Raw genomic sequence first — 57671 nt, forward strand, 5'->3', positions numbered from 1 at the left:
GGGGTTCCGGGTTCCGGGGGGGCGGGGGGGGGCGGGGGGGGGGGGGGGGTGGGGGGGGGGGGGGGGGGGGGGGGGGCCCCGCACCGCCCTCGACAGGTGGTCCTGGAGGCGCCGGGTGGCGCGTGCGCGGGCCCGGCGCGTGCCCGGGCCTGATGCCGGCTCGGGCCCGGCGCCGACCCGGGCCCGGCGGCTACTGCGGCCAGGCGGCGTCGATGTCGGCGGCGGTCTTCTGGATCGACTGCCCTTCGGCGAACCAGGCGGTCAGCGACTTCCACTCCTGCCCGGCGCCGACGGCCGCCGGCATCAGGTCGGAGCCGTCGAAGCGGAAGGTCGCCGTCGGGTCGGTCAGCGCGTCCGCCGACAGCCGGTCGATCGGGTCGGTGTACAGGCTCTTGTCCACGCCCTGGTTGGACGAGACCCAGCCGGTCGCGGTCCGCACCCGGCTGCTCGCCCAGTCCGCGCTGGACAGGTAGTTCTGCACCGCCTGCACCTCGGGCCGGCCGGAGAAGGCGGCCAGGAACTCGCCGCCGCCCTCGACCGGGTTGGGGATCGCCGGATTCACCGCGGGCAGGTGGAAGGCGAACACGTCGCCGTCCGGGCCGACCTTGGTGCCCTTGGGCCACTGCGCCTCGTAGAAGGACGCCTGCTGGAGCATGGCGCACTTGCCGGTGAGGACCGGCGCGCCCGCGTCCTGGAAGGTGGTGGTGGCGATCGACTTGACGTCGCCGTAACCGCCGTTGACCCAGGCCGGGTTCTGCATCCAGCCGGCCACGGTCTTCATCGCCGTGGTGATCTTCTCGTCCGAGAACTTCACCTGGTGGCCGACCCACTGGTCGTACACGTCACCGCCGTACGTGCCCAGCACCACCTCCTCCAGCCAGTCGGTGGCCGGCCAGCCGGTGGCCGTGCCCGAGGCGATGCCGCCGCACCAGGGCTTGGCGCCGCCGGCCTTGGCGATCCGATCGCTGAGAGCCGTCAGATCCGCCCAGGTCTTCGGGACCTCGTAGCCGGCCGTCTTGAAGGCCTTCGGCGAGTACCAGACCAGCGACTTCATGTTGGCGCTCATCGGCGCCGCGTAGAAGGTGCCGTTGACGGAGCCGTAGGTCTTCCAGATCGGGCTCCACTTCTCCTGGTTGGCGACCGTCTGGGCGGGCGGCTTCACCACCTTGCCGCTCTTCACCATCTGGGCCAGCAGCCCGGGCTGCGGGATGATCGCGAAGTCCGGGGCGTTGCCGCCGGCCACCCGGACCGGCAGCTGGGACTCGAAGTCGTTCGACCCCTCGTAACTGATCTTGATGCCGGTGCACTTGGCGAACTCGGCCCAGGACTTCTCCAGGTTGTCCGACTCCGGGCTGAGGATCGAGGCGAACACCGTCACCGTGGTGCCCGAATGCCCGGCGTACGGCTGGTACTTGGCGCAGTCACCGGACAGCGACGGGGCCGCTGCGCCACCACCGCCCCCCGATCCGCCGGAGCTGTTGGAACAGGCCGCGGTCAGGGCCAGCGCCGCCAGCAGGGCCGGTACGGCGACCAGGCGGCGGCCGGAACTCCTGGACGGCACGGTCGGGTTGAGGGTCAATGCGGTCCTCCTGGCCAGGGCGTGCTGCCGGCTGTGGGCTGAACGACATTGCGCTGTACCGGAGATGGGCGTGCAGAGATCACGGGTGGGCGACGGACGAACCGATCCGACGACGTTAACGCAGCCGCCAGCCGCCGCCAAGGTCCACGTCGACCTTCGTCCGCCGGTGTCCCGACCGTGACCCCGGAACCCCCCGCGGCAACCCGACGGCCCCGCCCGGAAACCCGGACGGGTCCGTACCGCGGCGATCCGTCAGTACAGCCGGACCGGCAGCTCCAGCAGGCTGTTCACCACCAGCGACGGGCTCGGCCGCAGGTCCTCGTCCGGCACCGCCGGCGACAGCCCCGGGAACCGCGCGAACAGCGCCGGCAGCGCGACCCCCGCCTCCAACCGCGCCAGCGGCGAGCCCGGGCAGACGTGCGGGCCGTGACCGAAGGACAGGTGGCGGGTCGGGTCCCGGGTGACGTCGAACAGCTCCGCCGTCAGCCCGTGCTGCGCCGGGTCCCGGCCGATCGCGTTGTACGAGATCAGCACCGGCTCGCCCGCCGGGATCGCCGCGTCGCCGACCGCGATGTCCGCCGCCGCGAAGCGGAACAGGAAGTTGCTGGTCGGCGGCGTCCAGCGGAGCGACTCCTCGACCACCGCGTCCCAGGACACCTGCCCCGAGCGCACCAGCACCAACTGGTCCGGGTGCGCCAGCAGCGCCCGTACGGCGTTGCCGATCAGGTTCACCGTGGTCTCGTGGCCGGCCGCGATGATCACCCGCAGGGTGGCCGCCGCCTCCGCGTCGGTCAGCACCCCGCCCTCGGTGTCCGCCGCCAGCAGCGCGCTCGCCAGGTCGTCGCCCGGCGCCGAACGGCGCTGCGCCACCAGGTCGTTGACGAAGGCGTTCAGCCCGGCGACGGTCGCCTGGATGCCCGCCGGGTCGGGCTTGATGCCGAAGAACCGCTCGTACAGGTCCCGCAGCACGCCGTGGTCGGACTCCGGCACGCCCAGCAGCGAGCAGATCACCGTCATCGGCAGCGGGAAGGCGAAGGCCGACTTCAGGTCCACCACCGGCTCCCCCGCCGCCAGGGCGTCCAGCAGCGCGTGGGTGATCTGCTCGACCCGGGGGCGCATCAGCTCCACCCGGCGCGGGGTGAAGGCCTGCGCCACCAGCGCCCGCAGCCGCCGGTGCTCGGCGCCGTCCGTGGTCACCATGCTCGGGCCGGGCACCGCCAGACCGATCAGCGGCCAGGTCTTCGGGACCTCGCCGCGCTGGTAGGCCGCCCAGTGCGCGGCGTCCTTCACCAGCCGGACGTCGGTCAGCAGGTCGCGGGCCTCGGCGTGCCGGGTCACCGCCCAGGCGGCGACACCGCCGGGCAGTTCGACCGGCACCACCGGGCCGGCGGCCCGCAGCAGGGCGCCCTCGGCGGCACTGTCGCGGGCCAGCGGATCGAGGGCGATCGGGGCCGGGGCAGCGGTCATCGGCGGCGGTTCTCCTTGAACTCGATCTTTGAACTCGATCTTTGGACTCGGCCCTTGAACTCGGTCCTTGACCTCGGACCTTGACCTCGGACCTTGAACTCGGTCCTTCGCTCGGGCAGGACGCTCGGGCAGGACAGGGTGTCGATCAGGCCGGGTGGCCCGGAGTGAACGAGACGGGCAGCGCCACCAGCCCGCGCACCCAGGCCGACGGCCGCCACACCAGCGCGTGCTCGGCCACCGCCAGCCGCAGGTCCGGCAGCCGGTCCAGCAGCACCTCGATCGCCGTGGTGGCGATCACCTCGGCGGCCTCCTGGGCCGGGAACGGGCAGCCGTGCTCGCCGTAGGAGTAGCTCATGTGCGCCCGGTTGCCCTCGGCCGGGCGGCCGTCCGGCCGGCGCACCGACGGGTCCGCGTTCGCCCCGGCGATCCCCAACAGGACGAGGTCGCCCGCCGCGATCCGCTGACCGCCGAGCCGGGTGTCCCTGGTCGCCCAGCGACCGGCGAAGATCTGCGTCGGGGTGTCCTCCCAGAGCACCTCGTTGAGCGCCTGGCTGATGCTGCGGCGGCCGCCCGCCAGCGAGGCGGCGAAGCGCTCGTCGGTGAGCATCAGCCGCAGCGCGTTGGAGATCCAGTAGGAGGACGGCTGGTGACCGGCGATCAGCAGCACCCGCAGGTCGCGCATCACCTCGTCCTGCGTCAGCCCGGCCGGGTGCGCCAGCATCCGCGAGGCGACGTCGCCACCCGGGTGCTCGGACTTCTCCCGCACCAACGCGAGCATCAGCTCCAGCAACCGCTCGGCGCCGGCCGGCGCGTCCGGGCCGCCGTCCAGCATGGTGAGCAGCGCCGCGATCAGCTCCGGCGCCTGCTCCTCGTCCAGGCCGAACACCCGGCACAGCACCAGGAGCGGCATCCGGTGCGCGTACTCGGCGACCAGGTCGGCCTCGCCGCGGCCGGCGAACTCGTCGATCAGCAGGTCGGCGATCTCCTCCGCGTGCTTGCGCAGCTCGTACGGGTCGACGTCGGCCAGCGCGTCGGTGACCGCACGGGAGCGGCGGACGTGCTCCTCGCCCTCGGCGTACAGGATGGACGGCGCCGGCGCCATCATCGGCTTGAGCGGCCAGTCGGCGGGCAGCGTCGCCCAGGCGTGCCAGCGGCTGGAGTCGCGGCCGAACAGCTGCGGCTGGCCGGTCACCACCTGGAGCTCGCGGTAGCCGATGACCAGCCAGGCGGGGACGCCGCCGGCCAGTTCGACCGGGGCGACCGGGCCGTGCGCGGCGCGCAGCTCGCGGTAGAGCTGGGCCGGGTCGGTCTGGAAGCGCGGCCCGTACAGCGGGGTGGCCCCGGCGTGCGCCGGGCAGCCCGGGGGCGGGGTGGCGGCGGGCTCGGTCACGGGGTGCTCTCCTCGTACTCCGGGGTGACGGGGGCTTCGGCCTCGGCGGTGACGGCGGCTCCGGCCAGCGGGGCGGCGGCTCCGGCCAACGGGGTGGCGGCGGCCAACGGTGCGGCGGCTCCGGCCTCCGGGGTGGCGGCGGCCTCGGCCAGGGCGGTCAGGTGGCGGACCAGCTCGATCAGCACCCGCTTGCCGGACTCCCGGTCCCGGGCGTCGCAGTCCACCAGCGGCACCTCGGCGGCCAGGTCCAGGGCGTCGCGGATCTGCTCCAGCGTGTGGGTCGGCTCGCCGAAGTTGTTGCGGGCCACGATGAACGGGGTGCCGTGGTGCTCCAGCCGGTCGATCGCGTACCAGGAGTCCTCCAACCGACGGGTGTCCACCAGGACGACCGCGCCGAGCGCACCGCTGAACAGGCGGTCCCAGAGGAACCAGAACCGTTCCTGCCCGGGCGCACCGAACAGGTACAGCACCTGGCTCGCCGACAGGGTGATCCGGCCGAAGTCGAAGGCCACCGTGGTGGAGCGTTTGCCCCAGGCACCGGCCGGGTCGACGCCCTCCCCCGCCTTGGTCATGACCTCCTCGGTGTTCAGCGGACGGATCTCGCTGACCGAGCCGACCAGCGTCGTCTTGCCCACCCCGAAGCCGCCGACCACGACGATCTTCAGCGCGTTGTCGGCCGTCGCCCGCAGCGGGGTGCGCCCGGTGGCGGGCCCGGCGCCGGGACCGGAGGTAGGGCCTCCGGAGGCCGGGTCAGAGCTGTTGAAGGCCATGCAGCACCTGCTTCAGCGTGTCGAGATCGGGCAGCCGGGCCTTCGTCGGCGCGAACCGGGGGTGGCGGGCGGTGACCGCCCCGGACTCCAGCAGGTCGCCGAGCAGGATCTTCACCACCGAGATCGGCAGCGCCAGCTCCGCGGCCAGCTCCACGACGGCGGTCGGGGCCTCGCACATCCGCAGGATCCGTGCGTGCTCCGACTGCATCCCCGGCACCGGTCGCCGCTCGGCGACGATCAGGGTGACCAGGTCGAAGGCGTTCTCCGGGGAACGGCTGCGGCCCCGGGTGATGGTGTAGAGGCGGTCCGGGTCGTCGTCGCGGCCCGGCAGCACCGGCCGGCCGCTCATGCGCCCGCCCCGACTATCCGTTCGCTCATGCCAGGGTGCTCCCTTGCGGTGTGGTCGACTCCGCCTCCTGCGGCGCGGCGTCGCCGCGGGCCGGCGCGCTGAGGTGGACGCCGATCTGCTCGATCAGGCCGTGCATGTTGTGGCCGACCACGCCGACGTCCGCCTCCTCGTCCGTGACCACCGCCAGGTGCGCGCCCTCGCCGGCCGCCACGATGCACAGGATGCCGCCGTGGAACTCGGTCATCGACTGCCGGACGCCGCCGCTGCCGTCGCCGAACTCGATCGAGGCGCCGTGCGCCAGGCTCTGCAGACCGGAGGCGATCGCGGCCAGCTGGTCGGCCTGGTCGGCACTCAGCCCAGCGGTGTGGCAGAGCTTGAGGCCGTCGGCGGAGAGAACCAGGGCGTGCCGGGTGCCGGGGGTTGCGGCCAGCAGGTTTTCCAACAGCCAGTCGAGGTCGCGGTCGGTGGCGCTGCTCATCGGGAGTCCTTCTCGGTGACGGGGGAAGCGTCGGGCGTGGGGTCGGTGTCGGTGTCCGTGGTCGTCGGCGCCACCGCGGCGGGCCGGTCGCCCGGTGCCGACAGGGCCGCCTTGCGGAAGGCGCCGAACCGGGCGGCGGCGCTCGCCGCATCGGCGCGTACGGGCTTCGCGGGTGCTGCCGTCGGTGTGGTGGCGGCCAGCGTCTGGCCGCGGCGGCGCTGTGGCAGCCCGCTCCCGGTGATCCGGGCGGGCCCGGCGGCAGCGGGTACCGGGGTGGCCTGGGCGGGGACTGTGGGCGCCGGAACGGCGGGCCCGGCGACGGCGGGCGGGCGAACGCCCGCAGCGGTCGGTGCCGGCGGCAGGGGTGCGGGGGCCGGGCGCGCGGGGATGAGCGCCGGGCGCGCCGACTCCGCGACGGGCGCCTGAGCCGGGACGGGCGCCGGCTCGGACGCCGGAGCGGGATGCGTGACCAGCTGCTGCGGGATCAGCATCACCACCCCCGTACCGCCGCGCGCCGACGGCCGGAAGGAGATCTGCAGCCCGTGCTTGCGCGCCAGCACGCCGACCACCGCAAGCCCGAGCCGGGTGCCGGCGGACAGCGTGGTGAGGTCCAACGGCTCGGCGGAGACGGCCCGTTCGGCCCGGCGCAGCCAACTGTCGCTCAGTCCCAGCCCGCTGTCCTCGACGGTGATCACCAGCCCGGCCGACACCTCCTCGACGTAGACGTGCACCTCGGCCGGCGGGGCGGAGAAGTTGGTGGCGTTGTCCAGCAGTTCGGCCAGCGCGTGCATCACGCCCTCGGCGGCGAACCCGGCGACGGCGGCCGTGCTGGCGTTGTGCAGCCGCACCCGCTGGTAGGCACCGATCCGGCCGAGCGCACCGCGCAGCACCGACTCCACCGCGATCGGCTTGGCCCAGCGCCGGCCCGAGCGGGCCCCGGCGAGCACCGCGATGCCGTCGGCCATCCGGCCCGCCTGGGCGGTCGAGTGGTCCAGCCGCAGCAGGTCACCGAGGACCTCCTCGTCGTGCCGGTGCTGCATCTCGCGCAGCTCGGCGTGCATGCTCGTGGCCAGTGCCTGCACCCGCCCGGCGGCGGTGGCGCAGACCGCGAGCGCGGCGGCGCGCAGCCGTTCGCCCCGGCCGACCTCCTCGGCCACCGCGCGCAGCAGCGCCTGCTGGGGGTGCGTACGGTGGGCGGCCAGCGCGCTGTCCACGGCCGCGCCGCCACGCAGTTTCCCCACCACCTCGGGCAGCACGCCCTCGGTGAGCCGGTCCAGTTCGGCGCGTTCGGCCTCGGCCCGGGCCCGCTCGGCCTCGAACCCGGCGCGCTCGGTCTCGATCTCGGCCCGCAGCCGGGCCAGTTCGGCGTGCGCGGCCGTGATGTCCGCCTCGGCCCTGGCCTGCTCCGCCCGGGCGGCGTCCCGCTCGGCGCACGCGGCGCCGGCGCGGTCCCCGGCGGCCGTCTCGGCCTGCCGGGCGGCGCCGGCGACGACCAGCGCGGCCCTCGTCTCCTCGTGCTGCGCGTCCAGGTCCTCGGCCAGTCGGCGGGAGCGCTCGGCGCCGGCCGCCGCGAGGCCGACCGCGATGAGCCAGAGCACCGCGACCGCGCCCACCGCGAGGGCGGTGAGCGGCTGGTGCGCACCCAGCGCCCGGGCGATCCCCACCGGGGCGGCGACCGCCGCCAGCAGGACGGCCACCGCGGTCAGGGCGGCGGTGCGCGGCGCGGGCCGCCGGCGCGGCCGGCCGTCGGGGCTGGTGGCTTCTCTCATCGGTGCGATCCTCGGCAACGTCGGCGGGCGGCGGCCGGCGGCGGGAAGACGCCGACAGCTGGTCGGGCGCATACGAGACCGCCCGGCGACGTTGCGTAACGTCTCCGGGCGGCCGATCGGTTCACGCTTTCGACCGATCATATCGATTCAGACATTGGCCTCAAGTGGCGAGTTGACGGTCAGTCTCCTTCATTCACCTCACGCACACCGATTGGCGACATGGCCGACGCACCGTCGAGACCGACGGTTCACGCCGCTGGTGTCTCCCCTGGTTGACATCAGTGGCCGCCGAACCGCTTCGCCAACGCCTCCTCGAAGGTCCCCCGGCCCACCGCCCGCTCCGGCGTGAGGTTCCCGCCGGCCCGCAGCGCCCGGCCCACCGTCCCCGGCACCCGTACCGGCAGCAGCACCCGCCGGCGGCCCGCCGCCCGCAGGTACGCCTCGGCCAGCTCCCGGTACGGCCGCACCCGCGGCCCGCCCACCTCCGGCGCGTACCCGGCCGGCCCCTCCCCTGCCAGCTCCGCCACCCGCGCGGCCACCTCCCCCACGTCCACCGGCTGAATGCGCGCCCCGCCCGGCACCGGGAACACCGGCAGCCGCGCCGACGCGTCGAAGATCCTCAGCAGCAGGTCGTGGAACTGCGTCGCCCGCAGCACCGTCCACCCCAGCCCCGACTCCCGCACCACCCGCTCACAGGCGAGCTTCGCCCGGTAGTACGGGATCGGCACCCGGTCGACCCCGACGATCGAGACGTACAGCAGGTGCCGCACCCCCGCCTTACCCGCCTCCGCCACCAGCGTCCGGACCGCGGCCACGTCCTTGCGCCCCACCGTGGTCGCACAGTCCACCACCACCTCGACCCCCGCCACCGCCCCGGCGATCCCCGCCCCGGTCACCAGGTCCCCGACCACCCACTCGACCCCGTCACCCCCGCTCCGCGCCCGCCGGCTCAACGCCCGCACCGCCACCCCCCGCGCGACCAGCAGCCGCACCACCTCCCGCCCCAAGGTCCCCGTCGCCCCGGTCACCAGCACCGTCCCTGCCACCACACCACTCCTCTCACCGAACCCCGTCACCCCCTACCGACCGCCCACCGCCCCCATCCGTGACATCGGCGTCCGCGCAGGAGCCCCGGGCAACGAGAAGAGGCGGGGCGAGGACCTGAAGTCCTCGCCCCGCCTCAGCGGTGGCTCACCCTCGCGGGGTCAGTACCAGCGGTCAGCTGCAGCCGCTGGTGGAGCCGCAGCCCTCGCAGAGGTAGCAGCTGCCGGCGCGGCGCATCTTGGTGCCGCAGGAGAAGCAGAGCGGGGCGTCGGCGTTGAGGCCGAGCTGGATCTCGATCAGCTCCGTGGAGTTGTGCGCCTGCGCCGGGCTCGCCTTGGGAGCGGCCTTGGGCGCTGCAGCGGCGGGGGCCGGCGCGACGACCACCGGGGCGGACTGGGCGAGCGACTCGGTGTCGAGCTCCTCGGCCTCCAGCGGCTCGTAGGAGCCCGTCTCCAGGTGACGCTGGCGCTCCTCGACGGAGTGGATGCCGAGCGCCGAGCGGGTCTCGAACGGCAGGAAGTCCAGCGCCAGGCGGCGGAAGATGTAGTCGACGATCGACTGCGCCATCCGCACGTCCGGGTCGTCGGTCAGACCGGCCGGCTCGAAGCGCATGTTGGTGAACTTCGAGACGTAGGTCTCCAGCGGCACGCCGTACTGCAGGCCGACCGAGACGGCGATGGAGAAGGCGTCCATCATGCCCGCGAGGGTCGAGCCCTGCTTGGACATCTTGAGGAAGACCTCGCCGAGGCCGTCGTCCGGGTAGGAGTTGGCGGTCATGTAGCCCTCGGCGCCACCGACCGTGAAGGAGGTGGTGATGCCCGGGCGGCCCTTGGGCAGGCGCTTGCGGACCGGGCGGTACTCGACGACCTTCTCGACCGCGGCGGCCGGGGCCTCCTCGGCCTTGGTCTCGGAGTCCTTCTTCTTCGCCGAGAGCGGCTGGCCGACCTTCGAGTTTTCGCGGTAGATGGCGAGCGCCTTGACGCCCATCTTCCACGCCTCGAAGTAGATCTCCTCGACATCCTCGACGGTCGCGGAGGCCGGCATGTTGACGGTCTTGGAGATGGCGCCGGAGATCCACGGCTGGATCGCGGACATCATCCGCACGTGGCCCATCGGCGAGATGGAGCGCTCGCCCATCGCGCAGTCGAACACCTCGTAGTGCTCGGCCTTGAGGCCCGGGGCGTCGACGACGTTGCCGTGCTCGGCGATGTGGGCGACGATCGCCTCGATCTGCTCGTCCTGGTAGCCGAGGCGCTTGAGGGCGCGCGGGACGGTGCCGTTGACGATCTGCATCGAGCCGCCACCGACGAGCTTCTTGAACTTGACCAGGGCGAGGTCGGGCTCGACGCCGGTGGTGTCGCAGTCCATCATCAGGCCGATGGTGCCGGTGGGGGCGAGCACCGAGGCCTGGGCGTTGCGGAAACCGTTCTGCGCGCCGATGCGCAGGACGTCCTGCCAGGTGTCGTTGGCCGCGGCCCAGACCGGGGCGTCCAGCTCGTCGAGCGAGACGGCGGCGACCGAGGCGTCCGCGTGCTGCTTCATGACCCGCTGGTGCGGGGCGGCGTTGCGGGCGTAGCCGTCGTACGGGCCGACGACACCGGCGAGTTCGGCGCCGCGGCGGTAGGCGGTGCCGGTCATCAGCGAGGTGATGGCGCCGGCCAGGGCGCGGCCGCCCTCGCTGTCGTAGGCGTGGCCGGTGGCCATCAGCAGGGCGCCGAGGTTGGCGTAGCCGATGCCGAGCTGGCGGAACGCGCGGGTGGTCTCGCCGATCTTCTCGGTGGGGAAGTCCGCGAAGCAGATGGAGATGTCCATCGCGGTGATGACCAGCTCGACGACCTTGGCGAAGGTCCCGGCGTCGAACGAGTCGTCGTCGCGCAGGAACTTCATCAGGTTCAGCGAGGCGAGGTTGCAGCTGGAGTTGTCCAGGTGCATGTACTCGGAGCAGGGGTTGGACGCGTTGATGCGGCCGGACTCCGGGCAGGTGTGCCAGTGGTTGATGGTGGAGTCGTACTGGATCCCGGGGTCGGCGCAGGCCCAGGCGGCCTCGGCCATCTTGCGGAACAGCTTCTTGGCGTCGACGGTCTCGATGACCTCGCCGGTCATCCGGGCGCGCAGGCCGAATTCGGTGCCGTTCTCGACGGCGGTCATGAATTCGTCGGAGACGCGGACGGAGTTGTTGGCGTTCTGGTACTGGACGGAGGTGATGTCGTCGCCGCCGAGGTCCATGTCGAAGCCGGCGTCGCGCAGGGCGCGGATCTTCTCCTCCTCCTTCACCTTGGTCTCGATGAAGGCCTCGACGTCCGGGTGGTCGACGTCGAGCACGACCATCTTCGCCGCGCGGCGGGTGGCGCCGCCGGACTTGATGGTGCCGGCGGAGGCGTCGGCGCCGCGCATGAAGGAGACCGGGCCGGAGGCGTTGCCGCCGGAGGACAGCAGCTCCTTCGAGGAACGGATCCGGGAGAGGTTGAGGCCGGCGCCGGAGCCGCCCTTGAAGATCATGCCCTCTTCCTTGTACCAGTCGAGGATCGACTCCATGGAGTCGTCGACGGCCAGGATGAAGCAGGCGCTGACCTGCTGGGGCTGCTTGGTGCCGACGTTGAACCAGACCGGCGAGTTGAAGCTGAACACCTGGTGGAGGAGGGCGTGGGTCAGCTCGTGCTCGAAGACCTCGGCGTCGTCCTTGGTGGCGAAGTAGCCGTGCTTCTCCCCGGCGGCGCGGTAGGTGAGCACCACGCGGTCGATGATCTGCTTGAGGCTCCACTCGCGCTGCGGGGTGCCGACGGCGCCGCGGAAGTACTTGGACGTGACGATGTTGACGGCGTTGACCGACCAGAAGTCGGGGAACTCGACGCCGCGCTGCTCGAAGTTGATCGACCCGTCACGCCAGTTGGTCATGACGACATCGCGCCGCTCCCAGCGGACCTCGTCGTACGGGTGCACGCCAGGAGTGGTGTAGATGCGCCCGATCCGCAGACCACCCTTGGGTGCCTTGCCGGCGCCCTTGGCAGCGGCCTTGTCGGACTTCGACCCTCGTGCGGAACCGCTCGTGGTGTCTGTCACTTCTCCTCCTCCTGGGCAAACGCCCGAAGTGCCCTGAAAAGTCCGGGCACCGCTGGTTCGTTCTTCCGGTGTGCGGGCAAGCGGAGACATCGCCTGCTTACGCACGGTTTGTAGTGTTCTGCGCCCCGTTTCCGGGCACGCGGGGGCCCCACGGGGCCGATGCGGTGCAGCAGGCCCCTTCGGAACGGGGCCGGGTTGCCGACGCCTCCTAGGGCGCGGCGGCGGCGACGGGCACGCAGGTGCCGTCCGCCTCGGGGTCGGGCCGCTGGGCGCGGAGTTCCGCGATGGCGGCCTCGAAGTCCTCCAGTCCGTCGTACGCCTGGTACACGCTGGCGAAGCGCAGGTAGGCGACCACGTCGAGTTCCTTGAGCGGGCCGAGTATGGCCAGCCCGACGTCGTGGGTGGTCAGCTCGGCGTTGCCGGTGGCGCGCACGCACTCCTCGACCCGCTGGCCGAGCTGGGCGAGGGCGTCCTCGGTGACCGGGCGGCCCTGGCAGGCCTTCCGGACGCCGGAGATGACCTTCTGCCGGGAGAACGGTTCGGTGACCCCGCTGCGCTTGACGACCATCAGCGCGGCCGTCTCCACGGTGGTGAAGCGGCGGCCGCAGTCCGGGCACTGCCGGCGGCGGCGGATCGAACTGCCGTCCTCGTTGGTCCGGCTGTCGACAACGCGGCTGTCGGAGTGCCGGCAGAAGGGGCAGTGCACCTGGGGATCCCTCCCTGGCAGGACGTGCGGACCGGTTGAGTCTATGCGATGCGACCCCGGCCTCGGCAAGCTGATCATGCGCCGTAACCACTAGTACTGGGCACGGAGAGGACTGTAGCCACTAGATGTAGGTCTCCGGGGGAAGCGACACCCCTGGCGTGTCGACGCCGATTAGACTGCCGAAGTCGACATCCGGTCGAACATTTACTCGATGTACAACAAAGCCTTGATCGAGTCAGCCAACTCCCGAATAATTCACTCGAACGTGTGTTTGGCGCAACCTTTCGATAGGAGGGGCGTTGGGCTGGAAAAGGGGAGAGGACAGCCGTCGAGAGGGGCCGCCGTGAACACCATCGAAAGCAACACCATCCCGGTGCAGGAACACTCCCAGTTCAAGGTGGGGCAGCGCACCACGAATCAGCAGAGCGTGGACATCAGCATGGACCGTAGCGAAGACCACCGACTCTCCGGCCAGGCCCTTTCCAGCACGAGCCGCGTTCCGGACCAGCCGATCGAACACTCCCCCGCGCTCGACGACGCCCGCCCGGCGCCCGCCCGCGCGATGCCCGGCCGCCCCCCCGGAATCCGCACCGACGAGGCCGGGCTCACCGAGCGCCAGCGCCGGGTGATCGAGGTCATCCGGGACTCCGTCCAGCGCCGGGGCTACCCGCCGTCCATGCGCGAGATCGGCCAGGCCGTCGGCCTGTCCAGCACCTCCTCGGTCGCCCACCAGCTGATGGCCCTGGAGCGCAAGGGCTTCCTGCGCCGCGACCCGCACCGCCCGCGCGCCTACGAGGTCCGCGGCGTCGAGGTGGCCCGTCCGAACACCGCCGAGACGGCCGGCCGGCCGTCCACCTCGTACGTGCCGCTGGTCGGCCGGATCGCGGCCGGCGGGCCGATCCTCGCCGAGCAGACGGTCGAGGACGTCTTCCCGCTGCCCCGCCAGCTGGTCGGCGAGGGCGAGCTGTTCGCGCTCACCGTGCGCGGCGACTCGATGATCGAGGCGGCCATCTGCGACGGCGACTGGGTCACCGTGCGCCGCCAGCCGGTCGCCGAGAACGGCGACATCGTGGCCGCGATGATCGACGGCGAGGCGACGGTCAAGCGGCTCAAGCGCGAGGACGGCCGGATCTGGCTGATGCCGCACAACCCCGCGTACGAGCCGATCAACGGCGACAACGCGACCATCCTGGGCAAGGTCGTCGCGGTCCTGCGCCGCCTCTGACGCCTCCGCGCGCACGAATCGGGAGAAGGGGCTCCACCGCACTGCTGCGGGGAGCCCCTCCGGCGTCCAGGGCTTGTCTGAACAATGCCCGCCGCTCAGCCCCGCTTCACCACCGGCTTGACCGGCGGCGCCGAGGCGTCGATCGCCGCCAGCGAGCGGCGCACCTGGTTGCGGTCCGTGGTGTACCAGAACTCCGGCATCGAGGACCGGAAGAAGCTCCCGTACCGCTTGGTCTCCACCCGCGGGTCCAGCACCGCGACCACGCCCCGGTCCTCCGCCGCGCGCACCAGCCGGCCCGCGCCCTGCGCCATCAGCAGCGCCGCGTGCGTCGCCGCGACGGCCATGAAGCCGTTCCCGCCGCGCTGTTCGACGTCCTTCTGGCGGGCGCTCATCAGCGGGTCGTCCGGCCGGGGGAACGGGATGCGGTCCATCACGACCAGCTGGCAGGCCGAGCCGGGCACGTCCACGCCCTGCCAGAGCGAGAGCGTGCCGAACAGGCAGGTGGACGCGTCCGAGGCGAACTCGCGGATCAACTCGCCCAGGGTGTCCTCCCCCTGGAGCAGGATCCGGTTGTCCAGCCGCTCCCGCAGCGCCTCGGCGGCCGTCTGGGCGCCGCGCATCGAGGAGAACAGGCCCAGCGTGCGCCCGCCGGCCGCGCCGATCAGCTCGGCCAACTCGTCCAGCATGTCGGGCCGTTCCGGATCACGGCCGGGATCGGCGAGGTGCCGGGCGACGTACAGGATGCCCTGCTTGGGGTACTTGAACGGCGAGCCGACGTCGATGCCCCGCCAGTGCGGCACCGCGTCCTCGCCGAAGCCGGGCTCCGGGTTGTCCCCGGGGGTGCGCTCGTCCGGCAGCCGGGCCTCCGAGGGCAGGCCGACCGAGGCGGCGACGCCGTTGAAGTCCCCGCCGAGCTTGAGGGTGGCCGAGGTGAGCACCACCGAGCGCTCCTTGTACAGGCCCTCACGCAGCAGCCCGGAGACGCTGAGCGGGGCGACCCGCAGCGAGGCCGTGCCCATCCCGAAGCGGTCGCTGCGCTCGATCCAGACCACGTCGTACTCGGAGTCCTCCAGCAGCCGCCCGGCGGTCTCGTGCAGCGACTCGGCGGAGGCCATCGCCTGCTTGCGGACCGCGTCCTCGTCGCTGAGGCCCTTGTCGCGGGTCTCGCCGAGGGAGCTGATCACCTGGCGCGCGGCGTCCCGGATCGCGGTGACCGCGTACGCCAGGTACTCGGGCAGCTCCTCGACCCGGCCGGGCTGGGCGGTCTCCATCAGGCCGTGGTAGTTCTCGGCGGCGGCCTGCAGGGCGTCCACGGCCTTCTCGTTGGCGAGCCGGGCGGCGCGCTTGACCGCCCGGTTGACCGCGCCGACGGTCAGCTCGGCGGTGGCCGCGCCGGTGACCCGGTTGACCAGTTCGTGCGCCTCGTCGACGATCAGCAGCCCGTGCTCGGGCAGCACCGGCGCGCCCTCTATGGCGTCGATCGCGAGCATCGCGTGGTTGGTGACCACGACGTCCGCCAGCTTGGCCCGCTCCCGGGCCTTCTCCGCGAAGCACTCCTGTCCGTACGCGCAGCGGGTGGCGCCCAGGCACTCCTTGGAGGTGACCGCCAGCTGGGCCCAGGCCTTGTCGGAGACGCCGGGGCTGAGGTCGTCCCGGTCCCCGGTGTCGGTCTCCTCGGCCCACTCGCGCAGCCGCAGCACGTCCTGCCCGAGCTTGCTGGCGGGCCCGCCGAGCGCCTCGGCCGCGTCGAACAGGCCCTCGCCCTCGTCGCTCGGGGTGCCCTCGTTGGCCCGGTGCAGGCACAGGTAGTTGGAGCGGCCCTTGAGCATCGCGAACAGCGGGCGGCGGCGCAGCGCCGGGTGCAGCGCCTCGACGGTGCGCGGCAAGTCCCGTTCGACCAGCTGGCGTTGCAGCGCCAGGGTGGCGGTGGCGACCACCACGCGGTCCCCGTGGGCGACCGCCGGCACCAGGTAGGCGAGGGACTTTCCGGTGCCGGTGCCGGCCTGGACGAGCAGGTGCTCGGCGTTGTCGACGGCGTCGGCGACGGCCTCGGCCATCCGGACCTGGCCGGGCCGCTCGACGCCGCCGACGGCCGCCACCGCGGCGTGCAGCAGGTCGGGGATGCGCGAGCGCGGGACGGCGACGGCTTCCTCGACGTCGACGGCGGCGTCGCCGTCCTCGCCTGGGAGCTCGGTCGCGCCGGGGAGCTGGGATTCGGAGTCGTTCGTCATGACCCTCCCAGCCTACGGGGCAGGGGTGACAATCCGGCTCCGTCGCCCGGGAAGATCCGCCTCCAGGGTCACCAGGGCGTTCGGGACGGTCCCGTACCGGGCGGCGTGCGGGCGGTGCGGGCGGTCCTGGTAGCCGTCGAGCAGCAGCCGGTTGCGGTTGAGGCAGAGCCGGTCGATCCGGGGCCGGAACAGGTCGAACAGCTCGAAGCGCTCGCGCAGCCCGGGGAAGCGGTCCTGGTAACGGTGGATCTCGGCGCGCAGCAGGGCCCAGAACTCGGCCTCGGGCAGCCCGGTCTGCGCCTCCAGCAGCGGGGCGAGGAAGCGGAAGACGCCGATGAACAGCCCGGAGTGGATGAACTGGCAGAGCTCCTGCGGGCCGTCCCGCAGCAGCACGTCGTCGACCTCGGCGGGCAGGCCGCGCAGTTCGGGCAGGTCCTGGTCGCTGAGGTTGACGTCGTCGACGAAGTCCTTGACCGCGAGCCGGGCGGGGGCGTCGTGCTCGTCGAAGACGACGATGGCGTTCTCGCCGTGCGGGGAGAAGACCAGCCCGTACCGGTAGAGGAAGTGCAGCAGCGGCGGCAGCATGGCGCCGAACAGCCGGCCGGTCCACGCGGCGGGGGTGAGGCCGGAGCGGGCGATCAGTTCGGCGGCGAGGGCCCGGCCGTCGGAGCCGGTCTGCAGCAGGGCGGCCAGGGTGCGGGCGCGTTCGCCGCCGGTCAGGCAGGGGCCGAGCGGTTCGCGCCAGATCGCGCCGAGGAGTTCCTTGTACTGGTAGGGCGCCTCGGGCAGCTCGCGGTAGAGCGGGTGGTCGACGGTGACGGAGGCGATCTCGCCGAGCAGGATCACCCGGCACTCCTCGCGCAGGTACGGGTCGGCGTCGCGCAGGCCGTGGATCCAGGCGGTGACGGCGGGCGCGGCGAGGGTGCGTTCGGTGGGCAGGCCGCGCCAGACCAGGGTGTTGAGGATGGACAGCGGCAGTTTGACGGTGCAGCGCTCGGGGTGGGCGGTGTTGAAGAAGGAGCGGATGGACTGCTGGGGCAGCCGTGGGTCGCCGTCGGAGGGCAGCGGGACGATCTCGCCGGAGGCGATCCAGGGCGCGAACAGCGGGACGACCGTCTCGTCCCACTGCCAGGGGTGGACGGGCAGCAGCAGGTAGTCGGCGGCGGCCGGGCCGAGGGCGGCGCGCAGCGCGTCCGGGTCGTCGAGTTCGCGGGCGTAGAGCTGCTCGGGCCGCTCCAGGCCGGGTACGCCGCGGTACTCGGCGAGCCGGCGGTGGACGGCGATCCAGGGCAGCGGGCGCGGGGTGCGGGCCTCCGGGGTCCAGCGGGCGGCGTCGGCGGCGGAGAAGCCGATCCGGCCCTTGTTGGGGACGATCCAGGGGTGGCCGTTCTGGCGGCCCTCCAGGGCGGGGTGGTCGAGGTCGGCGAGTTCGGCGGCGGTGAGCGCGGTGGCGAGCTGGTGCGCGTCGGCGGTCAGGGTGGCGGTGAGTTCGCGGATCAGGTGGCCGGTGGTCTCGCCGCGCAGTCCGAGGGCGTGCCGGGCGTGCGGGAGGAAGCGCAGCGGGTCGAGGCCGTCCGGGTCGGAGCAGCGGACCGACGCCGGGTCGACCTGCCAGCTTCCGTACGCGCCGCGGCGGGCGGTGAAGCGGTACTCGGCCTCGGGCAGCCAGAGCAGGTACTCGCCGTCGGCGGCGCCGCGGACCGGGGTGAGCAGTTCCTCGTAGGCGAACTCGCCGAGCATCTTGGCCAGCAGGGCCCGGCCGGCCCGCCGCCAGTGCCCGGCGGTCAGGTGCGGGGGCAGGTACAACGGCGGTTCAGCGGCCGGCGGTTGCGGCACGGGTCAGCTCCTGGGGGCGGGGGACGACGGGGGTGCTCTCGGTGGGGGCGTGCTCGGTAGGGGGACGCTCGGCGGCGGGCGTGCGCCCGACGACGGGGGCGGCCCCGGGCGGCGCGAAGCCGGTCCAGGCGGTGCGGGTGGGCAGCCGGTGGACGGTCCGGCCGGTGACGGCGTTGAGGATCACGGCGGCCCGGTGGGCGCCGAGGCCCAGGTCGGGGGTGCCTACGCCGTGGGTGTGCAGTTCGGCGTTCTGGACGTAGAGGCCGCCGGTGAGTTCGGGCCGGGTGGCGACCCGGTGGTCGAGGTCGACCCGGTAGCGCCCGTCCCGGTCCCAGTCGATCAGCCGGGCCAGCGGTTCGAGCGCGGCCGGGCGGGCGGCCCGGTAGCCGGTGGCGAGCACCACGGCGTCGGTGCGCAGGAGGTGTTCGGCGCCGGAGTCGGCGTGCCGGCAGCGCAGTTCGAGGCCGCCGCAGGGGCCGGGACGGGCCTCGGTGACGGCGGTGCCGGGGGTGATCTCGACCGGGGCGGTGTCGATCGGGGCGCCGATGGTGCGCTCGTAGAGGTGGTCGTGGATCTCGGCGAGGGTCTCGGCGCTGGCGGCCTTGTGCAGCTGCCACTGGGCGCTGACCAGGGCGTCCCGGACGGGTTCGGGCAGGCTGTGGAAGTAGCGGGTGTAGTCGGGGGTGAAGTGCTCCAGGCCGAGCTTGGAGTACTCCATGGGTGCGAGCGCCCTGGTCCGGGTGAGCCAGCGCAGCCGGACGCCGTCGCCCGCGTGGCGCCGGAGCAGGTCGAGGAAGACCTCGGCGCCGGACTGCCCACTGCCGATCACGGTGATGTCGCGGGCGCCGGCGAGGTCGTCGCGGCGGTCCAGGTAGTCGGCGGAGTGGAAGGCGTGCGGGTGGCCGTCGAGGGCGGTGAAGGCCTCGGGCAGGACGGGCCGGGTGCCGACGCCGAGGGCGAGGTTGCGGGCCTGCACCTCGGTCCGGCGCCCGGTCGCGGTGTCGGTCAACTCGGCCCGGAACAGGCCGCCCCCTCCCGAGCCGGCGACCCAGTGCAGGGCGGTGACCTCGGTGCCGAAGCGGCAGCTGTCGAGCCGTTCGGCGGCCCAGCGGCAGTAGTGGTCGTACTCGCGGCGGGGCAGTTGGAAGCGCTCGGCGAAGTAGAACGGGAAGAGCCGGTCCTGCTCGCGCAGGTAGTTGAGGAAGGACCACGGGTTGGTCGGGTCGACGAGGGAGACCAGGTCGGCCAGGAACGGCACCTGCATCCGGGCCCCGTCCACCAGCATGCCGGGGTGCCAGCGGAACTCCGGGCGCTGGTCGCAGAAGAGCGTGCGCAGGCCGGGGACGGGGTCGGCGAGCGCGGCGAGCGAGAGGTTGAAGGGGCCGATGCCGACGCCGAGCAGGTCGTACGGCGGCTGGGGTGCGGGGGTGTCCACGAGGGTGTCCTAGGCGGGGAGGGGGAGCCGGGCGCGGATCATCAGGGCGGCGCGCTTGTCGGGCAGGTCGAGTTCGGCGTCCGACCGGAATCCGGCCCGTTCGAAGGCCCGGACGGAGCGCCGGTTGCGGACGTCCGGTTCGGCGACGACCCGCTCGCAGCACGGGCGTCGCCACAGGATCCGCTCGGCGAGGGCAGCCAGCAGGACGGCGCCGAGGCCCCGGCCGCGGCTCTCGGCGGGGCCGAGCAGCAGGTGGACGCCGGTGTCGTGCGGGCGGGCCGGGTAGTGCCGGGCGAGCGGGTCGAGGTCGGCGCGGTAGACCTCCCAGTAGCTCATCGGGGCCCCGTCGAGCAGGCCGAGGCAGGGCACGCTGCGGCCGTCGCCGTCGAGTTGGGCCCGGAGGTGCTGTTCGGTGACGTCGGGCGGACCGGCGAGCTCCCAGAACGCGGCGATCTCGGGGTCGTTCATCCACCCGGCGAGCAGGTCCAGGTCGGCGGGCAGCCGGACCGGGCGGAGCCGGAACTCGCCGACCGGGGTGGGGATCGCGCCCCACCCCGGCAGGTCGTCGAGCATGCTCATGCGCCCGCCAGCGGGTTGGGGATGTCCACGTAGACGGACTGGGTGGCGACCGGACCGACCAGTTCGTCCAGTCCGTTGATCCGGGTGAGCAGGTTGGCCTTGCAGGGCAGGGTGGGCGCGTCGAGCAGCAGCGCGGGCAGCGCCGAGCCGGTGGCGGCGGCCCGCGGGCCGGCCAGGAACCGGCGCAGCCCGGCCAGCAGGACGGCCTCGTCGGCGAGCCCCTGGCTGCCGAAGGCGCCGACCAGGCCGAGGACGTGGTTGATGCCGAGGTAGTACGCGAAGTGGTGGTCGATCACCTCGTCCGGCAGGAAGGTGTCGCTGTGCGCGCCGAGCCCGGGCAGCCGCGCGGTGAGCCGGTCGGCTGCGCCCTCCCGGTAGTAGTAGCCCTGGTTGTCGCGGTAGCGGCCGCCGCTGGGCCAGCCGTCGGCGTCGAGCAGGACGAGGCTGTTCTGCTGGTGGGCCTCCAGGGCGATGCCGGCCCGGCCGTCCAGCCACAGGACGGGCAGCACGACGGCGTCCAGGTAGCGCAGGAACCATTCGGCGGCGACGGTCCGAAGCGGGCGGCCGCAGCGCGCGGCGAGCGCCCGCAGGGTGTCGCCGAGCCGGGACGGGACGGCGTCGCCGGTGCCGAGCGGCTGTTCGGCGACGAGCCCGGCGACGCACAGCGCGCGGTCGGCGGGGGCGAAGGGCTGGGCGCGCAGCACGGTGTCCAGGCCCCCCGGGTCGCCGAGGCCGGGGTGGTCGACGCCGATCCAGGCCGGGTCGCGCACGATGTCGAAGCCGGGGTGGGCGGCCCGCCACTCGGCGGCCAGGCCGCTCTCCAGCAACCGGTGCACCTCCAGGCCGCGGTGGAGTTCCTTGCGCAGGTTCTCCCGGCGGGAGTTGGTGATCCGCAGGCCGAGCGAGAGCTTGAGCATCCACGGGGTGCCGGGCCGGTAGACGGTGCGCACCGAGGAGGTGGGGTGCCAGGGTTCGCCGGCCGGGCCGAGGTCGTGCAGCAGCCCGTCGGCGAGCAGGGCGGCGACGGCCGGGCGGTGGGCGAGTTCGCGGGCCTGCCAGGGGTGCAGGGGCAGCGCGGCGGTGCCGGGCGGCAGGGCCGCGTGGCCGCCGAGCAGGCCGGCGGTGATCCGGTCGGCGCTCTCGGCGAGGGCGGAGCCGGCGGCGAGCAGGTCGCGGCACACCGCGTACCAGTGGAGTTGGAAGGAGCCGTGCAGTTCGGGCGAGTAGGCGGCGCTCTGGGCCGGGCCGAGGCCGTCGCGGCTCTTCGGGGTGGGGTGCAGCGGGTGGCCGAGCAGCAGGGACTGCTCGGCGGCGAGGAAGTGCGAGCGCTCCGGGCCGCCGGAGGGGGCGGCGGTGCGGCGGTGGGCGAGGATGTCGGCGGTGCGGACGACGGAGTCGGCGACCCGGGCGGCGAGGTCGGCGACCTGCCCGGGGTCGGGGCGGTCGGCGGCCGCGGCGGCGAGCAGCGCGGCCGTGGTGACGGCGTCCACGGGGGCGTCGGCGGTGCCCTCGCCGGCCGAGAGGACGGCGGGGCCGAACCGGTGCCAGCCGGCGGGCGACCAGTAGCGAACGGGGGCGGAGAGCCGGGCGGCGCCGCCGAGGACGGCGATCCGCAGCCGGCCGTCGGGGCCGGGACGGGCGCCGGTCTCGCGCGTCCAGCAGCGCAGCAGGGCTTCCAGCGCGGCCTGTTCGGCGGCGACGGCGGGGTCCGGGTGCAGCAGCTGGTCGGGCTCGGCCGACCGGTCCGCGGGCAGCAGCGGGTCGGGCGGGGCTCCGGTGAGGGCGGTGCTCAAGGCTGCTCCTTGGGGCGCGTGGGGGTGCGGACGCGCACGGGTGGTGGAGGGGATTCGGCGGGCGCTCGCACCATCGCGTCAGGTAAGGGTTACCTATCCCCGACGGGTGATCACAAGGTCGGCTCACTCGTCCAGGTGAAGATCGGGGATTGTGCTCCACCGGGGCGGACCGCCCTGCTGGGCCGACGGGCCGACTGCGGCCACGTCACGGATCGGTGACCTCCGGTCAGGGCCGGAACCCGGGGGGCGGCCGTCGCCGTCCTGGTGACCGGTGGAAGACTCCACAGCGGCGAGCCGCCGCACGACAACCCGACCGAGCCCAGGGGGAAGCGCACAGATGCCATCGATCCACCGGTCAGCCATGGCCGTCGCCCTCGTCACGGGGACGCTGCTCGCGGCGAGCGCCTGCGGGCCGGACGGCCCGGCGGGCGGTGGGAGCGGCACCGCCGCGCCGCCACCCGCCTCCGCGAGCCCGACCAGCACCGCCGCGGGCAGCGGCGGCGTGATCGGCGGGATCACCCTCCCGTCGGGCATCCCGACCAGCCTGCTGGAGGGCCTGCCGAAGAGCTGGGACGACCTGAAGAAGTGGAAGTTCGAGGACTGGGACTCCTGGGCGTCCAAGCACGTCTTCAACAACCCGGTGGTGAAGGACTTCTGGAACCCGGACAAGATGGGCGATTCCAAGCCCGCCGAGCCGGCCCCGCCCACCGCCAAACCGGCCACCGACGACGGTGTGACCGACCCCGATCCGCCGGCGGTCAAGGCGGTGCCGGTGCCCCGCCCGTACACCAAGCAGCCGTCCGGGAAGGTGTTCTTCAGTGCCCAGGGCGGCCGGGGCAACTGCTCCGCGACGGTGATCACCGACCCGCAGCACCCGGGCAAGAGCAACCTGGTCTGGACGGCGGGCCACTGCGTGCACTCGGGCAAGGGCGGCGACTTCTACAAGGACCTGGTCTTCGTGCCCGCCTACAACAACTCGGGCGCCTCCAGCGGTGGCAAGAAGGCCCCGCTGTCCGAACTGGCCCCGCTGGGCACCTGGTGGGCCGACCTGGTCACCACCTCACCGCAGTGGATGGTCGAGGGCGGCGGCAGCGGTGACGCCGCGAACCAGTACGACTTCGCCGTCATGCGGGTGCACAACCAGAACGACACCGGCAAGTCGCTGGAGGAGACGGTCGGTTCGGCCGTCCCGGTCTGGTTCGACGCGCCGCGCGACAAGGTGTCCGTCGCGGCGGTCGGCTACCCGCTCTACAAGCCGTTCGACGGCCAGGAGTTGTACAAGTGCGAGGGCGGCAGGCCGACCCGGCTGTCGTTCGACCCGAAGCGCCCGTCGATGCTCACCATCGGCTGCACCATGACCCAGGGCGCCAGCGGCGGCGGCTGGTTCGCCACCATGCCGGACGGGAAGACCGCCCTGGTCAGCAACACCTCCATCGGCACCCAGGACCACACCTCGCTGAGCGGCCCGTACCTGGAGGAGGTCGCCAAGCAGGCGCTGGACTGGATCTCCAGGAAGCCGTAGCGCTGAGGCCTGTCCGGCCCCAGCCGTACGGGCGGCGGAGGCCGCCCCCGGGGGACGATGCACCATGCCGAAGCACACCGGCCGCGGACCGCGGCGCCGACCCGCACCGGTCGGCGCCGCGGTGCTCGTCGTGCTCGCCCTCGCCGCGACCGCCTGCGGGCCGGACGGCTCCGGCGCCGCCGAGGCCGCCCCGCCGCCGGCCCTTCCCAGGCCGGCCCCCACCAGCCTGGGCGACCTGGCGGGCTGGAAGCTGGAGGACTGGGGCCGGTTCGTCGCCGACAGCGGCTTCGCCAACGAGGTGGCCCCGGGTTTCTGGTCGACCGCCCGGATGGCGGCCGCCAAGGGCCGGCCCACCCCGGAGTACCCGCTCACCGCCGCGCCGGGCGACGACCGGTCGGCCACCCCGCCGGCCGCCGTCGCGGCCACGCCGCAGCCGCACCCGTACGGCCCGGCCGGCGCCGTGGTCGGCCGGCTCTTCGTCACCACGCCCCAGGGCGACGCGGCCTGTTCCGGCACGGTGGTCTCCGACCCGGTCAACCCGGGCCGCAGCAACCTCGTCTACACCGCCGCGCACTGCCTGCACGACGGCAAGGGCGGCAACTGGCTGAAGAACATCGTCTTCGTACCCGGCTTCAACCGGGACGGCCAGGCGGTCCGCGGCCGGCCGTTCACCGAGCAGCAGGCCGCCCCGTACGGCCGGTGGACGGCGGTGCGCGCGCTGGTGTCGCCGACCTGGCTCAAGGAGAGCGGCGTCGGCGCCCACCACCAGTACGACTACGGGATCATCCGGGTGCGCGGCGAGGGCGGCTCCGGCACCTCGCTGGAGGAGGCGGTGGGCGGATCGGTGCCGGTCTGGTTCAACGCCCCGCGCGACCAGATCACCTCGGCCGCCTCCTACGGATACCCGGCCGAGCGGCCGTTCGACGGCCTGGAGCTCGACCGCTGCGACTCCCCGGTCCCGCCGGCCAGGCTCTCCTTCGACCGGACCCGCCCGCCGATGTACGTGCTCGGCTGCAGCATGACCGGCGGCTCCAGCGGCGGCGGCTGGTTCATCACCAAGGACGGCAAGCCCAACCTGATCAGCGTCACCGCGATCGGCAACCGCACCCCGTCCGCGCACCTGGCCGGCCCCTCGCTGCAGGACCAGGCGAAGCAGGCCTTCGACTACTTCGCCAAGAACGTGAAGTAGCCCGGGCCCGCGAAGCCCCACCGCCGCACACACGAAGGGCCCCCGGACTCGCGTCCGGAGGCCCTTCGTCGGCTCGGCGCCTCAGCCCTGCAGCGCCACCGCGTAGCGCTCCAGCTCGGCGGCCAGCTCGGCCGACACCTTGGCGTGCACCAGCGTGCCCTCGCCGGTGTGCTCGGTGGCGAGCAGCTCACCCTCGGCGTGCACCCGGGAGACCAGCCCGCCCTGGGTGTAGGGCACCAGGGCCCGCACCTCGACCGCCGGGCGCGGCAGCTCGTCGTCGATGAGCTTCAGCAGCTCCTCGATGCCCGCGCCGCTGCGGGCCGACACCACGATGGCGTGCGGCTCGCGGCGCAGCAGGCGCTGCAGCACGTGCGGGTCGGCGGCGTCCGCCTTGTTGATCACCACGATCTCCGGCACGTTCTGCGCGTCGACCGAGACGATGACCTCGCGGACGGCGGCCAGCTGCGTCTCCGGCTCGGGGTGCGAGCCGTCGACCACGTGCAGGATGAGATCCGCGTCGGCGACCTCCTCCATGGTCGAGCGGAACGCCTCGACCAGGTGGTGCGGCAGGTGCCGGACGAAGCCGACGGTGTCGGCCAGGGTGTAGACCCGCCCGCTCGGGGTCTGGGCCCGGCGCACGGTCGGGTCCAGGGTGGCGAACAGGGCGTTCTCCACCAGCACGCCGGCACCGGTGAGCCGGTTGAGCAGGGAGGACTTGCCGGCGTTGGTGTACCCGGCGATGGCCACCGACGGCACCTGGTGGCGCTTGCGCTCCTGGCGCTTGGTGTCGCGGCCCTTCTTCATCTCGACGATCTCCTTGCGGAGCTTCGCCATCTTCTCGCGGATCCGGCGCCGGTCGGTCTCGATCTTGGTCTCACCGGGACCACGCGTGGCCATGCCGCCGCCGGACGAGCCGGAGCCGCCACCACCCATCTGCCGGGACAGCGACTGACCCCAGCCGCGCAGCCGGGGCAGCATGTACTGCATCTGGGCGAGCGAGACCTGCGCCTTGCCCTCCCGGGACTTGGCGTGCTGGGCGAAGATGTCCAGGATCAGGGCCGTCCGGTCGACGACCTTGACCTTGACCACGTCCTCCAGCTGGATCAGCTGGCCGGGGGTGAGCTCACCGTCGCAGACCACGGTGTCGGCGCCGGTCGCGGCGACGATGTCGCGCAGTTCCTTCGCCTTGCCGGAGCCGATGTAGGTGGCGGCGTCGGGCTTGTCGCGGCGCTGGATCACCCCGTCCAGCACTTCGGAGCCGGCCGTCTCGGCGAGCGCGGCGAGCTCGGCCATCGAGTTCTCCGCCTCCTCCAGCGTGCCGTCGGTCCAGACGCCGACGAGCACCACGCGCTCCAGGCGGAGCTGGCGGTACTCGACCTCGGTGACGTCCTCGAGTTCGGTGGAGAGGCCGGCGACCCGGCGCAGGGCGGCGCGCTCGCTGCGGTCGTACTGGTCGCCGTCGTAGTGGTGGCCGAGGTCCTCGTCGATGGCCGCGAGGTCCTCGTCCATGAGGGCTTCCGCCCGCAGACCGTCGAGGCGGCGCGGGGCGTCGGCGTGGTCGCGGGTGTCGGACGTGGAGGTCATTCTGTCCTTTGGTCGCTGGTGCGGGTGGCCGGTGGGGACCGCACGTACGGTCCCACCCGGAGTCTGCCCAGCTGCCGCCCCGGTTACCGTCCGGGCGAGGTGAGCTACCCCTCAGGTCCTTGGGCGCCACCGGGGCTCCTGTGCCCTGAGAACGCCGTGGACCGGCCGTGAATTCCCCATGATGGTCGCACGCCCGGCGCGGGCCGGTCATCCCCATTTCCCCCGGGTTCCCGGGCGCCGCCGCCCTCGGGGGCCTGCGGCCGGCTCACGTCGTACACCCCGGAGACCCTGAGCATCGCCCGCATCAGCGTGGGCAGCGCGGCCGGCTCGGGCAGTTCGACGGTGTAGGTGTGCCGGACCCGCAGCTCCTGTGGCGGCTCGACCTCGGCCGAGACGATGCCGACGCCCTCGGCGGAGATGGCCGCCGTGAGGTCGGCGAGCAGCCGGGGCCGGTTGAGCGCCTCGGCCCGCAGGGTCGCCCGGTGGCCGTCCGCCGGGGCGCCCTCCGGCTGCCAGCGGACGTCCAGCTCCGCGCGCCCGGCCGCGCGCATCCGCTCCCCGGCCGGACAGCCGGTGCGGTGCACGGCGACGGCGCCGCCACGGATCGGGTAGCCGGCCACCTCGTCCGGCGGGACGGGCGTGCAGCAGCGGGCCAGCCGCACGGGCGCCCCGGGCCGGCCGGCCACCGCGACCGGGGCCGACCGGCGCTCGGTGGCCCGGTGCGCGGGCGGGGCGGGCTGGCCGCTGGAGGGGCCGGTGCGCACCACCGGCAGCCGCGCCGGATGGTCGGCGAGCCAGCGTTCGATGGCCAGCCGGGCGGCCGGGGTCCGGGCGTGCGCGAGCCACTCGGGCGAGGGGCCGGAGGGTTCGGCGGCGCGCGGCCCGTCCTCGGTGTGCACGCTCCCGGTCGGCAGCGTCTCGGTGAGCACGGCGAGCCGGTCGCCGTCCTGCAGGACGGTGGAGAGCGCGGTGAGCCGGCCGTTGACCCGGGCGCCGATGCAGCGGTGGCCGGTCTCCTCGCCGAGCAGGTAGGCGGCGTCCACGCAGGTGGCGCCGGCCCTCAGCTGAAGCGTTTCGCCGCACTCCGTCACGACGGTGATCTCGCGGTCGCCGGCCAGGTCGGCGGTGAGCGCGGACCAGAAGGCGTCCGGGTCCGGGGTCTCCTGCTGCCACTCCAGCAGCCGGCTGAGCCAGCCCGGCCGGGCCGGGTCGGTGCGGTCGAGCTCGTCGGCGTCCTGGACGGCGCCGGCCGGCTCCGGGTCGCCGAGCGCGACCACCCCGGTCTCGGCGACCTCGTGCATCCGCCGGGTGCGCACCAGCACCTCGACGACCGTGCCGCCGGTCAACGCCACGGCGGTGTGCAGCGACTGGTACAGGTTGAACTTGGGAGCGGCGACGAAGTCCTTGAACTCGCCGGGCAGCGGCGTCCAGCAGGTGTGCAGTTCGCCGAGCACGGCGTAGCAGTCGGCGTTCTCCTCGACCACCACCAGCAGCCGCCCGAAGTCGGCCGGCTGCGGCCCCTGCGGCTGCCCGTCCCGCCCGGGCGCGGCGGCCCGCTTGAGCAGCACCCGGTGCAGCGAGACGCAGTGCCGGGGCCGGACGGTGACCTCGGCGGCCACCCCGGTCTCGGCCAGCTGGCGGGCCAGCAGCCGGGCGAAGGGTTCCAGCAGAGTGTCCGGCCGGTCCTCGTGACCGGACATCAGGGCCCGGGTGCGGGCGTACTCCTCGGGGTGCAGGGTGGCGAAGACGATGTCCTCCAGCTCCGCCTTGAGGACCTGGATGCCGAGCCGTTCGGCCAGCGGGATCAGCACGTCCCGGGTGACCTTGGCGATCCGCACCTGGCTGGCCGGCTTCATGTGCCGGATGGTGCGCATGTTGTGCAGCCGGTCGGCGAGCTTGATCACCATCACCCGGACGTCGTCCCCGGTGGCGACCAGCATCTTGCGGAAGGTCTCGGCCTCGGCGGCGGCGCCGAAGTCGACCTTCTCCAGCTTCGTCACCCCGTCGACCAGATAGGCGACTTCGGGACCGAACCCGGCGCCGACCTGATCCAGCGTCAACTCGGTGTCCTCGACGGTGTCGTGGAGCAGTGAGGCGACCAAGGTGGTGGTCCCGGCGCCGAGTTGGGCCAGGATCATGGTGACGGCCAGCGGATGGGTGATGTACGGCTCGCCGCTCTTGCGTTTCTGGCCGCGGTGGCTGGCCTCGGCGAGCCGGTACGCCCGGGCGAGCAGGCCGAGGTCGGCCTGCGGATGGTGTTCGCGGTGGACCCGGACCAGCGGTTCGAGGGCGTCCGGGACGGGCGGCCGGCCGGTGGCCAGCAGGGCGGCCCGCCCGGCCCGGCCGAGCGCGGCCCGGCCGAGCTCCCCCAGGGGCCGCCTGGCCCCGGCTTGCCGTGCGGACGTCGGCTGCCCCGTCAGGGGCTGCCCGGCTTCGATGGTCATCGGCGCACCTCCGGCAGCGATCACCGGCCGCCACCCCGCCGAGGGGCGCCTTCCCGGTGGTCCATGCTACCGAGCAGAGCACGTTCCGCGTTGCGTTGCTTCCCGTCCGCGACAGGCGTCACCCGAACGGGCGGATTCGCCGCCGTACGAAATGGGCAAACCGGGCCGTCAGCCCGTCAGCTCGGCCCACCAACGGGCGTCGATCTCGCCGGCGGCCACGATCACCGCCGGGCCGGTCTTCTCGATCCGGCCGTCCGGGTGCTCGGTGATGACCAGTCGGCCGCCCGGCACGTCCACGGTGTAGGTGGCCGGCTCGCCGGTGACCGCCGGGTCGACGCCGTCCCGGCGGATGGCGGCCACCGCGACGGCGCAGGTGCCGGTGCCGCAGGAGCGGGTCTCGCCGGAGCCGCGCTCGTACACCCGCATGGCGACGTGCCGCGGCCCGCGGTCCACCACGAACTCGACGTTCACGCCCTCCGGGTAGGCCCCTTCGGGGGTGGTGAGCGGCGCGGAGTACAGGTCCCCGGCGTCGTCCAGGCTCGCCACGAAGGCCACCGCGTGCGGGTTGCCCATGTTGACGTTCAGCGCGGGCCAGCGCCGCGCGCCGACCGCGACCTCGACGCCGTCCGGCCCGGGCAGCCGGGCCCGGCCCATGTCGACGGTGACCTCGCCGGGCGTGCCGTCCGCGGCGTCCGCGGCGACCCGCACCGTCCGCACCCCGGCGCGGGTGGCGATCGCCAGCTCGCCGGGCTCGGCCAGGCCGGCCTCGACCAGGTAGCGGGCGAAGACCCGCACGCCGTTGCCGCACATCTCGGCGATGCTGCCGTCGGAGTTGCGGTAGTCCATGAACCACTCGGCCCGGTCGGCCTGGTCCGCGGCGGCCGGGTCGGCAGCGGAGCGCACCACGCGCAGCAGCCCGTCCCCGCCGATCCCCGCCCGCCGGTCGCACAGCGCGGCGACGGCCGCGGGGCCGATCGCCAGCTCGCCGTCCGGGTCCGGGACGATGACGAAGTCGTTCTGGGTGCCGTGCCCCTTGAAGAAGGGGACGCCGACCGGCTGCGGGGAGGATGCGCTCACCCTCCCGATGGTACTGAACCGGCGCGCCCGCCACCGGGTCGGTCCGACGGGCGGATCAGCGCAGGTAGGCGACCCGCCAGACGGCCAGCGCGCAGGCCGCCAGCGCGATCAGGGTGTAGACCACGATCGCCTTCCAGCCGGCCCGCTGCCCGGAGCCGCGGCGCGGCAGGCCCGGCCACTTGTACCCGGCGTGCCGCGCGGCCATCGCGCCCCAGCCGACCGAGGCGGCGGTGAACAGCAGCCCGAGCATGCCGACCATGGTGGAGCGCGCCCCGGCCGAGCCGAAGGCGAGCGGGAAGGCGAACATCAGCGAGCCGAGGGTGCCCAGCAGGGCGATCGGCAGGGTCTGCCACCAGCGGAGCCGGCGCAGCGGTCGGATCTCCCGCTCGTGCACCGCGCCCGCCGGGGTGCGGGTGTCCAGGGCGGGCAACGCGACCGCGTACGAGGTGGGCGCGTCCAGGTCGGTCAGCACGGGCAGGTCGCCCCTCGTCGACTCGTCGGCCGGTGCGGTGACACTCCCGCCCTGACCCGATTCGGGGCCGGTACCCGTCGACACGCGGCCTCCCCTGACAGTTCGACACGAGCGGACTCGCGGTCGGGCACGGTCGGCCCGCGCGGCCGACCCCTACGGCTTCGATGATGGCATGTCCAGACGGGCGTTCCGGGCCTGACCGGCGTCGACGGGTGATCCGTGGCCATCACGTGATCGGCCCGTGACCGCCGGTTCGTCCTGCACGGCCACCTGCGCGCGCAGGTGCACCGCCGGATTGGCCGGAACCCGTTCTACCCGGCCGGAACCTCCTGACGGTCGATCAGTTCGAGGGAGCGTTCCAGCAGCTCGACGGGGTCGGTGCCGGCCGGGCGGGACAGCCAGTGGATCCGGCCGTCGCGACGGAACCAGGACTCCTGGCGGCGGGCGAAGCGCTTGGTGGCCCGGACGGTCTCGGCCCGCGCCTCGTCCTCGGTGCACTCGCCGGCGAAGTGGTCCAGCACCTGCTGGTAGCCGAGCGCCCGGGAGGCCGTCCGCCCCTCACGCAGCCCGATCCGCTCCAGCGCGCGCACCTCGTCCAGCAGTCCGGCCTGCCACATCCGGTCGACCCGCAGCGTGATCCGCTCGTCCAGCTCGGGGCGCGGCACCGCGACGCCGATCTGCACCGCGTCGTAGACGGCGGTGTTGCTCGGCAGGTTGGCGGTGAACGGCTGCCCGGTGATCTCGATGACCTCCAGCGCCCGGACGATCCGCCGCCCGTTGCCGGTCAGGATCGCCTCGGCGGCCGCCGGGTCCAGCTCGGCCAGCCGCCGGTGCAGCGCGTACGGGCCGTCCTGCTCCAGTTCGGCCTCCAGCCGGGCCCGGACCGCCGGGTCGGTGCCGGGGAACTCCATCTCGTCGATCGCCGCCCGGACGTACAGCCCGGAGCCGCCGACCAGGACGGGCGTGCGCCCGGCGGCGAGCAGCCGGTCGATCTCGGCCCGGGCCAGCCGCTGGTACTCGGCGACGCTGGCGGCCTCGGTGACGTCCCAGACGTCCAGCAGGTGGTGCGGCACTCCCCCGCGTTCGGCCGTGGTGAGCTTGGCGGTGCCGATGTCCATGCCCCGGTACAGCTGCATCGAGTCGGTGTTGATCACCTCGCCGCCGAGGCTGCGGGCGAGGGCGACGGCCAGATCGGACTTGCCGGCGGCGGTCGCGCCGACGATCGAGAGGACGCGGGGCTGGACGGTGCGGGAGCTGCTCACCGCTCCAGTCTCGCAAAACCGCCGCCGCACCGGAGACCGGGCTGCCCGTCGGCCCCGACTGCGCGACGATATGACTGTTTCCGGACATTTCCGCAGTTGGAGCCGGTTTGCGAACGGTTCGGCGGTGACGAGCGTTGTGCAGGAGACAGGGAAGAAAGGGTGAGATCGCCATGGGTCTGATGGACAACCTCAAGGGCAAGGCCGGGGAGCTCAAGGACAAGGCCAGTGAGCTCGCGGGCAAGCACAGCGAGCAGATCGAGCACGTGGTGGACAAGGCCGGCGGCGCGATCGACAAGGCGACCAAGGGCAAGTACAGCGACAAGATCGAGCACGGTGCCAGCAAGGCCAAGGACGCGGTGGACGACTTCGCCCACAAGCCGAAGCCGAGCGACCACGGGCCGGCCGGCGGCAACGGCCAGGGGCCGCAGTCCTGACGTCCCCCGCGGTGATCAGCTCCAGGAGGCCACGAGGTACCCGACCCCGTACGGGGCGTCCTGGTAGCCGAGCCGCGCGGTGAGGCCGGCGCCCTCCGCGGCGCCGGCCAGCACCTGCCAGGGCGCCCGGCCCTCGGCCTTGAGCTCGGCGGCCAGGGCGGCGTCCAGGGCGGCGAGGGCGGGCAGGTCGGCGGAGCCCAGGGCGGCGGCCAGCGCGGCGTCGAAGCCCTCGGCGCGCTCGTCCAGGTAGCCGGGCGCCTTCACCGAGCGGCAGGCGCTGCCGTCGCCCACCACCAGCAGGGCGACCCGGTCGGCCAGCTGGGCCAGGCCCTGGCCGAGCCCGAGCATCCGGTCGGCGGGCGCGTCGGCGGGCACCGCACAGGCGTGCGTCGGCAGGGTCACCCCGGCGCGCTCCAGCAGCCAGGCGCCGACCGTCAGCGAGGGCGCCAGCTCCGGCCCCTCGATCCGGCCGCCGGGCAGCTTGGCGACCAGCGGCACGCCGTAGCGCTGGAAGGAGCCCGCCCCGCCCTCGGTCCACACCTCGGCCTCCGGACCGGCGCCGACCACCACGACCAGTTGCGGGTCGGCCGCGACCAGCGCCGCCAGCGCCTCGTCGCAGGCGGCCCGCAGCGCGTCCAGCTCGGCGGCCGCCCCGGCGGCGACCTCGGGGACGAGCAGCGGCGGACAGGGGCACACGGCGGCGGCTACCAGCATGTGGATCACTCTAACCGCGAACGACGGCGGCCCGGCGGGACTCGAAGATCCCGCCGGGCCGCCGTTCGAAGCGGGCCGTCAGTCGCCGCAGCAGCCGCCCGCCGGGGCGGCGAGCGGCAGCGCGGCCGGGGCACCGACGGTCGGCAGGCCGAGCATCACCCCGGCCGGCTTGGCCACGGGCTTGGCCTGGCGCTTCTCCCAGGCGTCGCCGGCCCGGGTGCGGCGCACCGCGAGCGTCGGGCCCTCGGCCAGCAGGTGGTGCGGGGCGGCGTAGGTGATCTCCACGGTCACCATGTCGCCCGGGCGCACCGGCTCGGCCGGCCTGGTGAAGTGGACCAGCCGGTTGTCGGGGGCGCGGCCGGAGAGCCGGTCGGTCCGGTCGTCCTTCTTGCCCTCGCCCTCGGCGACCAGGATCTCCAGGGTCCGACCGACCTGCTTCTTGTTCTCCTCCCAGGAGATCTCCTCCTGGAGGGCGATCAGCCGGTCGTAGCGGGCCTGCACGACGGCCTTCGGCACCTGGTCCTCCATCTCGGCGGCCGGGGTGCCGGGGCGCTTGGAGTACTGGAAGGTGAAGGCGTTGGTGAAGCGGGCCTCGCGGACGACGTGCATCGTCTGCTCGAAGTCCTCCTCGGTCTCGCCGGGGAAGCCCACGATGATGTCGGTGGAGATGGCCGCGTCCGGCATCGCCGCGCGGACCTTGCCGATGATCCCGAGGAAGCGCTCCTGGCGGTAGGAGCGGCGCATCGCCTTGAGGACGGTGTCCGAGCCGGACTGTAGCGGCATGTGCAGCTGGTGCATCACGTTCGGCGTCTCGGCCATCGCGGCGATCACGTCGTCGGTGAAGTCCCGCGGGTGCGGCGAGGTGAAGCGGATCCGCTCCAGGCCCTCGATCTGGCCGGCGGCGCGCAGCAGCTTGGAGAAGGCCTCGCGGTCGCCCAGGTCGGAGCCGTAGGCGTTGACGTTCTGGCCGAGCAGGGTCACCTCGATGACGCCCTCGTCCACCAGCGCCTCGATCTCGGCGAGGACGTCGCCGGGGCGGCGGTCCTCCTCCTTGCCGCGCAGCGCCGGGACGATGCAGAAGGTGCAGGTGTTGTTGCAGCCGACCGAGATGGCGACCCAGGCGGCGTACGCGGACTCGCGGCGGGTCGGCAGGGTGGAGGGGAAGGTCTCCAGCGACTCCAGGATCTCGACCTGGGCCTTGCGCTCGACCGCGGCCCGCTCCAGCAGCGCCGGCAGGTGGCCGATGTTGTGGGTGCCGAACACCACGTCGACCCAGGGGGCCTTGCGGACGATGGTGTCGCGGTCCTTCTGCGCGAGGCAGCCGCCGACGGCGATCTGCATGCCCTTGTGGCGGGTCTTGACCGGCGCCAGCTGCCCGAGGTTGCCGTACAGCTTGTTGTCGGCGTTCTCCCGCACCGCGCAGGTGTTGAACACGACCAGGTCCGGGTCGCCGTCCTGCCCGGCCTTGACGTAGCCCGCGTCCTCCAGCAGGCCGGACAGCCGCTCGGAGTCGTGGACGTTCATCTGGCAGCCGTACGTGACGACCTTGTAGCTCTTCAATCCGCTCTCACCGCTCACCAGACCAGGGTACGGGCAGCCGCGAAGCGCTTTTCCCCCGCCGTTGCGCGGGCGCTCACCCCCGGGCCCCGGCCCGTTCCTCCCGCCGACCCCTCCCGTTCCGCCGGGCGGCCTGGCAGTATCCCTGCATGGCCCCCACCACCCCGTCCCGTCTCGGCGCCGCCGTCCGCACCGCGGCCCGCAGCCCGTTGTGGCGGGCGGTCCTGGTCCTGGTGCTGCTGGTCGCGGGGCTGGGCGGCTGGTGGCTGTCGGCGGGCCGCTCGCCCGGGTACCCGCGCGGCGAGACGCGCTTCGCGACCGGCGTGCAGCGCGGCGTCTACGACCGGTACGGCCAGTTGCTGGAGGACCACGTCGCCAAGGCGATGCCGGGGGTGCGGCTGGCCCTGGACAACACCGAGGGCTCGGTCGACAACCTGGCCCGGGTGACCAGTGGCCAGGACGACTTCGCGATCGCCACCGCCGACGCCGTCGCCGACTACCAGGGCCCCGGCAAGGACCGGCTGCGGGCGATCGCGCGGCTGTACGACGACTACCTCCAGCTGATCGTCCCGGCCTCCTCCCCGGTGCACAGCACGGCCGACCTCAGGGGGCTACGGGTCGGCGTGGGCCTGCCGCAGTCCGGGGTGAACCTGGTGACCAGGCGGCTGCTGGCCGCGGCCGGCCTGGACCCGGACCACGACATCGTCCCGGTGTCGGCGGGCGTCGGCGACGCCGCGGACCAGCTGCGCGAGAAGAAGCTGGACGCCTTCTTCTGGTCCGGCGGCCTGCCGACCAGCGCCCTCACCGACCTGTCCGACCACGTGCGGATCCGGATCGTGCCGCTGGGGGACCTCGCCGGGGCCCTCCACAAGATGGAGGGCGGCGGCACCGACGCCTACCGGGCGGCCACCATGCCCAAGGGCACCTACCCGAACGCCGACCCCAAGGACGCCGTCGCCACCGTGGCCGTGCCCAACCTGCTGATCACCCGGGACGACGTGGACCCGGGTCTGGTCGAGGGCATGACCCGGGCGGTGATCGACAGCCGCGACCAGATCGGCTCCCAGGTGCACGCCGCCCAGCTGGTCGACCTGCGCACCGCCGTCTACACCGACCCGCTCCCGCTGCACGAGGGCGCGGCGCGCTACTACCGCTCGGTGAAGCCGTAAGGGGCCACCACCGCCCGGTGACGCCGCAGGGCGCTACCGCTGCTCCGGCCGCGGCACCGCCAGCGTCACCGCGAGCCCGGTCGGCTTGACCGGGGCGAAGCCGAGCGAGCCGCCGCCGGCCGCCAGCAGGGTGCGGGCGATCGACAGGCCCAGCCCGGAGCCGTCCACGTTCTGGTGCCGCGGGCTGCGCCAGAACCGGTCCCCGGCGCGGGGCAGCTCGTCCTCGGCGAGGCCGGGCCCGGCGTCCGTGACGGTCACCGCGACCTCGTCCCGGCGCACCGAGACCTTCAGCCGCACCCGGCTGCCGGCCGGGCCGAACTTGAGCGCGTTGTCCACCACGGCATCCAGGGCGGAGCCGAAGCCGATCGGGTCGGCCATGCCGAGGGCGAGCGCCGGGCCCTCCCAGCACAGCTCGATCCCGCGCTGCTCGGCCACCGGCCGCCAGGCGTCCACCCGGGCCAGGGTGAGCGCGGCGAGGTCGGTCTGCTCGGGTTCGGGGCGGGCGTGCTCGGCGGTGGCCAGGCCGAGCAGGTCGTCCAGCACCCGGGCCAGCCGGGCGCCCTCCTCCCGGACGCCACCGAGCTCCTCCTCGTGCCCCTCGGGCAGCTCCAGGCCGAGCACCTCGACCCGCAGCAGCAGGGCCGCCAGCGGGTTGCGCAGCTGGTGCGAGGCGTCCGCGACGAAGGCCTTCTGCTGGTCCATGGCGAGCACCACGTGGTCGGCCATCTCGTTGAACGAGCGGGCCAGCCGCTGCAGCTCGGGCGGCCCGCCGCCGGGCGCGACCCGGGCGGCCATCCGGCCGGTGGCGATGTCGTGGGTGGCCCGGTCGAGGGTGCGGATCGGGCGCAGCACCCACTCGGTGAGCCGGACGGCCAGCAGCACCGCGACGATCATCGCGGCGGCCTCGCCCGCGCCGATCACCAGCCAGCTGTGCAGTATCCGGGTGCGCAGCGCCCCGGTCGGGGACTCGCTGAGCACCACCGCGACCACGTCGCCGTCGCGCACCACCGGGGTGGCCACGGTGAGGGTGCGGTCGGCGGTCCACGGCCAGACCTGCGGCGGGTTGTGGCTGCGCCGCCCGTCCAGCGCCTCCTGGAAGGCCTGCGCGCCCCAGCCGCCGGAGGGCACCCGCCAGTCGGCGGGGGCGGCGGAGATCGGCAGGCCGTCGCGCTGGAAGATGCCCAGCCGCACGCCGTACAGGTCGTGGTAGCGGCGGACCTCGGCGTCGATCGCGTGCCGGCGGCTGGCGTCGCCGGGGGCGGGCTCCGGGTCGCCCTTGAGCGCGGACTCCACCACCGAGGGGCCGGAGGTGGGCAGGTCCTGGGCGAAGCGGGCGGCGTCGTCGAGCCGGTCGACGACCACCCTGCTCTGCTCGGCCGCCGCGACCGCCGCCGCGAGCGGCAGCCCGAGGGCGGCCAGGACGCAGAGCATGAGGGCGATCAGGATCCCGAGCAGACGGGTACGCACGAGCGGTCAGTGCTCCGCGGGGGCGGACGGGGCCGGGCCCGCGGCGGACGCCGGGGACTCGGGGATCAGGCGGTAGCCGACGCCGCGGACGGCCTCGACCAGCCCGGGCAGCGCGAGCTTGTTGCGCAGCGAGCCGATGTGCACCTCCAGGGTGCGCCCGTTGCCCTCCCAGCCGCTGCGCCAGACCTCGCTGAAGATCTGCTCGCGCCGGTAGACCACGCCGGGGCTCTGCGCGAGCAGGGCGAGCAGGTCGAACTCCTTGCGGGTGAGCGGCACGTCCCGGCCGTCCACGCTGACCCGGCGGCGCTCCCGGTCTATCCGGATGCCGCGGGACTCCAGCGGTCCGCGCTGCTGCGGGACGGCGTCGGGCGCGGGCACCGACACCGAGGCCGGGGCGAGGCCGCGGCGGGCCACCGCGTGGATGCGGGCGAGCAGCTCGCCCATGTCGTAGGGCTTGGTGACGTAGTCGTCGGCGCCCAGGTTGAGGCCGTGGATCCTGGAGCGGATGTCGGCGCGGGCGGTGACCATGATCACCGGGACGCCGCTGCCGGCCCTGATCCGGCTGCACACCTCGAAGCCGTCGCGGTCCGGCAGCCCGAGGTCGAGCAGCACCACCCGGTACGGGTCGTTGCCGTCCGGCACCAGGGCGTCCAGCGCCTCGTGCCCGCTGCGGGCGTGCCGGACCTGGAAGCCGTGCCGGCCCAGCACCGCGACCAGCGCGGCGGCCACGCGTTCGTCGTCCTCGACGAGCAGCAGTCGCATCCTGTTCTCCTCCTTCCCCCACCTGATCACCGGGCCCACCCGGTCGGGTCCCGGTCCTGCGCAGTATGGGCCAGCGGGCGGCCGGACGCCAGGCTCGGCCGCCCAGCGGGCTCCCCCGGGACGGGGTGCACCGGCGCGAGCGCCCGCTGTCACATGCCCCGTTGGCGGCCGGGCGAACAGTCCGCGAGCAGCGTGTGGCCGTTTTGTGATCCTCAAGTTCCGCTCAGATCGGCTGACGGCGCGTCGTCATCGCTCCTATGGTCGGCCCACCGGGGGCTGCGGCTCCGCCGGTCGCGGCTCCCGGATTTCGTACCACCATTGCCGCCCAAGGGAGTTCAGACTTTCACGGGCCGACACGAGGGAGCAGGCGCGATGGCCGAGAATCCGGTCGAGGACTCCACCCCTGCAGCCGCCCCCCTGGTCGTGCTGAGCGGCGTGAACAAGCACTACGGAGCGTTGCACGTCCTGCAGGACATCGACCTGGAGATCGTCCAGGGCGAGGTCGTGGTCCTGATCGGGCCGTCCGGCTCGGGCAAGTCGACGCTCTGCCGGACGATCAACCGGCTGGAGCCCATCGACTCCGGCGCGATCACCCTCGACGGCCGCCCGCTGCCCGCCGAGGGCAGGGAGCTGGCCCGGCTGCGCGCCGAGGTCGGCATGGTGTTCCAGAGCTTCAACCTGTTCGCGCACAAGACCGTGCTGGAGAACGTGGTCATCGGCCAGGTCAAGGTGCGCAAGGTCGCCCGGCCGGAGGCCGAGAAGACCGCCCGCGAGCTGCTGGAACGGGTCGGCGTCGGGGCGCAGGCGGACAAGTACCCCGCCCAGCTCTCCGGCGGCCAGCAGCAGCGCGTGGCGATCGCCCGGGCGCTGGCGATGAAGCCCAAGGTGATGCTCTTCGACGAGCCCACCTCGGCCCTCGACCCGGAGATGGTCAACGAGGTGCTGGAGGTCATGCGCCAGCTGGCCGCCGACGGCATGACGATGGTCGTGGTCACCCACGAGATGGGCTTCGCGCGCTCCGCCGCCAACCGCGTGCTGTTCATGGCCGACGGCCGGATCGTCGAGCAGAACACCCCGGACGCCTTCTTCACCGCGCCGCGCTCCGACCGCGCCAAGGACTTCCTCTCGAAGATCCTCCACCACTGACGCTCCGGGACGACCCGGGGCCGCCGCCGGCAAGGGCGCCGGGCGGCCCCGCCCGTGCACGCACCTTCCAGACGCCAGAGCCCGGTTGACGCCGTGGCCCAGCTCCCAGGAGAACACCCTCATGAGGACTCGTCGCACCCTCGCCGTCGCGCTCTGTGCCGTCGCGCTCACCGCCACCGCCGCCTGCGGCAAGGACGGCTCCCCCGGTGCCGCCGGCGCCGCCGCGAGCGGCAGCAACGCCCCGACGCTGCCGACCTACACGGTCAAGACCGACGTCAAGATCGACTCCGCGATCCTCGCCGAGGCCAAGAAGCGCGGCCAGCTGATCATCGGCGCCAAGGCCGACCAGCCGTTCCTGGGCTTCGAGGACGTCGCCAGCGGCGACCGCAGCGGCTTCGACATCGAGATCGCCAAGATGATCGCCGCCGACCTCGGCTTCACCCCGCAGCAGATCAAGTGGCAGACCCTGGTCTCCTCGCAGCGCGAGCCGGCCATCGCCAAGGGCCAGATCGACTTCTACGTCGGCACCTACAGCATCAACGACGAGCGCAAGAAGTCGGTCTCCTTCGCCGGCCCGTACTACATCGCCGGCCAGGACTTCCTGGTGAAGAACGACAACACCTCGATCACCGGCCCGGAGAGCGTCACCGGCAAGAACATCTGCACCGCCACCGGCTCGACCTCGATCAAGAACATCCAGCAGTACAACGCCAAGGTCACCCAGTTCGACACCTACTCGGCCTGCGTCGAGAAGCTGATGGCCGGCGAGGTCGACGCGGTCACCACCGACGACGCGATCCTCAAGGGCTACGCCTCCAAGTTCGCCGGCAAGCTCAAGGTCGTCGGCAAGCCGTTCACCAAGGAGAACTACGGCGTCGGCCTCAACAAGGACGACGCGGCCCTGCGCGGCGCCATCAGCGACGCCCTCAAGGCCCACGAGGACAACGGCGACTGGAAGAAGGCCTACGACGCGACGCTGGGCCTGTCCGGCTCCGCCGCGCCGACCCCGCCGGCCCTCGACCGCTACTGATCCACCCGCGGTCGGCCGGCTCCCGGCCGACCGCTCCTGACCACTCCCGAGTCCCCGACCACTGAGAGGAGGGCCGCCGGATGGGGTTCCTGTTCGAGGACGACAACTTCTCGTTGTTCCGCGACGGCTTCCTGCAGACGATCGAGCTGAGCGCGCTCAGCGCCCTGCTCGCCCTGCTGCTGGGCACCCTGCTGGCGGCCTTCCGGGTCTCCCCGGTGCCGGTCCTGCGCGCCTTCGGCACCGCCTGGGTGACGCTCTTCCGCAACACCCCGCTGACCCTGCTGTTCTTCGCCGTCGAGTTCGGCCTGCCGCCGCTCGGCGTGCACTTCAGCCACCTCGTCTTCGGGGTGCTGGCGCTCGGCGGCTACACCGCCTCGTTCGTCTGCGAGGTGATCCGCTCGGGCATCAACACCGTGCCGCTCGGCCAGGCCGAGGCGGCCCGCAGCCTCGGCATGACCTTCGGTCAGACCCTCACCCTGGTCGTCCTGCCGCAGGCCGCCCGGACCGTCCTGGCCCCGCTGAGCAGCGTGTTCATCGCGCTGCCGAGGAACTCGGCGATCGCCGGCGCGTTCAGCGTCGGCGAGCTGTACAGCGTGCAGCAGACCTTCTCCGAGCGCGGCTACGCGATCTTCGCGATCTTCTTCTGGGTGGCCTGCGCCTACCTGGTGATCAGCGCCGCGGTCGCCACGCTGTTCCGCGTCCTGGAATCCCGACTGGCGGTGGCCCGATGAGCAGCCTCTTCACCCGCACCTCCACGGCCAGCGTCCTCTACGACGCCCCCGGCCCGCGGGCCCGCGCCCGGTACCGGCTGTTCGGGGTGCTGGCGCTGATCGGCGTCGCCGGACTGCTCTGGTACGTCTTCGCCGCGCTCTCCGACAACGGCCAGTTCGACCCGCAGATGTGGGACGTGTTCCAGTACAACACCGTCCAGCAGCGGATCCTGGACGGCCTGGTCTCCACCCTGGAGGCCTTCGGGCTGGCGGCGCTGTTCTCGCTCACGCTCGGGGCCCTGCTCGCCGCCGGGCAGCTCTCGGACCACCGGCCGATCCGCTGGGCGTGCGTCGGCTTCGTCCAGTTCTTCCGGGCGATGCCGCTGCTGATCCTGATCGTCGCGCTCTACTACGCGTTCTTCGCCAAGGAGCCGATGTGGGCGCTGGTGCTCGGGCTCACCCTCTACAACGGCTCGGTGCAGGCCGAGATCATCCGCAGCGGCGTCAACGCCGTCCCGCGCGGCCAGGGCGAGGCGGCCTACGCGCTCGGCATGCGCAAGACCCAGGTGATGGCCGGCATCCTGGTGCCGCAGGCGGTCCGCTCGATGCTGCCCTCGATGATCGGCCAGCTGGTCGTCACCCTGAAGGACACCTCGCTCGGCTTCATCATCACCTACCACGAGCTGCTGTTCGTCGGTAAGGCGATCGCCAGTCAGCCGATCAACGCCGCGGGCTTCCCCTACATCCCCGTGGTCCTCGTGATCGGTCCGATCTACGTCGCCCTGTGCCTGCTCCTCACCGCGCTCGCCCGGTGGATCGAAGCACGCGGCCGTCGCGGCGCGAACCGGCGCACTTCAGCTGCTGCTTGACGCACACGCAGGTGAACTGTTGCATTGCTCTTCGTGACACCTCCCGGGAGCATCCACGCGGCATATGCGGCAGCGGTAACTGACGCCGGCCCAGCGGCCGGTTCGTGCCCGGAGGTCACGGCATGGACCCGGTGATCGTGGTCGGGGCCGGACCGGTCGGTCTGGCCCTGGCCCTCGCCCTGGCCCGGCACGAGGTGCCGACCATCGTCCTGGACGAGGGCTCCGGGCTCTGTCCCGAGGGCCCGCGCAGCGTCGTCCTCGGCGCCGACACCGCTTCCTTCCTCACCCGGATCGGCTACCCGCGGGCCGTCTCGGACTCCGCCCTGTGGGACTCCTTCACCGTCTGGCGCCGCCGCCAGGAGATGCTGCGGATCGACCTCACCGACTCCCCCACCTTCCACCTCCCCCAGCACCGCCTCCAGCGCGGCCTGCGCGACGCGCTGACCGGCACCCCGCTGGTCAAGCTGGTCCCGCTGAGCCGGGTCTGCGAGCTCGAACAGGACCGCGACGGCGTCAGCGTCCGCACCCACGGCACCCAGGACGGCTCCAGCACCTGGTGGCGCGGCAGCCACCTGGTCGGCTGCGACGGCGCCAGGTCCGCCGTCCGCAAGCTCCTGAAGATCCGCTTCCCCGGCCGCCCCGCCGTCGACCGCAACGCCATCGCCACCGTCCGGGTCGACCTGCCGTTCCAGGAGGCCCGGCTGCACCGCGAGCCCCCGTGGCGCGGCGACCGCGAGGCCTCCGCCCGCCCGCTGCCGGACGGCGTCTGGCGGCTCGACTGGCGGCTGCCCCCCGGGCGGCCCGCCGCCACCGAACCGGTCGACCCGCACGCCACCTGGCCCGGCATCGTCACCGGCGACACCCTGCTCACCCGGGTCACCGCCACCCTCACCGGCTGGTGCGGCGAACTCCCCCGCTTCGAACTGCTCGCCGCCGCCGACCACACCGCCCAGCAGCGACTGGCCGCCCGGTTCCGCAGCGGCCGCTGCTTCCTCGCCGGCGACGCCGCCCACCTGCACGGCGCCCTCGGCATGCAGAACCTCGCCGACGGGCTGCGCGACGCCGACAACCTCGCCTGGCGGCTCGCCCTCGCCTGGCACCTCCACTCCGGCGGCCCGCAGCCCGGCGGCTCCCTGCTGGACGGCTACGAGGCCGAGCGGCGCGGCGCGGTCGGCGCCCGGCTGCGCGCCGTCGACCAGGCCATGCCGCTGCTGCGCCCGCTGCGCGGCTGGCAGCAGACCCGGCGCTCTCTGCTGGTCGGGGGCTTCCGCAAGCACGCGCCGCTGCTCGCCGACGGCCAGCTCGGCACCGGCCGCTTCGGCGGCGCGCCCGCCTACCCGGCGGCACCCTCGGGCGTCCCCGGCCGGGTGCCGGTCCAGCGCGGCGCCCGCAGCGCCACCTCGCTCAGCGAACTGCTGCCCGCCACCGCCCCCGGCGTGCTCGTCCCGGACCTGCCGGTGCTCGCCGCCGACGGCACTCCGGACCACCTGCACGCCCGGCTCGGTGCCACCTTCCTGCTGCTGCTGGTCGCCCCCGGCACCGCCGTCTGGTCCGCCGAGCACTGGCTGGGCGCCGGGCTGATGCCGCGGCTCGCCGAGGTCGCCGCCGCGCTGCCGGTGCCGGCCGAGGTGCTGGTCACCGAGGAGTACCCGGAGGCCGGGCCGCACACCGTGCTGCTGATCCGGCCGGACGGGCACCTGGTCGGCGTCACCCAGGGCGCGGCCGCCGAGGACCTGCTCGCGCTCGCCGACCGGGCGCGGGGCGGGCCCGCCCCGCTCGCCGGCGGACCCGAACCGGAGCCCGAGCCCGAACCCACGGCCGCGCCCGCACCTACGCCGGAACAGGTGGACTCGCCGAGCGCGTGACGCCCGCCCAGCGGATGGCGCTCACTCAGCTGGCCACCGCGATCGCCCGGCTCTCCCGGACCACCGTCACCCGGATCTGGCCCGGGTAGGTCAGCTCCTCGGCGACCTGCCGGGCGACCTCCCGGGCGATCGACTGCGCCCCCAGGTCGTCCACCTCCTCCGGCCGCACCATCACCCGCACCTCGCGCCCGGCCTGCATCGCGTACACCTCGGCCACGCCCTCGTGCGCACGGGCGATCTCCTCCAACCGGGCCAGCCGCCGCACGTACACCTCCAGCGACTCCTTGCGCGCCCCGGGCCGCCCGCCCGAGCAGGCGTCCGCGGCCTGCGTGAGCACGGCCTCCACGCTGTGCGGCGCCACCTCGCCGTGGTGCGCGGCGATCGCGTGCACCACCTCCGGGGACTCCCCGTGCCGACGGGCGAAGTCCGCGCCGACCGCCGCGTGGCTGCCCTCGACCTCGTGGGTGAGCGCCTTGCCGATGTCGTGCAGCAGCGCGGCCCGCCGGACCGGCTCAGGGTCCACCCCGAGTTCGGCGGCCATCATCCCGGCCAGGTGCGCGGACTCCAGCAGGTGCCCGAGCACGTTCTGCCCGTACGAGACCCGGTAGCGAAGGCTGCCCAGGGTGCGGACGAGTTCGGGGTGCATCCCGCCGACCCGGGCGTCCAGCAGGGCGTCCTCGCCGGCCCGTACGCAGCACTGCTCGACCTCCTCGCGGCTGCGCTCGTGGAGGTGCTCGATCCGGGTCGGGTGGATCCGGCCGTCCTCGACCAGCTGGGCCAGGGTGAGCCGGGCGGCCTCCCGGCGGACCGGGTCGAAGCAGGAGAGCTGCACCGACGCGGGAGTGTCATCGATGATCAGGTTGACGCCGGTGACCGCCTCGAAGGCACGGATGTTGCGGCCCTCGCGGCCGATGATCCGCCCCTTCAGGTCCTCGCTCGGCAGCCGGAACACAGTGACCGCCGTCTCGGCCGTCTGCACCGCCGCCAACCGCTGGATCGCCCCGGCGAGGATGCTCCGGGCCCGGCGCTCACCCTCCTCCTTGGCCTCGCGCTCGATCTCCCGGACGGTGACGGCGGCCGCCCGCCGGGCCGAGGTCTCGGCCTCGCGCAGGAGTTCGGCGCGGGCCTGCTCGGCGGAGAGTCCGGCGGCCCGCTCCAGCACCGCCGCCCGGCGGGTCACCAGCGCCTCGGCCTCGCCCCGGGTGCGCTCCAGCTCCGCGGAGCGGACGGCGAGTTCGTCCTCCCGGGTCCGGATCCGGCGCAGTTCCTCGGTCAACTGCTCCTCGCGCCGGGCGAGTTCGGCCCGCTGCCGGGAGGTCTGCTGCTCGGCCCAGCCCCGGACGCGCTCGGCCTCGGCGGCGGCGCTGCGCTGGGCGGCCCGGAGCCGCCTGACCATCAGCCCGGCCAGTACCGCGAGGACCAGCAGGGCGGCGCCGGCCGACCCGGCGAGCGGTAGCAGGGAGGCGTCCGATTCGGTGCCCGCCGAGATCCTCATGCCGCCCACTCCCCGTCACCGCTGCCCGCCGCCCGGCGTGGACCGCCGTCCGGAAGCGCCCCCCGCACTGAGTGCGAGGCTAGGTGTGGGTCACGAAACGGTCAAGGCTCGGCCTGGACTGGACCAAGAAGCGTACGAAACTGCCACTAGTCCCTCTCGGTTCCTGACAGTTCGCCCGCCTCTTCCTCCTCCAACGCGCTGCGCACCACCCGGAACGCCAGCCCCTCGGAGTAGCCCCGGCGGGCCAGCATGCCGACCAGCCGTCGCGTCCGGACCTGCCGGTCCAGCCCTCGGGTGGCCCGCAGCTTGCGGTCGACCAGCGCCCGGGCGGCCTCGGTCTCGTCGTCGTGGTCGAGCTGGGCGACGGCCTGCTCGACCAGGTCGGCGGCCACCCCCTTGGTGCGCAGTTCCTGGGCCAGCGCCCGCCGGGACAGGCCCCGGACGGCGTGCCGGGACTCCACCCAGGCCGCGGCGAAGGCCGCGTCGTCGATCAGCCCGACCTCTTCGAGCCGGGTGAGCACCTCGTCGGCGACGTCGTCCGGGATCTCCCGCTTGTGCAGGGCGTCGGCGAGCTGTTTGCGGCTCTTGGCGGCGCCGGTGAGCAGCCGCAGGCAGATGTCGCGGGCGCGGGTTTCGGGATCGACGGACTCCTCGGCCCCGGCCCGCTTCCGCGCGGTACCGGCTCCGGCGTCCTGCTCCTCGCCCTCCTCGCCCGACGCGTGCTCGGCGAAGCGCCCCGCGGAGCGTCCTGCCGCGCGCCGGCCCCGTCGCGCGCCGGCGCCGGTGTGCGGGGCCGCGGCGGCCACACCCCCGTGACCGGCCGCCTCGACCCCGCCCGAACCGTCGACCGCCGCTGCGGTCGCGTCGAACTCCTCGGCCGCCAGCGCCGAGCGGCGCCGGCGGCGGCCTGCGGGCAGCTCCGAGGCGGAGACCAGCCCGAGCTCATCGACCGTCGGCTCCGCCGGAGCCGGCCCGGGCGCCGCGCCGCGCACCGCCCGGGCCGGCGCCCGGTCGAACTCCGGCTCCGAACCGGATGCCCACGATCCGGTGGAGGACCGCTCCCGCCGCCGCTCCTTCCGGGACTGCGACCGTGCTCGGGGCGCCCTCGCGGCCGACGGCTCCGGCTCCTCCGCCACCGCGGCGAACCAGTCCGGCGGGCCGTAGTCGTCGTCCTCGGGGCCGGCCGGGCCACCCACTGCGTCGTGCTGCGTCAACGGCTCAGGCCTTGGCAGCCGCCGCCGTCTTCTTCGCCGCGGCCGTCTTGGCGGCGGTCGCGGTGATCGGCTTCGCGGCGCCGTCGGCGGCGGCGGGCGCCGCCTCGCCCTCGGCCGGCTCGTCGGTCTTCGGGCCGATACCGAGCTTGCCCTTGATCTTTCGCTCGATCTCGTCGGCGAGCTGCGGGTTGTCCCGCAGGAAGTTGCGGGCGTTCTCCTTGCCCTGACCGAGCTGGTCGCCCTCGTAGGTGTACCAGGCGCCCGACTTGCGGATGAAGCCGTGCTCGACTCCCATGTCGATCAGGCCGCCCTCGCGGCTGATGCCGACGCCGTAGAGGATGTCGAACTCGGCCTGCTTGAACGGCGCGGCGACCTTGTTCTTGACCACCTTGACGCGGGTGCGGTTGCCGACCGCCTCGGTGCCGTCCTTCAGGGTCTCGATCCGGCGGATGTCCAGCCGGACCGAGGCGTAGAACTTCAGCGCCCGGCCACCGGTCGTGGTCTCCGGCGAGCCGAACATGACGCCGATCTTCTCGCGCAGCTGGTTGATGAAGACGGCGGTGGTGTTCGACTGGTTCAGCGCACCGGCGATCTTGCGCAGCGCCTGACTCATCAGCCGGGCCTGCAGACCGACGTGCGAGTCGCCCATCTCGCCCTCGATCTCGGCGCGCGGGACGAGCGCCGCGACCGAGTCGATGATCACCAGGTCGATCGCGCCGGAGCGGATCAGCATGTCGGTGATCTCCAGGGCCTGCTCACCGGTGTCCGGCTGGCTGACCAGCAGGGCGTCGGTGTCCACGCCGAGCTTCTTGGCGTACTCCGGGTCGAGCGCGTGCTCCGCGTCGACGAAGGCGACCGTACCGCCGGCCCGCTGGGCGTTGGCCGCCAGGTGCAGGGTCAGCGTGGTCTTGCCGGAGGACTCCGGCCCGTAGATCTCGACCACGCGGCCACGCGGAATGCCGCCGACCCCGAGGGCCACGTCCAGGGCGGTGGACCCGGTGGGGATCACGTCGATCGGCTCGTTGGCCTTCTCGCCCAGGCGCATCACCGAGCCCTTGCCGAACTGCCGCTCGATCTGGGCGAGCGCGGTCTCAAGAGCCTTCTCGCGGTCCGTACCTGCCATGGCTTCCACCCTCGGGTTCTGTGCTGTGCGCTTCATCGTCCTCGACGCTAGCGCGTCCCACTGACAAACGAGCCCGACCCGGCTCCGCCTGTGGAAAACTCCTCGCCGGAGAGTACAAAGAACATCTGTTCGATTCAAGCCTCGCACGTCCGAACGGTGGCGGGGTCACTTCCCGTCGCCGCCGACCATGCGCCGCAGCCGCCGCGCCGCCTCCCGGCGCAGCTCCCGCCGGGCCCGCCGCTGCTCGCCCCGGTCGATCCGCGGGTCGGTGGCCACCTCGTACCGCCGCACGTACGTCCCGACGAAGCCCTGCAGGGTGGCCGCCGCCGGGATCGCGATCAGCGCGCCGACCGCGCCGAGCAGCGCCGCGCCCGCGATCACCGCCCCGAACGCGACCGCCGGGTGCACGTCCACCGTCTTCGCGGTGATCCTCGGGTGCAGCAGGTAGTTCTCGACCTGCTGGTAGACCACCACGAAGACCAGCACCCAGAGCGCGTCCACCGGCTGCACGGTGAGCGCCACCAGCACCGGCAGCGCGCCGGCCAGGTACGTCCCGATGGTCGGCACGAACTGCGACATGACGCCGACCCAGACCGCCAGCGCGGCCGAGTACGGCAGGTCGAGCAGCGCGAACATCACCCAGTGCCCGGCCGCCGAGACCACCGCGAGCAGTGCCCGGGAGTACAGGTAGCCCCCGGTCTTGGCGAGCGCGATCTCCCAGGCCCGCAGCACCTCGCCCTGCTTGGCGGGCGGCAGCAGCGAGCAGACCGTCCGGCGCACCCGCGGGCCCTCGGCGGTGAAGTAGAAGGTGAACAGCCCGACCGTGAAGGCCTGGAAGAGCCCGCCGATCACGGTGGAGGAAACGCCCCAGACGTTGTCGGCGGCCTGCTGGGCGTAGTTCTCGATCGCACCGGAGTCCTTGAGCAGCTTCTTCTGCAGCTCACCCAGCGACAGGTCCTGATGGAAGGTCTGATTGACCCAGTTCATCAGATTGTCGACCAGGTGCGGCAGGTCCCCGGCGATCTTCGCCACCTGATCGACCAGCAGCGTGCCGAGCGCCGCGAGGAACCCGATCACCGCGATCCCCACCGCGACGAACACCAGGAAGGTGCCGACCCCCCGGCGCACCCCGCGCGCCGCCATCCGGTCGACGGCGGGCTCCAGCGCCAGCGAGAGGAAGAAGGCCACCAGCAGCATCACGAAGAGGTCGATCAGCTGGTGGAAGGCCCAGTCGGCGAGCTGGAAGAGCCCGACCAGCACCAGGGCCAACACCATCGCCCGGGGCAGCCAGCGCGGCATCCCGCTGCCCCAGAGCCTGCTGCCCGGCCCTTCGCCCTCCGGCAGCCGCGGTTCGGGCGGCGCGCCCGCGGCCTCGTCGGCAACCCGCGCCGACCTGTCCGAATTCTGCGCTTCTGTGCTGCTGGTCACTCCGACAGTCTCACCCATCGCCCGGGCCCGCCCGAGCACCGGGCACCCCCGTTCGGCCCAGGGAGATCAGGGGTCAGGAATCAGCGCAGCACGCCGGAGACGCCCTGGGTCTCGCAGACCACCCGCCAGACGTCCTTGGCCTCCCAGCCGGCCTCCAGCGCCTGCCGCACCGTCCGCCCGCCGAGTTCGCTCATCACGTGGTCGGCGGCGAAGGACTCCGCGTACGCCTCCCCGAAGTGCGCGTGCATCCGTCGCCAGAACTCGGTCAGCCTCATGGCTCCAGTATCCCGGACCGCCCCGCGCCGCCCGCGGCCTGCCACTGCCCGGCCGTCAGCGCGTACTCGACCTCGCCGTGCTCGCTGCCGGGGATCGCCTCCGGGTAGTCCTCGTGGAAGGTGCGGACGTAGGACAGCCCGGTCTTCTCCATCACCCGCCGCGAGCCCGCGTTCACCGCCATCGTGTACGCCACCACCCGCCGCACGCCCAGCTCGGTGAAGCCGCGGCGGACCAGCGCCCGCGCGCCCTCGGTCGCGTACCCGAGCCCCCAGGCGGCCCGGCGCAGCCGGTACCCCAGCTCGACCTCGGAACGCGCGCCGTCCGTGGTCGGCCGGAACTCGAACCAGCCCAGGAACGCTCCGCCGGCCCGCTCCTCGGCCGCCCACCAGCCGAGGTCGCCGTACTGCCGGTAGTGCGCGAGGTAGCGCGGCAGCAGCTCGCCCTCGACCGTCTCCCGCGCGGTCGGCCGCCCGCCGGTGAGGTAGCGCATCACCTCGGGGTCGCCGTCCAGCTCGACCAGGTGGTCGGCGTCCGCCGCGGTGAAGCGGCGCAGGAGCAGCCGCTCGGTGGTGAGGAAGGTGGTCACGCCCCGATCCTCACCCGTCGGCCCGGCCGCCGCACCCGGTTTTCCGCACCCGGTCCCCCACCCGCCTCAGTGCGGCAGCGCGAGCAGCCCCGCACCGAAGTACTGCCGGTCCCCGCAGGCGTACGGCCCGGGCGGGCAGGCGGCGGCCGCGGTACCGGCGAGCAGGGCGGCGAGCGGGCCGGAGCCGTAGTCCGGGTGCAGCGCGGCGGCCACCGCGACCGCGCCGGTGACGTGCGCCGCCGCCATCGAGGTGCCGGCCAGCGCCGCGTACTGCCCGCCGGGCCAGTCGGAGACGATCGCGCCCTGCGCGCCGCCGTCCGGGTCTCCGCCGGGGGCGGCCAGCGAGACCCGGCCGCGCCCGAGGTTCGAGTAGCCGGACGGGCGGCCGTCCCGGTTGACGGCGGTGACCGTGACCACGCCGGGCAGTTCGCCGGGCAGCCGGATGCACTCGGCGCCCAGGTAGCGGGAGCGGGCCGGGCCGGAGACCCGGTCGTTGGGGCTGCGCTCGTCGGACCGGGGGGCCCCGAGGTCCTGCCCGTCGTTGCCGGCCGAGGCGACCACCACGGCACCCTTGCGCTGGGCGTAGCCGGACGCCCGACCGACGGCGGCGATCAGCGCGGCCTGGTCCGGGTCCTCCGGGCAGTTGTACTTCCACGGGTCGGCGAAGTAGCTGTTGTTGATCGCCTTGGCGCCGTGGTCGGCGGCCCAGAGCATGCCGCAGACGATGTTCTCGGCGTAGTACTGGCCGAGCGGTCCGAGCAGCCGGACGGCGGCGATCCGCACGCCGGGCGCGACCCCGGTGACGCCGTGGCCGTCCCGGGCGGCGCCGACGATCCCGGCGACGTGGGTGCCGTGACCGCTCTCGCCGACGCCGGGGTCGGGCCGCCAGGCGCCGGAGCGGGCGTCGGGCCGGCCGTCGGCGCAGGAGGCGGAGGCCTTCGGGTCGACGGCGGCCCGCAGGTCCGGGTGGGTGTCGTCGACGCCGGAGTCGAGCACCGCCACCAGCACCTTGCGCAGCGCGTCGGCGGTCGGCGCGGCGCCGGCCGCGGGCCCGGGCGGCGCGGCGGAGGCGTCGTCGGCCCGGGCACCGGCGGCGCCGAGCATGGCGAGGTTCCACGGGTCGCCCTCGGCCGGATCGGGCACGGTGACGGTGCCGCCGTCCATCCGGTCGGCGCTGCTGCGGCCTGCACGGTCGGCGCCGGCGGAGAAGTCCCCGGCGCCGTCCAGCAGCCGGGGCGGCCCGACCACCGGCACGGTCCGGGTGGCGCCGACGGCGGCGATCCCGGGCCGGGCCCGCAGCTTGTCCGCGAAGCCGCCGGTGGCGTACGCCAGGACGGCCCCGATCTGCGGGTACTCCTGGACCACCTGCCCGCCCGCCGCCCGGCTCTCGGCGCCGGCCCGGGCGGCGCCGGCGGTGTCCTCCTGCTCGGCCAGGACCAGGTAGCTGAGGTAGGACCGACTCGATCCGGCCACGTACGGGACGGCGCCGCCGACCACGAGCGCGGTGAGCAGCATCGCGAGCAGCGCCCGGGCGGGCCCGCCGGTCCGACGCCGACGGGCGGGGCAGGCGGGACCGCCGGACGGGTTCACCTGCGCCATCGCACGGCCTCCGCTCGTCGGTCCGATGGGTCACGAATGGATCACTGGTCTGAATCATCACCATATGAGCGGATTGCTCTTTGTGCTCCTTCAACTACACCCGCGCACCCCCGCTCCCCCGGCCCCCGGTTGTCGGTGCCACCCGGCACCATGGGGGCATGGCGCCCCAGCACCCGACCCCGCCCACCGGAGACCCCCTGGCCGGATTCGCCCCGACCACCCGGGCCTGGTTCACCGGCGCCTTCTCCGCCCCCACCACCGCCCAGTCCCAGGCCTGGCACGCCATCCGGCAGGACACCGACGTCCTCGTGGTCGCCCCCACCGGCTCCGGCAAGACGCTCGCCGCCTTCCTCTCCGCCCTCGACCGGCTGAGCAGCACCCCGCCCCCGGCCGACCCCAAGCGCCGCTGCCGGGTCCTCTACGTCTCGCCGCTCAAGGCCCTCGCGGTGGACGTCGAGCGCAACCTGCGCGCCCCGCTGACCGGCCTGCGCCAGGCCGCCGTCCGACTCGGCCTGCCCGAGCCCGAGGTCCAGGTCGCCATCCGCTCCGGCGACACCCCGGCCGCCGACCGCCGCCGCTTCGCCACCCACCCGCCGGACATCCTGATCACCACCCCCGAGTCGCTGTTCCTGCTGCTCACCTCCGCCTCCCGGGAGGCCCTGCGCGGCGTCGACACGGTGATCCTCGACGAGGTGCACGCGGTCGCCGGCACCAAGCGCGGCGCCCACCTCGCGCTGAGCCTGGAGCGCCTGGACGAACTGCTGGAGCGCCCGGCCCGCCGGATCGGCCTGTCCGCGACCGTCCGCCCGGTCGAGGAGGTGGCCCGCTACCTCAGCCCGCAGCGCGGCGCCGTCGTCGTCCAGCCCTCCGCCGCCAAGGAGTTCGACCTGTCGGTGGTCGTCCCCGTCCCCGACCTGGACGACCTGCCCGCCGCCCCGGCCACCGGCGGCTCCGCCGACAACGACCCGCAGCGACAGGCCTCCATCTGGCCGCACGTCGAGGAGCGGATCGTCGACCTGGTCCAGGCGCACCGCTCGACCATCGTCTTCGCCAACTCCCGCCGCCTCGCCGAGCGCCTGTGCAACCGGCTGAACGAGATCGCCCACGAGCGCGCCACCGGCACCGCCGCGCCCGAGGCGCACGCCCCGGCCCAGCTGATGGGCGGCTCCGGTGCGGCCAGGGGCGTCCCCCCGGTGCTCGCCCGGGCCCACCACGGCTCCGTCTCCAAGGAGCAGCGGGCACTGGTCGAGGAGGAGTTGAAGGCCGGCCGGCTGCCCGCCGTGGTCGCCACCTCCAGCCTGGAGCTGGGCATCGACATGGGCGCCGTCGAACTGGTCGTCCAGGTCGAGTCCCCGCCCTCGGTCGCCTCCGGCCTGCAGCGGGTCGGCCGGGCCGGCCACCAGGTCGGCGCCGTCTCCACCGGCGTCTTCTTCCCCAAGTACCGCGGGGACCTGGTGCAGTCCGCCGTGGTCACCGAGCGGATGCGGGCCGGCCGGATCGAGGCACTGCGCGTGCCGCGCAACCCGCTGGACGTGCTCGCCCAGCAGCTGGTCGCGATGACGGCGCTGGACAGCTGGCCGGTGGACGAACTGCTCACCGTGGTCCGCCGCGCCGCGCCCTTCGCCACCCTCCCGCAGTCCGCCTTCGAGGCCGTGCTCGACATGCTGGCCGGCCGCTACCCCTCGGACGCCTTCGCCGAGCTGCGCCCCCGGGTGGTCTGGGACCGGGTGGCCGGCACCGTGACCGGCCGCCCCGGTGCCCAGCGGCTCGCCGTCACCTCCGGCGGCACCATCCCCGACCGCGGACTGTTCGGCGTCTTCATCGCCGGCGCGACCGGGTCCGATCCGAAGACGGGGAAGAAGGGCGGCGGCGGCCGGGTCGGAGAGCTCGACGAGGAGATGGTCTACGAGTCCCGCGTCGGCGACGTGTTCACCCTCGGCACCACCTCCTGGCGGATCGAGGAGATCACCCACGACAAGGTGCTCGTCACCCCCGCCCCCGGCGTCCCCGGCCGGCTCCCGTTCTGGAAGGGCGACACCCTCGGCCGCCCGCTCGAACTCGGCCGCGCCCTCGGCGCGTTCACCCGCGAGCTGGGCGCCCTGGCACCCGAGGACGCCACCTCCCGGCTCCGGCAGGCCGGCCTGGACGACTGGGCCGCCGCCAACCTGCTCGACTACCTCGCCCAGCAGCGCGCCGCCTGCGGCCACCTCCCGGACGACCGCACCATCGTGGTCGAGCGCTTCCGGGACGAGCTCGGCGACTGGCGGATCGTCATCCACTCCCCCTTCGGCGCCCAGGTGCACGCCCCCTGGGCACTCGCCCTCGGCGCCCGGCTGCGCGAGAAGCACGGCCTCGACCCCCAGGTCATGCACGCCGACGACGGCATCGTGCTCCGCCTGCCCGACGCCGACCTGCTGGCCCCCGACTTCGACTTCGGAAGCCCCACCGGCCTTTCCCCGCAGGCGGGTTCGGACGAGGCCCCGGTCGGCGCCGACGCCGCCCTGTTCGACCCCGCCGAGATCGAGCAGCTGGTCACCGACCAGGTCGGCGGCTCCGCCCTGTTCGCCTCCCGCTTCCGCGAGTGCGCCGGCCGCGCCCTGCTGCTCCCACGCCGCAGTCCCGGCCGCCGCACCCCGCTCTGGCAGCAGCGCCAGCGCGCCGCCCAACTGCTCGAAGTAGCCTCCGAGTACGGCTCGTTCCCGATCGTCCTGGAGGCCGTCCGGGAGTGCCTGCAGGACGTCTTCGACGTGCCCGGCCTGGTCGAGCTGATGGGCGACCTCGAATCCCGCGCCGTCCGTCTGGTCGAGGTCACCACCCCCGAGCCCTCGCCCTTCGCCCGCTCCCTCCTGTTCGGCTACGTCGCCCAGTTCCTCTACGAGGGCGACTCCCCGCTCGCCGAACGCCGCGCCGCCGCCCTCTCCCTGGACTCCCGGCTGCTCTCCGAACTCCTCGGCCAGGCCGAGCTGAGCGAACTGCTCGACCCGCAGGTGCTCGCCGCGTTGGAGGCCGAGCTCCAGCGCCTCACCCCCGAGCGCCGGGTCAAGGACGCCGAGGGCGTCGCCGACGCGCTGCGCCTGCTCGGCCCGCTCACCGAGGCCGAGCTGGCCGCCCGCGGCGCCGAGCCGCTCTGGGCACTGGAGTTGGAGGCCACCCGCCGGGTGATCCAGGTCCGGATCGCCGGCGAACCGCGCTGGGCCGCCGTGGAGGACGCCGGACGGCTGCGCGACGCGCTCGGCACCCCGCTGCCGGTCGGCGTCCCCGAGGCCTTCACCGAACCGGTCAAGGACCCGCTGGGCGACCTGCTCGCCCGTTACGCCCGCACCCACGGCCCGTTCACCGCCGCCGAGGCCGCCACCCGGTTCGGCCTCGGCACCGCCGTCGTCACCGGCACCCTGCACCGCCTCACCGCCGCCGGCCGCCTGGTCCAGGGCCAGTTCAGGCCGGTCGAGAGCCACACCGCCACCGCCGAGTGGTGCGACGCCGAGGTCCTGCGCCGACTGCGCCGCCGCTCGCTGGCCGCCCTGCGCCACGAGGTCGAGCCCGTCCCGCCGCGCGCCCTGGCCGCCTTCCTCCCGCAGTGGCAGCACCTGGCCGGCCACCGGCTGCGCGGCCCGGACGGCCTGCTCCGCGTGGTCGAGCAGCTCCAGGGCACCGCCCTGCCCGCCTCCGCCCTGGAGAAGCTGATCCTCCCGGCCCGGCTCTCCGACTACTCCCCCGGCCTGCTGGACGAGCTGATGGCAGCCGGCGAGATCGGCTGGTGCGGAGCCGGCGCGCTGCCCGGCAAGGACGGCTGGCTCAGCCTGCACCTGGCCGAGAGCGCCCACCTGCTGCGCCCCGAGCCCGTCCCGCCCGCGCTCACCCCCGTGCACAGCGCGCTGATGGCGGCGCTGGCCGGCGGCTACGGCCTGTTCTTCCGCCAACTGGTCCAGCAGCTGCCGGAGGAGACCCCGGAGCCGGAGATCGTCGAGGCACTCTGGGACCTCGCCTGGGCCGGGTACGTCACCAACGACACCCTCGCCCCGCTGCGCGCCCTGCTCGGGTCCGGCCGAACGGCGGGCGCCACCGCCCACCGCGCGCCCCGGGCCACCCCGCGCGGCCGCTACGGCGGCGCCGGCCGCGCCTTCGGCCGGGTCGGCGGCGCCCCGCGCAGCGGCCCGCCGACGGTGGCCGGGCGCTGGTCGCTGCTGCCCGCCTTCACCGCCGACCCGACGGTCCGGGCCACCACCCGGGCGCAGAACCTGCTGGACCGGCACGGCCTGCTCACCCGGGGCGCGGTGACGGCCGAACGGGTGCCGGGCGGCTTCGCCGGGGTGTACCGGGTGCTCGCCGCGATGGAGGAACGCGGCCGGGCCCGCCGGGGGTACTTCGTCGAGGGCCTGGGCGGTGCCCAGTTCGCCATGGAGGGCGCGGCGGACCGACTGCGCTCGGTCAACGGCCGGCTGGAGCGGCCCCGGGCCACCGAGTGGCCGGCCGCCCCGGCCGCCGAGCCGCCGCAGGTGCTGGTGCTGGCCGCCGCCGATCCGGCCAACGCCTACGGCGCCGCGCTGCCGTGGCCGGAGCCGCCGGCGGCCCCCGGCGCCAAGGAGGCCCGGGCGCACCGCCCGGGCCGCAAGGCGGGCGCCCTGGTGGTGCTGGTGGACGGTGAGTTGGCGCTGTACGTCGAGCGGGGCGGCAAGTCGCTGCTGGCCTGGCCGGAGGACGAGGCCACCCGGGCGGTGGCGGCGGGCGCGCTGGCGGGCGCGGTCCGCGAGGGCGCGCTCGGCAGCGTCACGGTCGAGCGGGCCAACGGCGAGCCGGCCCTCGGCTCGGAGCTGGGCGCCGCCCTGGAGGCGGCCGGCTTCCACGCCACCCCGCGCGGCCTGCGCCTGCGCCTCTGAGGCACGACCGGAGGGCGCTGCGGGCCCGGACAGCGCCGAAGGCCGTGGGGCGGCTGTCGCCCCACGGCCTTCCTTCGTTCGCTCGTATCACCCGTTCGGGTGGCTCACCCCACCGGCGGCTGCGCCTCCACCGGGACCACGGCCTCGGGGTGCGGGCGCCGCTGCGGCCCGGTCGCGTTCCGGTCGGCGTGGACCGGGATCAGGCCGAGCCCCCAGCCGCCGGCCACGAGCAGTCCCAGCACCGCACCGTCCGCGAACTGTCCGCGGACCACCAGGAGCCACCAGAACAGCCCCGCCGACAGGACCAGCAGGACCCGGCGGGCCGACCACGGTTCCAAGCGCCGCAGCCGTATTCGGGCCTCCGTGCACACCGTCGCGGCTCTTCGCACGACCGCCCTCCTTCGCTCGCCCCGGGCACCAGGAGCCCGGGAGTCGAGGCCGGGTTCAGGCGGCGACCACGTCCATCGCGGCGGCCTTGGGCGACATGTTCGCCCGGTCGGTGCCGGGGGCGGGCAGCGGAACCGGTTCGAGTACCGGCCTCAGCAGATCACCTTCGGAGAGGGTGGCCATCGCCGCAAGTTCGGCGAGCGAGAGTTCGTCGCTGACCTCGCGCATGACCTCGGACATCCGGACGTCCAGCGCGTCGCAGATGGCGGAGAGCAGCTCCGAGGAGGCCTCCTTCTGTCCCCGCTCGACCTCGGAGAGGTAACCGAGCGAAACCCTGGCGGCCGCCGACACCTCGCGGAGTGTGCGGCCCTGGCGCTGGCGCTGCCGACGCAGTACATCGCCCAGTAGGCGACGGAGCAGGATCATCGGTGCCTCCCTCCTCGGACTGCGGATCGAGATGTCACGACCCCACCGTACCGCCTTGCCCGCTTCGCGTGCGGGGACCCTGGTCGTGTTCACTCTGGGCTGCAAGGCCGTCCCCCTCCTCGTTCCGGTGTCGTTCCCGGGTCCGCGGGCCCCTCGTGGTACCCGTCGCCGGCCGCCCGGCCACCGTCACGCAACTCGTTCGCCACCTGGTTTCTGCCCAACCAGGCCGTTGGATGTAACACGATCCTCCAGCTGTGCCATACCCGCGTACCAGACCGGCAGATCTCGGTTCGGTGGAGATCTCCGCGGCCGGGGCTCCACCGCGCCTCCGCGGTGCTTCCAACGGGGTACGAGACACCCGGGTGCGGGGCCCCCGGGGGTTCAGGTCGTGGGCGTACCGGCCGGGAGCCGCCCGACGAGCAGCTCCAGAGCGGCGGTCACCGCCCCGTGACGGATTCTGGCACGCCCGCCCGACAGCCGGGGCGAACTGACCAGAGTTCCCTCCGGACCGGCGACCGCCAGGTGTACGGTGCCCACCGGCTGTCCGTCCTGCGGGTCCGGCCCGGCCACCCCGGTCGTCGCGAGCCCGTACGTGGCCCCCAGCAGTCGGCGCACGCCCTCGGCCATCTGCCCGGCCACCACCGGGTGGACCGGCCCGTACACCGCCAGCAGCCCCTCGTCCACGCCGAGCACCGAGGCCTTCAGCTCGGTGGCGTAGGCGGTCACCGAGCCGCGGAAGGTCGCGGACGCCCCGGGGACGTCCACCAGCGCGGCCGCGAGCAGCCCGCCGGTCAGCGACTCGGCGACGGCCAGCGTGCCGCCCCGGGCGCGCAGCGCCTCGTGCGTGCGCACCGCCAGGTCGTAGTCCGTCACCCGGTCTCCCCCGTCGCTCACCGGTCCGCGCGCTCCGCGGCCAGTCCCTCACGGCGCAGTCGCAGCGCCTGTCCGACGTAGTCCAGCGCGGTACCGACGGTCAGCAGCACCGCCAGGGCCATCAGCACGGCCCGCGCGGTGGCCAGCCAGCCGGTCAGCTCCAGGACGTACATGCCGACCGCGATGCCCTGGGTCAGCGTCTTGATCTTGCCGCCGCGGCTGGCCGGGATGACCCCGTAGCGGATCACCCAGAAGCGCATCAGGGTGATGCCGAGTTCGCGGGCCAGGATCACCGCGGTGACCCACCAGGGCAGGTCGCCGAGCAGCGAGAGGCCGATCAGCGCCGAGCCCATGATCGCCTTGTCGGCGATCGGGTCGGCGATCTTCCCGAAGTCGGTGACCA

At 73.9% G+C, this 57671-nt stretch carries 46 protein-coding genes (1 of these 46 running past the window's edge); 11 read left to right on the forward strand and 35 right to left on the reverse strand.

Translation table 11 applies throughout. The annotated features are described in order from the left end of the window. Nucleotides 1–190: 190 nt before the first annotated feature. The 10 genes from ACIOJE_RS32745 to nrdR all read right to left on the reverse strand — a co-directional run bounded on the left by ACIOJE_RS32745 (nt 191) and on the right by nrdR (nt 12612). Nucleotides 191–1579 carry an ABC transporter substrate-binding protein gene (locus tag ACIOJE_RS32745; protein WP_400781197.1) on the reverse strand — a complete coding sequence of 463 codons (1389 nt, stop codon included), beginning with the start codon at nt 1577–1579 and terminating at the stop codon, nt 191–193. A gap of 252 nt (nt 1580–1831) precedes the next feature. Continuing rightward, nucleotides 1832–3046, reverse strand: a complete 1215-nt coding sequence (locus ACIOJE_RS32750; RefSeq protein WP_400781200.1) for a cytochrome P450 — start codon at nt 3044–3046, stop codon at nt 1832–1834. Between the two features lie 145 nt (nt 3047–3191). Beyond that, nucleotides 3192–4436: a cytochrome P450 gene (locus ACIOJE_RS32755; protein ID WP_280685035.1), complete on the reverse strand. Its 1245-nt coding sequence runs from the start codon at nt 4434–4436 to the stop codon at nt 3192–3194. Further along, nucleotides 4433–5206, reverse strand: coding sequence for a GTP-binding protein (locus ACIOJE_RS32760; protein WP_400781205.1), 774 nt, complete (start codon nt 5204–5206; stop codon nt 4433–4435). The genes ACIOJE_RS32755 and ACIOJE_RS32760 overlap by 4 nt, the downstream gene beginning before the upstream one ends. Next, nucleotides 5187–5555 (reverse strand): DUF742 domain-containing protein, encoded by a 369-nt coding sequence (locus ACIOJE_RS32765; protein ID WP_280685037.1) that lies wholly within the window; start codon nt 5553–5555, stop codon nt 5187–5189. The genes ACIOJE_RS32760 and ACIOJE_RS32765 overlap by 20 nt, the downstream gene beginning before the upstream one ends. Nucleotides 5556–5580: 25 nt before the next feature. Next, complete coding sequence (locus ACIOJE_RS32770) at nt 5581–6033, reverse strand: roadblock/LC7 domain-containing protein (RefSeq protein WP_280685038.1); 453 nt, start codon at nt 6031–6033, stop codon at nt 5581–5583. Further along, complete coding sequence (locus ACIOJE_RS32775) at nt 6030–7802, reverse strand: sensor histidine kinase (protein ID WP_400781208.1); 1773 nt, start codon at nt 7800–7802, stop codon at nt 6030–6032. The genes ACIOJE_RS32770 and ACIOJE_RS32775 overlap by 4 nt, the downstream gene beginning before the upstream one ends. 278 nt (nt 7803–8080) lie before the next feature. Further along, nucleotides 8081–8848, reverse strand: coding sequence for an SDR family oxidoreductase (locus ACIOJE_RS32780; RefSeq protein WP_400781211.1), 768 nt, complete (start codon nt 8846–8848; stop codon nt 8081–8083). Between the two features lie 172 nt (nt 8849–9020). Then, on the reverse strand, nt 9021–11906 hold the full coding sequence (locus ACIOJE_RS32785) for a vitamin B12-dependent ribonucleotide reductase (RefSeq protein ID WP_400781213.1): 2886 nt from the start codon (nt 11904–11906) through the stop codon (nt 9021–9023). A gap of 208 nt (nt 11907–12114) precedes the next feature. Then, nucleotides 12115–12612: a transcriptional regulator NrdR gene (nrdR, locus tag ACIOJE_RS32790; RefSeq protein ID WP_280685042.1), complete on the reverse strand. Its 498-nt coding sequence runs from the start codon at nt 12610–12612 to the stop codon at nt 12115–12117. Between the two features lie 562 nt (nt 12613–13174). Between nrdR and lexA the strand changes: the two genes are divergently transcribed. Beyond that, nucleotides 13175–13837, forward strand: coding sequence for a transcriptional repressor LexA (lexA, locus tag ACIOJE_RS32795; RefSeq protein WP_224281048.1), 663 nt, complete (start codon nt 13175–13177; stop codon nt 13835–13837). 95 nt (nt 13838–13932) lie between these two features. Here the strand turns inward: lexA and ACIOJE_RS32800 are convergent, their stop codons facing one another. Genes ACIOJE_RS32800 through ACIOJE_RS32820 form a run of 5 tightly spaced genes read right to left on the reverse strand, consistent with a single transcriptional unit; the run spans nt 13933 to nt 21765 of the window. Further along, entirely contained in the window at nt 13933–16068 is a 2136-nt protein-coding gene (locus tag ACIOJE_RS32800) for an ATP-dependent DNA helicase (protein ID WP_400781216.1), read from the reverse strand. Between the two features lie 12 nt (nt 16069–16080). Further along, nucleotides 16081–17904, reverse strand: a complete 1824-nt coding sequence (locus ACIOJE_RS32805; protein WP_400781218.1) for an IucA/IucC family protein — start codon at nt 17902–17904, stop codon at nt 16081–16083. Beyond that, on the reverse strand, nt 17882–19339 hold the full coding sequence (locus tag ACIOJE_RS32810) for a lysine N(6)-hydroxylase/L-ornithine N(5)-oxygenase family protein (protein WP_280685750.1): 1458 nt from the start codon (nt 19337–19339) through the stop codon (nt 17882–17884). Before ACIOJE_RS32810 ends, ACIOJE_RS32805 begins: the two co-directional genes overlap by 23 nt. Before the next feature lie 9 nt (nt 19340–19348). Further along, on the reverse strand, nt 19349–19918 hold the full coding sequence (locus ACIOJE_RS32815; RefSeq protein WP_400781221.1) for a GNAT family N-acetyltransferase: 570 nt from the start codon (nt 19916–19918) through the stop codon (nt 19349–19351). Continuing rightward, on the reverse strand, nt 19915–21765 hold the full coding sequence (locus tag ACIOJE_RS32820; RefSeq protein WP_400781273.1) for an IucA/IucC family protein: 1851 nt from the start codon (nt 21763–21765) through the stop codon (nt 19915–19917). The genes ACIOJE_RS32815 and ACIOJE_RS32820 overlap by 4 nt, the downstream gene beginning before the upstream one ends. Before the next feature lie 283 nt (nt 21766–22048). Here ACIOJE_RS32820 and ACIOJE_RS32825 point away from each other — a divergent pair, with 283 nt between their 5' ends. Together ACIOJE_RS32825 and ACIOJE_RS32830 are read left to right on the forward strand one after the other, a co-directional pair. Beyond that, nucleotides 22049–23233 (forward strand): serine protease, encoded by a 1185-nt coding sequence (locus tag ACIOJE_RS32825; protein ID WP_280685747.1) that lies wholly within the window; start codon nt 22049–22051, stop codon nt 23231–23233. 64 nt (nt 23234–23297) lie between these two features. Continuing rightward, entirely contained in the window at nt 23298–24422 is a 1125-nt protein-coding gene (locus ACIOJE_RS32830; protein ID WP_400781225.1) for a trypsin-like serine peptidase, read from the forward strand. 81 nt (nt 24423–24503) lie between these two features. Here ACIOJE_RS32830 and hflX read toward each other — a convergent pair whose 3' ends face one another. The 5 genes from hflX to miaA all read right to left on the reverse strand — a co-directional run bounded on the left by hflX (nt 24504) and on the right by miaA (nt 31261). Continuing rightward, nucleotides 24504–26006, reverse strand: a complete 1503-nt coding sequence (hflX, locus tag ACIOJE_RS32835; protein ID WP_280685745.1) for a GTPase HflX — start codon at nt 26004–26006, stop codon at nt 24504–24506. Nucleotides 26007–26110: 104 nt separating this feature from the next. Further along, entirely contained in the window at nt 26111–28450 is a 2340-nt protein-coding gene (locus ACIOJE_RS32840) for a bifunctional (p)ppGpp synthetase/guanosine-3',5'-bis(diphosphate) 3'-pyrophosphohydrolase (protein ID WP_280685744.1), read from the reverse strand. A 168-nt stretch (nt 28451–28618) separates the two neighbouring features. Continuing rightward, nucleotides 28619–29527, reverse strand: coding sequence for a diaminopimelate epimerase (gene dapF, locus ACIOJE_RS32845; protein ID WP_400781228.1), 909 nt, complete (start codon nt 29525–29527; stop codon nt 28619–28621). A gap of 55 nt (nt 29528–29582) precedes the next feature. Continuing rightward, on the reverse strand, nt 29583–30083 hold the full coding sequence (locus tag ACIOJE_RS32850) for a hypothetical protein (protein WP_280685742.1): 501 nt from the start codon (nt 30081–30083) through the stop codon (nt 29583–29585). Between the two features lie 227 nt (nt 30084–30310). Then, nucleotides 30311–31261, reverse strand: a complete 951-nt coding sequence (gene miaA / locus ACIOJE_RS32855; protein ID WP_280685741.1) for a tRNA (adenosine(37)-N6)-dimethylallyltransferase MiaA — start codon at nt 31259–31261, stop codon at nt 30311–30313. A gap of 170 nt (nt 31262–31431) precedes the next feature. On the opposite strand from miaA, the gene ACIOJE_RS32860 reads away from it, so the two are divergent. After that, on the forward strand, nt 31432–31695 hold the full coding sequence (locus ACIOJE_RS32860; protein WP_400781231.1) for an antitoxin: 264 nt from the start codon (nt 31432–31434) through the stop codon (nt 31693–31695). 15 nt (nt 31696–31710) lie between these two features. Here the strand turns inward: ACIOJE_RS32860 and ACIOJE_RS32865 are convergent, their stop codons facing one another. Further along, nucleotides 31711–32409, reverse strand: a complete 699-nt coding sequence (locus tag ACIOJE_RS32865) for a class III extradiol dioxygenase subunit B-like domain-containing protein (protein WP_280685739.1) — start codon at nt 32407–32409, stop codon at nt 31711–31713. Between the two features lie 78 nt (nt 32410–32487). Beyond that, nucleotides 32488–33987 (reverse strand): tRNA (N6-isopentenyl adenosine(37)-C2)-methylthiotransferase MiaB, encoded by a 1500-nt coding sequence (gene miaB, locus ACIOJE_RS32870; protein WP_280685738.1) that lies wholly within the window; start codon nt 33985–33987, stop codon nt 32488–32490. A gap of 128 nt (nt 33988–34115) precedes the next feature. On the opposite strand from miaB, the gene ACIOJE_RS32875 reads away from it, so the two are divergent. After that, nucleotides 34116–35135, forward strand: a complete 1020-nt coding sequence (locus tag ACIOJE_RS32875; RefSeq protein WP_280685737.1) for a TAXI family TRAP transporter solute-binding subunit — start codon at nt 34116–34118, stop codon at nt 35133–35135. A gap of 33 nt (nt 35136–35168) precedes the next feature. On the opposite strand, the gene ACIOJE_RS32880 is transcribed toward ACIOJE_RS32875, so the two are convergent. Together ACIOJE_RS32880 and ACIOJE_RS32885 are read right to left on the reverse strand one after the other, a co-directional pair. After that, entirely contained in the window at nt 35169–36602 is a 1434-nt protein-coding gene (locus tag ACIOJE_RS32880; RefSeq protein ID WP_400781235.1) for a sensor histidine kinase, read from the reverse strand. Between the two features lie 6 nt (nt 36603–36608). Continuing rightward, a complete protein-coding gene (locus ACIOJE_RS32885) occupies nt 36609–37364 on the reverse strand; it encodes a response regulator transcription factor (protein ID WP_400781238.1) in 756 nt (251 codons plus the stop codon). 372 nt (nt 37365–37736) lie between these two features. Between ACIOJE_RS32885 and ACIOJE_RS32890 the strand changes: the two genes are divergently transcribed. From ACIOJE_RS32890 to ACIOJE_RS32910, 5 genes are all read left to right on the forward strand, one after another. Continuing rightward, nucleotides 37737–38510 carry an amino acid ABC transporter ATP-binding protein gene (locus tag ACIOJE_RS32890; RefSeq protein ID WP_280685734.1) on the forward strand — a complete coding sequence of 258 codons (774 nt, stop codon included), beginning with the start codon at nt 37737–37739 and terminating at the stop codon, nt 38508–38510. 121 nt (nt 38511–38631) lie between these two features. Then, entirely contained in the window at nt 38632–39540 is a 909-nt protein-coding gene (locus tag ACIOJE_RS32895; protein ID WP_280685733.1) for a glutamate ABC transporter substrate-binding protein, read from the forward strand. A gap of 80 nt (nt 39541–39620) precedes the next feature. Next, nucleotides 39621–40271, forward strand: coding sequence for an amino acid ABC transporter permease (locus ACIOJE_RS32900; protein ID WP_280685732.1), 651 nt, complete (start codon nt 39621–39623; stop codon nt 40269–40271). Then, nucleotides 40268–41119, forward strand: a complete 852-nt coding sequence (locus tag ACIOJE_RS32905; protein WP_280685731.1) for an amino acid ABC transporter permease — start codon at nt 40268–40270, stop codon at nt 41117–41119. Before ACIOJE_RS32900 ends, ACIOJE_RS32905 begins: the two co-directional genes overlap by 4 nt. A 122-nt stretch (nt 41120–41241) precedes the next feature. Further along, nucleotides 41242–42984, forward strand: coding sequence for an FAD-dependent monooxygenase (locus ACIOJE_RS32910; protein ID WP_400781241.1), 1743 nt, complete (start codon nt 41242–41244; stop codon nt 42982–42984). 25 nt (nt 42985–43009) lie between these two features. On the opposite strand, the gene rny is transcribed toward ACIOJE_RS32910, so the two are convergent. From rny to ACIOJE_RS32945, 7 genes are all read right to left on the reverse strand, one after another. Further along, entirely contained in the window at nt 43010–44479 is a 1470-nt protein-coding gene (gene rny / locus ACIOJE_RS32915) for a ribonuclease Y (protein ID WP_400781243.1), read from the reverse strand. 146 nt (nt 44480–44625) lie between these two features. Further along, on the reverse strand, nt 44626–45693 hold the full coding sequence (gene recX, locus ACIOJE_RS32920) for a recombination regulator RecX (RefSeq protein WP_400781247.1): 1068 nt from the start codon (nt 45691–45693) through the stop codon (nt 44626–44628). Between the two features lie 4 nt (nt 45694–45697). Then, nucleotides 45698–46816: a recombinase RecA gene (recA, locus tag ACIOJE_RS32925; RefSeq protein WP_280685728.1), complete on the reverse strand. Its 1119-nt coding sequence runs from the start codon at nt 46814–46816 to the stop codon at nt 45698–45700. Nucleotides 46817–46981: 165 nt separating this feature from the next. Continuing rightward, nucleotides 46982–48244 (reverse strand): AI-2E family transporter, encoded by a 1263-nt coding sequence (locus ACIOJE_RS32930; RefSeq protein WP_400781250.1) that lies wholly within the window; start codon nt 48242–48244, stop codon nt 46982–46984. Nucleotides 48245–48324: 80 nt separating this feature from the next. Beyond that, nucleotides 48325–48519 carry a DUF3046 domain-containing protein gene (locus ACIOJE_RS32935; protein ID WP_280685727.1) on the reverse strand — a complete coding sequence of 65 codons (195 nt, stop codon included), beginning with the start codon at nt 48517–48519 and terminating at the stop codon, nt 48325–48327. Beyond that, nucleotides 48516–49106: a GNAT family N-acetyltransferase gene (locus ACIOJE_RS32940; RefSeq protein ID WP_280685726.1), complete on the reverse strand. Its 591-nt coding sequence runs from the start codon at nt 49104–49106 to the stop codon at nt 48516–48518. The genes ACIOJE_RS32935 and ACIOJE_RS32940 overlap by 4 nt, the downstream gene beginning before the upstream one ends. Nucleotides 49107–49172: 66 nt before the next feature. Beyond that, on the reverse strand, nt 49173–50705 hold the full coding sequence (locus ACIOJE_RS32945; protein WP_400781253.1) for a S8 family serine peptidase: 1533 nt from the start codon (nt 50703–50705) through the stop codon (nt 49173–49175). A 158-nt stretch (nt 50706–50863) separates the two neighbouring features. Here ACIOJE_RS32945 and ACIOJE_RS32950 point away from each other — a divergent pair, with 158 nt between their 5' ends. Next, nucleotides 50864–55582, forward strand: coding sequence for an ATP-dependent helicase (locus ACIOJE_RS32950; protein ID WP_400781256.1), 4719 nt, complete (start codon nt 50864–50866; stop codon nt 55580–55582). Between the two features lie 104 nt (nt 55583–55686). Here ACIOJE_RS32950 and ACIOJE_RS32955 read toward each other — a convergent pair whose 3' ends face one another. The 4 genes from ACIOJE_RS32955 to pgsA all read right to left on the reverse strand — a co-directional run. After that, nucleotides 55687–55971 carry a hypothetical protein gene (locus ACIOJE_RS32955; RefSeq protein ID WP_280685723.1) on the reverse strand — a complete coding sequence of 95 codons (285 nt, stop codon included), beginning with the start codon at nt 55969–55971 and terminating at the stop codon, nt 55687–55689. Between the two features lie 55 nt (nt 55972–56026). After that, on the reverse strand, nt 56027–56395 hold the full coding sequence (locus tag ACIOJE_RS32960) for a helix-turn-helix domain-containing protein (RefSeq protein ID WP_049660741.1): 369 nt from the start codon (nt 56393–56395) through the stop codon (nt 56027–56029). Nucleotides 56396–56776: 381 nt separating this feature from the next. After that, nucleotides 56777–57253 carry a CinA family protein gene (locus ACIOJE_RS32965; RefSeq protein ID WP_400781275.1) on the reverse strand — a complete coding sequence of 159 codons (477 nt, stop codon included), beginning with the start codon at nt 57251–57253 and terminating at the stop codon, nt 56777–56779. A 32-nt stretch (nt 57254–57285) separates the two neighbouring features. Then, nucleotides 57286–57671, reverse strand: the 3' portion of a protein-coding gene (gene pgsA, locus ACIOJE_RS32970) for a CDP-diacylglycerol--glycerol-3-phosphate 3-phosphatidyltransferase (RefSeq protein WP_280685721.1). 253 nt of this gene lie beyond the right edge of the window; only the last 386 of its 639 coding nucleotides appear in the window; its start codon lies off the right edge, out of view; the stop codon is at nt 57286–57288.

Source organism: Kitasatospora sp. NPDC087861 (assembly GCF_044742585.1).
Lineage (GTDB): Bacteria > Actinomycetota > Actinomycetes > Streptomycetales > Streptomycetaceae > Kitasatospora.

Coding starts and splice junctions, on each gene's coding strand:
- ACIOJE_RS32885 (WP_400781238.1), bottom strand. CDS start 37,364: ATGCGACTGCTGCTCGTCGAGGACGACGAACGCGTGGCCGCCGCGCTG.
- ACIOJE_RS32860 (WP_400781231.1), top strand. CDS start 31,432: ATGGGTCTGATGGACAACCTCAAGGGCAAGGCCGGGGAGCTCAAGGAC.
- ACIOJE_RS32935 (WP_280685727.1), bottom strand. CDS start 48,519: ATGAGGCTGACCGAGTTCTGGCGACGGATGCACGCGCACTTCGGGGAG.
- ACIOJE_RS32900 (WP_280685732.1), top strand. CDS start 39,621: ATGGGGTTCCTGTTCGAGGACGACAACTTCTCGTTGTTCCGCGACGGC.
- recA (WP_280685728.1), bottom strand. CDS start 46,816: ATGGCAGGTACGGACCGCGAGAAGGCTCTTGAGACCGCGCTCGCCCAG.
- ACIOJE_RS32905 (WP_280685731.1), top strand. CDS start 40,268: ATGAGCAGCCTCTTCACCCGCACCTCCACGGCCAGCGTCCTCTACGAC.
- rny (WP_400781243.1), bottom strand. CDS start 44,479: ATGAGGATCTCGGCGGGCACCGAATCGGACGCCTCCCTGCTACCGCTC.
- ACIOJE_RS32760 (WP_400781205.1), bottom strand. CDS start 5,206: ATGGCCTTCAACAGCTCTGACCCGGCCTCCGGAGGCCCTACCTCCGGT.
- ACIOJE_RS32945 (WP_400781253.1), bottom strand. CDS start 50,705: ATGGCGCAGGTGAACCCGTCCGGCGGTCCCGCCTGCCCCGCCCGTCGG.
- ACIOJE_RS32800 (WP_400781216.1), bottom strand. CDS start 16,068: ATGACGAACGACTCCGAATCCCAGCTCCCCGGCGCGACCGAGCTCCCA.
- ACIOJE_RS32895 (WP_280685733.1), top strand. CDS start 38,632: ATGAGGACTCGTCGCACCCTCGCCGTCGCGCTCTGTGCCGTCGCGCTC.
- ACIOJE_RS32875 (WP_280685737.1), top strand. CDS start 34,116: ATGGCCCCCACCACCCCGTCCCGTCTCGGCGCCGCCGTCCGCACCGCG.
- ACIOJE_RS32840 (WP_280685744.1), bottom strand. CDS start 28,450: ATGACCATCGAAGCCGGGCAGCCCCTGACGGGGCAGCCGACGTCCGCA.
- ACIOJE_RS32770 (WP_280685038.1), bottom strand. CDS start 6,033: ATGAGCAGCGCCACCGACCGCGACCTCGACTGGCTGTTGGAAAACCTG.
- ACIOJE_RS32950 (WP_400781256.1), top strand. CDS start 50,864: ATGGCGCCCCAGCACCCGACCCCGCCCACCGGAGACCCCCTGGCCGGA.
- hflX (WP_280685745.1), bottom strand. CDS start 26,006: ATGACCTCCACGTCCGACACCCGCGACCACGCCGACGCCCCGCGCCGC.
- ACIOJE_RS32910 (WP_400781241.1), top strand. CDS start 41,242: ATGGACCCGGTGATCGTGGTCGGGGCCGGACCGGTCGGTCTGGCCCTG.
- ACIOJE_RS32750 (WP_400781200.1), bottom strand. CDS start 3,046: ATGACCGCTGCCCCGGCCCCGATCGCCCTCGATCCGCTGGCCCGCGAC.
- ACIOJE_RS32960 (WP_049660741.1), bottom strand. CDS start 56,395: ATGATCCTGCTCCGTCGCCTACTGGGCGATGTACTGCGTCGGCAGCGC.
- ACIOJE_RS32775 (WP_400781208.1), bottom strand. CDS start 7,802: ATGAGAGAAGCCACCAGCCCCGACGGCCGGCCGCGCCGGCGGCCCGCG.
- ACIOJE_RS32890 (WP_280685734.1), top strand. CDS start 37,737: ATGGCCGAGAATCCGGTCGAGGACTCCACCCCTGCAGCCGCCCCCCTG.
- ACIOJE_RS32765 (WP_280685037.1), bottom strand. CDS start 5,555: ATGAGCGGCCGGCCGGTGCTGCCGGGCCGCGACGACGACCCGGACCGC.
- lexA (WP_224281048.1), top strand. CDS start 13,175: ATGCCCGGCCGCCCCCCCGGAATCCGCACCGACGAGGCCGGGCTCACC.
- ACIOJE_RS32815 (WP_400781221.1), bottom strand. CDS start 19,918: ATGAGCATGCTCGACGACCTGCCGGGGTGGGGCGCGATCCCCACCCCG.
- ACIOJE_RS32865 (WP_280685739.1), bottom strand. CDS start 32,409: ATGCTGGTAGCCGCCGCCGTGTGCCCCTGTCCGCCGCTGCTCGTCCCC.
- ACIOJE_RS32830 (WP_400781225.1), top strand. CDS start 23,298: ATGCCGAAGCACACCGGCCGCGGACCGCGGCGCCGACCCGCACCGGTC.
- ACIOJE_RS32825 (WP_280685747.1), top strand. CDS start 22,049: ATGCCATCGATCCACCGGTCAGCCATGGCCGTCGCCCTCGTCACGGGG.